At 43.4% G+C, this 57,671-nt stretch carries 48 protein-coding genes and 7 tRNA genes (1 of these 55 only partly in view); 25 read left to right on the top strand and 30 right to left on the bottom strand.

Features of this window, described 5'->3' with window-relative positions:
• Window positions 1–609 precede the first annotated feature (609 nt).
• Entirely contained in the window at window positions 610–3,255 is a 2,646-nt protein-coding gene (locus S4054249_RS00735) for an Ig-like domain-containing protein (RefSeq protein WP_046354332.1), read from the top strand.
• Window positions 3,256–3,755: 500 nt separating this feature from the next.
• On the opposite strand, the gene S4054249_RS00730 is transcribed toward S4054249_RS00735, so the two are convergent.
• The 5 genes from S4054249_RS00730 to nudE form a co-directional block, all read right to left on the bottom strand.
• Window positions 3,756–3,832 (bottom strand) — tRNA-Met (locus S4054249_RS00730).
• Between the two features lie 45 nt (window positions 3,833–3,877).
• Window positions 3,878–3,954: transfer RNA gene (locus S4054249_RS00725), tRNA-Met, on the bottom strand.
• A 44-nt stretch (window positions 3,955–3,998) separates the two neighbouring features.
• Window positions 3,999–4,075, bottom strand: a tRNA-Met gene (locus S4054249_RS00720).
• Window positions 4,076–4,325: 250 nt separating this feature from the next.
• Entirely contained in the window at window positions 4,326–5,117 is a 792-nt protein-coding gene (gene cysQ, locus S4054249_RS00715) for a 3'(2'),5'-bisphosphate nucleotidase CysQ (RefSeq protein ID WP_046356447.1), read from the bottom strand.
• A gap of 1 nt (window position 5,118) precedes the next feature.
• Entirely contained in the window at window positions 5,119–5,682 is a 564-nt protein-coding gene (nudE, locus tag S4054249_RS00710; RefSeq protein WP_046356446.1) for an ADP compounds hydrolase NudE, read from the bottom strand.
• A gap of 60 nt (window positions 5,683–5,742) precedes the next feature.
• Here nudE and yrfG point away from each other — a divergent pair, with 60 nt between their 5' ends.
• On the top strand, window positions 5,743–6,414 hold the full coding sequence (yrfG, locus tag S4054249_RS00705; RefSeq protein ID WP_046356445.1) for a GMP/IMP nucleotidase: 672 nt from the start codon (window positions 5,743–5,745) through the stop codon (window positions 6,412–6,414).
• A gap of 1 nt (window position 6,415) precedes the next feature.
• On the opposite strand, the gene S4054249_RS00700 is transcribed toward yrfG, so the two are convergent.
• On the bottom strand, window positions 6,416–7,036 hold the full coding sequence (locus S4054249_RS00700) for a dUTP diphosphatase (RefSeq protein ID WP_046356444.1): 621 nt from the start codon (window positions 7,034–7,036) through the stop codon (window positions 6,416–6,418).
• A 119-nt stretch (window positions 7,037–7,155) separates the two neighbouring features.
• Between S4054249_RS00700 and S4054249_RS00695 the strand changes: the two genes are divergently transcribed.
• On the top strand, window positions 7,156–7,782 hold the full coding sequence (locus S4054249_RS00695; RefSeq protein WP_046356443.1) for a peroxiredoxin-like family protein: 627 nt from the start codon (window positions 7,156–7,158) through the stop codon (window positions 7,780–7,782).
• 48 nt (window positions 7,783–7,830) lie between these two features.
• Here the strand turns inward: S4054249_RS00695 and S4054249_RS00690 are convergent, their stop codons facing one another.
• The 3 genes from S4054249_RS00690 to S4054249_RS00680 all read right to left on the bottom strand — a co-directional run bounded on the left by S4054249_RS00690 (window position 7,831) and on the right by S4054249_RS00680 (window position 11,354).
• Complete coding sequence (locus tag S4054249_RS00690) at window positions 7,831–10,167, bottom strand: fatty acid cis/trans isomerase (protein ID WP_046356442.1); 2,337 nt, start codon at window positions 10,165–10,167, stop codon at window positions 7,831–7,833.
• 16 nt (window positions 10,168–10,183) lie between these two features.
• Window positions 10,184–10,582, bottom strand: a complete 399-nt coding sequence (locus S4054249_RS00685) for a hypothetical protein (protein WP_046356441.1) — start codon at window positions 10,580–10,582, stop codon at window positions 10,184–10,186.
• A 106-nt stretch (window positions 10,583–10,688) separates the two neighbouring features.
• Window positions 10,689–11,354 (bottom strand): SDR family oxidoreductase, encoded by a 666-nt coding sequence (locus tag S4054249_RS00680; protein WP_046356440.1) that lies wholly within the window; start codon window positions 11,352–11,354, stop codon window positions 10,689–10,691.
• Window positions 11,355–11,496: 142 nt separating this feature from the next.
• Between S4054249_RS00680 and S4054249_RS00675 the strand changes: the two genes are divergently transcribed.
• Window positions 11,497–12,243 (top strand): hypothetical protein, encoded by a 747-nt coding sequence (locus tag S4054249_RS00675; protein ID WP_052960987.1) that lies wholly within the window; start codon window positions 11,497–11,499, stop codon window positions 12,241–12,243.
• On the opposite strand, the gene S4054249_RS00670 is transcribed toward S4054249_RS00675, so the two are convergent.
• The 13 genes from S4054249_RS00670 to murB all read right to left on the bottom strand — a co-directional run bounded on the left by S4054249_RS00670 (window position 12,233) and on the right by murB (window position 22,047).
• Window positions 12,233–13,030, bottom strand: a complete 798-nt coding sequence (locus S4054249_RS00670) for a VOC family protein (RefSeq protein WP_046356439.1) — start codon at window positions 13,028–13,030, stop codon at window positions 12,233–12,235. The two genes, S4054249_RS00675 and S4054249_RS00670, sit on opposite strands and share 11 nt — an antisense overlap.
• 208 nt (window positions 13,031–13,238) lie before the next feature.
• Entirely contained in the window at window positions 13,239–14,423 is a 1,185-nt protein-coding gene (locus S4054249_RS00665; protein ID WP_046356438.1) for a beta-ketoacyl-ACP synthase, read from the bottom strand.
• A gap of 111 nt (window positions 14,424–14,534) precedes the next feature.
• Window positions 14,535–14,981, bottom strand: coding sequence for an acyl-CoA thioesterase (locus S4054249_RS00660; protein WP_046356437.1), 447 nt, complete (start codon window positions 14,979–14,981; stop codon window positions 14,535–14,537).
• 650 nt (window positions 14,982–15,631) lie between these two features.
• Window positions 15,632–15,898, bottom strand: coding sequence for a phosphopantetheine-binding protein (locus tag S4054249_RS00655; RefSeq protein ID WP_046356436.1), 267 nt, complete (start codon window positions 15,896–15,898; stop codon window positions 15,632–15,634).
• A gap of 219 nt (window positions 15,899–16,117) precedes the next feature.
• Window positions 16,118–16,831: a beta-ketoacyl synthase chain length factor gene (locus S4054249_RS00650; protein ID WP_052960986.1), complete on the bottom strand. Its 714-nt coding sequence runs from the start codon at window positions 16,829–16,831 to the stop codon at window positions 16,118–16,120.
• A gap of 666 nt (window positions 16,832–17,497) precedes the next feature.
• Window positions 17,498–18,682, bottom strand: a complete 1,185-nt coding sequence (gene tuf / locus S4054249_RS00645) for an elongation factor Tu (RefSeq protein ID WP_063359275.1) — start codon at window positions 18,680–18,682, stop codon at window positions 17,498–17,500.
• A 139-nt stretch (window positions 18,683–18,821) separates the two neighbouring features.
• Window positions 18,822–18,897 (bottom strand) — tRNA-Thr (locus S4054249_RS00640).
• 12 nt (window positions 18,898–18,909) lie between these two features.
• Window positions 18,910–18,984, bottom strand: a tRNA-Gly gene (locus S4054249_RS00635).
• A gap of 45 nt (window positions 18,985–19,029) precedes the next feature.
• Window positions 19,030–19,114, bottom strand: a tRNA-Tyr gene (locus S4054249_RS00630).
• A gap of 43 nt (window positions 19,115–19,157) precedes the next feature.
• Window positions 19,158–19,233: transfer RNA gene (locus S4054249_RS00625), tRNA-Thr, on the bottom strand.
• 117 nt (window positions 19,234–19,350) lie between these two features.
• The gene (locus S4054249_RS00620) at window positions 19,351–20,049 is read right to left on the bottom strand and encodes a type III pantothenate kinase (protein WP_046354246.1); all 699 of its coding nucleotides are present in this window, start codon (window positions 20,047–20,049) and stop codon (window positions 19,351–19,353) included.
• The gene (gene birA / locus S4054249_RS00615; protein ID WP_046354247.1) at window positions 20,049–21,044 is read right to left on the bottom strand and encodes a bifunctional biotin--[acetyl-CoA-carboxylase] ligase/biotin operon repressor BirA; all 996 of its coding nucleotides are present in this window, start codon (window positions 21,042–21,044) and stop codon (window positions 20,049–20,051) included. The genes S4054249_RS00620 and birA overlap by 1 nt, the downstream gene beginning before the upstream one ends.
• Window positions 21,037–22,047 (bottom strand): UDP-N-acetylmuramate dehydrogenase, encoded by a 1,011-nt coding sequence (gene murB / locus S4054249_RS00610; RefSeq protein ID WP_046354248.1) that lies wholly within the window; start codon window positions 22,045–22,047, stop codon window positions 21,037–21,039. Before murB ends, birA begins: the two co-directional genes overlap by 8 nt.
• Window positions 22,048–22,176: 129 nt before the next feature.
• On the opposite strand from murB, the gene S4054249_RS00605 reads away from it, so the two are divergent.
• Window positions 22,177–24,021: a M1 family metallopeptidase gene (locus S4054249_RS00605; RefSeq protein ID WP_046354249.1), complete on the top strand. Its 1,845-nt coding sequence runs from the start codon at window positions 22,177–22,179 to the stop codon at window positions 24,019–24,021.
• 56 nt (window positions 24,022–24,077) lie between these two features.
• Here the strand turns inward: S4054249_RS00605 and S4054249_RS00600 are convergent, their stop codons facing one another.
• Window positions 24,078–24,677 carry a DUF2057 domain-containing protein gene (locus S4054249_RS00600; protein ID WP_046354250.1) on the bottom strand — a complete coding sequence of 200 codons (600 nt, stop codon included), beginning with the start codon at window positions 24,675–24,677 and terminating at the stop codon, window positions 24,078–24,080.
• Window positions 24,678–24,832: 155 nt separating this feature from the next.
• On the opposite strand from S4054249_RS00600, the gene S4054249_RS00595 reads away from it, so the two are divergent.
• The 5 genes from S4054249_RS00595 (at window position 24,833) to S4054249_RS00570 (ending at window position 35,663) form a co-directional block, all read left to right on the top strand.
• Window positions 24,833–25,204, top strand: a complete 372-nt coding sequence (locus S4054249_RS00595; RefSeq protein ID WP_046354251.1) for a histidine triad nucleotide-binding protein — start codon at window positions 24,833–24,835, stop codon at window positions 25,202–25,204.
• Between the two features lie 227 nt (window positions 25,205–25,431).
• Window positions 25,432–26,088, top strand: coding sequence for a helix-turn-helix transcriptional regulator (locus S4054249_RS00590; RefSeq protein WP_039611367.1), 657 nt, complete (start codon window positions 25,432–25,434; stop codon window positions 26,086–26,088).
• A 182-nt stretch (window positions 26,089–26,270) separates the two neighbouring features.
• On the top strand, window positions 26,271–28,430 hold the full coding sequence (locus tag S4054249_RS00585; protein WP_046354252.1) for an ATP-binding protein: 2,160 nt from the start codon (window positions 26,271–26,273) through the stop codon (window positions 28,428–28,430).
• 271 nt (window positions 28,431–28,701) lie between these two features.
• The gene (locus S4054249_RS00575) at window positions 28,702–32,022 is read left to right on the top strand and encodes an amidohydrolase family protein (protein ID WP_046354254.1); all 3,321 of its coding nucleotides are present in this window, start codon (window positions 28,702–28,704) and stop codon (window positions 32,020–32,022) included.
• Window positions 32,023–32,354: 332 nt separating this feature from the next.
• Window positions 32,355–35,663 (top strand): methyl-accepting chemotaxis protein, encoded by a 3,309-nt coding sequence (locus tag S4054249_RS00570; RefSeq protein WP_046354255.1) that lies wholly within the window; start codon window positions 32,355–32,357, stop codon window positions 35,661–35,663.
• Between the two features lie 30 nt (window positions 35,664–35,693).
• Here the strand turns inward: S4054249_RS00570 and S4054249_RS00565 are convergent, their stop codons facing one another.
• Window positions 35,694–36,464, bottom strand: a complete 771-nt coding sequence (locus S4054249_RS00565; protein ID WP_046354256.1) for a nitrilase-related carbon-nitrogen hydrolase — start codon at window positions 36,462–36,464, stop codon at window positions 35,694–35,696.
• Complete coding sequence (locus tag S4054249_RS00560) at window positions 36,452–37,591, bottom strand: methionine aminotransferase (RefSeq protein ID WP_046354257.1); 1,140 nt, start codon at window positions 37,589–37,591, stop codon at window positions 36,452–36,454. Before S4054249_RS00560 ends, S4054249_RS00565 begins: the two co-directional genes overlap by 13 nt.
• Before the next feature lie 96 nt (window positions 37,592–37,687).
• On the opposite strand from S4054249_RS00560, the gene S4054249_RS00555 reads away from it, so the two are divergent.
• From S4054249_RS00555 to S4054249_RS00545, 3 genes are read left to right on the top strand one after another with little or no spacing between them, the layout of a single operon-like run.
• Window positions 37,688–38,305 (top strand): methylthioribulose 1-phosphate dehydratase, encoded by a 618-nt coding sequence (locus S4054249_RS00555; protein WP_046354258.1) that lies wholly within the window; start codon window positions 37,688–37,690, stop codon window positions 38,303–38,305.
• Window positions 38,302–38,988: an acireductone synthase gene (gene mtnC / locus S4054249_RS00550; RefSeq protein WP_046354259.1), complete on the top strand. Its 687-nt coding sequence runs from the start codon at window positions 38,302–38,304 to the stop codon at window positions 38,986–38,988. Before S4054249_RS00555 ends, mtnC begins: the two co-directional genes overlap by 4 nt.
• The gene (locus S4054249_RS00545) at window positions 38,985–39,527 is read left to right on the top strand and encodes a 1,2-dihydroxy-3-keto-5-methylthiopentene dioxygenase (protein ID WP_046354260.1); all 543 of its coding nucleotides are present in this window, start codon (window positions 38,985–38,987) and stop codon (window positions 39,525–39,527) included. Before mtnC ends, S4054249_RS00545 begins: the two co-directional genes overlap by 4 nt.
• A 63-nt stretch (window positions 39,528–39,590) precedes the next feature.
• Here the strand turns inward: S4054249_RS00545 and S4054249_RS00540 are convergent, their stop codons facing one another.
• A complete protein-coding gene (locus S4054249_RS00540; protein ID WP_145924964.1) occupies window positions 39,591–41,573 on the bottom strand; it encodes an alpha/beta hydrolase family protein in 1,983 nt (660 codons plus the stop codon).
• 73 nt (window positions 41,574–41,646) lie between these two features.
• Window positions 41,647–42,654 carry an S-methyl-5-thioribose-1-phosphate isomerase gene (gene mtnA, locus S4054249_RS00535; RefSeq protein ID WP_046354261.1) on the bottom strand — a complete coding sequence of 336 codons (1,008 nt, stop codon included), beginning with the start codon at window positions 42,652–42,654 and terminating at the stop codon, window positions 41,647–41,649.
• A 124-nt stretch (window positions 42,655–42,778) separates the two neighbouring features.
• Here mtnA and mtnK point away from each other — a divergent pair, with 124 nt between their 5' ends.
• Entirely contained in the window at window positions 42,779–43,984 is a 1,206-nt protein-coding gene (mtnK, locus tag S4054249_RS00530; RefSeq protein ID WP_046354262.1) for an S-methyl-5-thioribose kinase, read from the top strand.
• Between the two features lie 38 nt (window positions 43,985–44,022).
• On the opposite strand, the gene S4054249_RS00525 is transcribed toward mtnK, so the two are convergent.
• On the bottom strand, window positions 44,023–45,789 hold the full coding sequence (locus S4054249_RS00525; protein ID WP_419555197.1) for a DUF885 domain-containing protein: 1,767 nt from the start codon (window positions 45,787–45,789) through the stop codon (window positions 44,023–44,025).
• Between the two features lie 327 nt (window positions 45,790–46,116).
• Between S4054249_RS00525 and S4054249_RS00520 the strand changes: the two genes are divergently transcribed.
• From S4054249_RS00520 to hemB, 11 genes are all read left to right on the top strand, one after another.
• Window positions 46,117–47,106: a GGDEF domain-containing protein gene (locus tag S4054249_RS00520; RefSeq protein ID WP_235611261.1), complete on the top strand. Its 990-nt coding sequence runs from the start codon at window positions 46,117–46,119 to the stop codon at window positions 47,104–47,106.
• 106 nt (window positions 47,107–47,212) lie between these two features.
• A complete protein-coding gene (gene ubiE, locus S4054249_RS00515) occupies window positions 47,213–47,968 on the top strand; it encodes a bifunctional demethylmenaquinone methyltransferase/2-methoxy-6-polyprenyl-1,4-benzoquinol methylase UbiE (protein WP_046354265.1) in 756 nt (251 codons plus the stop codon).
• A 20-nt stretch (window positions 47,969–47,988) separates the two neighbouring features.
• Entirely contained in the window at window positions 47,989–48,588 is a 600-nt protein-coding gene (locus S4054249_RS00510; RefSeq protein ID WP_046354266.1) for a ubiquinone biosynthesis accessory factor UbiJ, read from the top strand.
• Window positions 48,589–48,604: 16 nt separating this feature from the next.
• Complete coding sequence (ubiB, locus tag S4054249_RS00505; protein ID WP_046354267.1) at window positions 48,605–50,218, top strand: ubiquinone biosynthesis regulatory protein kinase UbiB; 1,614 nt, start codon at window positions 48,605–48,607, stop codon at window positions 50,216–50,218.
• Between the two features lie 63 nt (window positions 50,219–50,281).
• On the top strand, window positions 50,282–50,518 hold the full coding sequence (tatA, locus tag S4054249_RS00500) for a Sec-independent protein translocase subunit TatA (RefSeq protein ID WP_046354268.1): 237 nt from the start codon (window positions 50,282–50,284) through the stop codon (window positions 50,516–50,518).
• Window positions 50,519–50,523: 5 nt separating this feature from the next.
• On the top strand, window positions 50,524–50,841 hold the full coding sequence (tatB, locus tag S4054249_RS00495) for a Sec-independent protein translocase protein TatB (RefSeq protein ID WP_046354269.1): 318 nt from the start codon (window positions 50,524–50,526) through the stop codon (window positions 50,839–50,841).
• Between the two features lie 24 nt (window positions 50,842–50,865).
• Window positions 50,866–51,612, top strand: a complete 747-nt coding sequence (gene tatC / locus S4054249_RS00490; RefSeq protein WP_046354270.1) for a twin-arginine translocase subunit TatC — start codon at window positions 50,866–50,868, stop codon at window positions 51,610–51,612.
• Entirely contained in the window at window positions 51,605–52,099 is a 495-nt protein-coding gene (locus S4054249_RS00485; RefSeq protein WP_052960833.1) for a hypothetical protein, read from the top strand. The genes tatC and S4054249_RS00485 overlap by 8 nt, the downstream gene beginning before the upstream one ends.
• On the top strand, window positions 52,100–52,891 hold the full coding sequence (locus S4054249_RS00480; protein WP_046354271.1) for a TatD family hydrolase: 792 nt from the start codon (window positions 52,100–52,102) through the stop codon (window positions 52,889–52,891).
• Window positions 52,891–54,774, top strand: coding sequence for a diguanylate cyclase (locus S4054249_RS00475; protein WP_046354272.1), 1,884 nt, complete (start codon window positions 52,891–52,893; stop codon window positions 54,772–54,774). Before S4054249_RS00480 ends, S4054249_RS00475 begins: the two co-directional genes overlap by 1 nt.
• Window position 54,775: 1 nt before the next feature.
• Window positions 54,776–55,786: a porphobilinogen synthase gene (gene hemB / locus S4054249_RS00470; protein ID WP_046354273.1), complete on the top strand. Its 1,011-nt coding sequence runs from the start codon at window positions 54,776–54,778 to the stop codon at window positions 55,784–55,786.
• Window positions 55,787–55,819: 33 nt separating this feature from the next.
• Here hemB and S4054249_RS00465 read toward each other — a convergent pair whose 3' ends face one another.
• On the bottom strand, window positions 55,820–56,248 hold the full coding sequence (locus S4054249_RS00465; protein WP_046354274.1) for a hypothetical protein: 429 nt from the start codon (window positions 56,246–56,248) through the stop codon (window positions 55,820–55,822).
• Window positions 56,249–56,653: 405 nt separating this feature from the next.
• Window positions 56,654–57,671: the final stretch of an elongation factor G gene (fusA, locus tag S4054249_RS00460; protein WP_046354275.1), read on the bottom strand. Its footprint extends 1,070 nt past the window's final position; only the last 1,018 of its 2,088 coding nucleotides appear in the window; its start codon lies off the right edge, out of view; it ends in the stop codon at window positions 56,654–56,656.

The following is a 57,671-nucleotide window of genomic DNA, read 5'->3' as shown; positions in this document are numbered from 1 at the left end:
GGTCAGCTACGCAACGCATACCAAGCCTTACTGCATACCAAGCCTTACTGCATACTAAGCCTTACTGCATACCAAGCCTTACTGCATACCAAACCTTACTGCATACCAAACCTTACTGCATACCAAGCCTTACTGCATACCAAGCCTTACTGCATACCAAGCCTTACTGCATACCAAGCCTTACTGCATACCAAGCCTTACTGCATACCAAGCCTTACTGCATACCAAGCCTTACTGCATACCAAGCCTTACTGCATACCAAGCCTTACTGCATACCAAGCCTTACTGCATACCAAGCCTTACTGCATACCAAGCCTTACTGCATACCAAACCTTACTGCATACCAAGCCTTACTGCATACCAAGCCTGTTTGTCTTTCTTTTTTAAATTGTTAAATTAAATATATTATTCAGCAGTTTAAAATAATTTTTATCCAAATCCCTTGCTTCTATAGCCATCTTTTAATTTCATAATTCAGCATAATAATTATGTACTTTATTTACAAATACCTTTTTTGGGTTATTATGCACGCGCCAATGTAGCGATGACGTTAACCCGAATTGCGGTGATGTAATTATTTTTCTTCATACAACAATTAAAGGAAGTAGTATGCAGATGCCCAGTCTGATTTCCTGTTTAACAAAAAAATTAGTAACTGTATCAATGCTGCTTTTTGCAGTATTCCACTCTCATGCACAAGAAAAACCCGTTTCACTGGTGCTTAAAGAGTCATTAGGTTCTGATCCCTATAACAAAATGGCCTATCACGATGGATATATTCTTGTATCTGGGAAATTGGAATCTGGTTCGCCCTGGGTCAGTGCTAATCTTGATATTCTAAAATACGGTAATGATGGATTCGAACTGATCAGCCAAACTAAATTAACGAGTAAACAAAAAGCGGGTACTCCAGTTCAAATAAAGAACATAGAAAATCAAAATGGACTTTGGGTGATCCTAGCCTCCAGTTTCGATGGTCATCATATTTTTTCAGCATCAATCGTTGATGGCCGGTTAAACATCTTAGATGAGCTGTACATCAGCGCATATATTGCAGATGGAGAACTGATCGCTGGTCACAACAATAATTTATATTTAATAGAAACACTCGATAGCCTAGTCGCAACGCACTTGTTACTCGACGAAAGTGGTAAATTAGAACAAAAAGAAAGCTTAGAGTTTGGCATCCGTCCATATGAACCTCGTTACAATGATAAATTCAGTGTTTCTTATGATAATCACTCTTTATATCTAACCAGTAATCAAGATGAGATAGGCGCCGGTTTATATAAATTACCACTCACTGACGATGGTGCATTTGGGCAAGTCGTTGAGTTAAAATTAACTAACGCAAAATCCGCTTATCATAGCGCTCAAGTCTCTGGAAATTTATGGTTCTTATCTTATCACTACTGGGGCTTCCAAGTTGCGCGTATCCAAGATAATACGTTAACGGTAATCTACGACAATGAACAGAGCAGCGGTTATACTCATTTCGAATTCAAAGGCAACCAACTCTTTGCCGTTGGGACATTTGGCTCGATAGATGTTTATGACATTAATAACGAAACCGTGATGCGCAAATCTCAACTATTCACAAAAGGTTTTTTAGAAGATGCGATCTTGTCCGGTGATATGTTGCTAGTAACAAAAGAGTCCATGGGAATCGAGGCTTTTCAGGTTAACTCAGATAATACCATAAAAAGCGTACATACCTTTAATCAGTCCGGCCAAGTAAGCGATATTGCAATATACGAGAATGAGCTTGCAGCGTCTTCATTTCAGAGCAATTTGCACTTTTGGCGAACAGATGCATCAAAGCCAGCAAAATTAGAGTCAACTTATCACACAGTCAACAACATTCAAGGTGTTGAGTGGGTCGGTGATGAAATCCTCATTAACGCAGGGGCACAACTGGAGTCTCACCTAGCTGAAGACTTAAAAAAGCAACTTAATGTCGGTATAAAACATGGCAGTTTAGGTAGCCATGGTACAGATGGTCGTATAGTGAAAACCAACAATGGCTTTGTCGCACATGCATTCAATACCCTGAGCTTTATTGACGAAGACAAGAATATTCTATCGCAATTAGATTTAGACTTTCGAGATGGCTATATAACAGTTGCAAATAACTTACTTTTTATCACTAGGTACGACGACTTCTTTAGAAGTTCGCCTGAGATTATTATTTATGACATTTCAGATTTATCGACAGTGACGAAACTCAGCAGTATCGAGCACGAATACTTCTATGCAGGCCAAGTTGCTGTATCAGGAAATACTCTTTATGTATTTGGTTCTCAGGCGCTGCTCTTATTTGATATTAGCGAACCAAATAAACCAGTTAAAAAAAATAGTGTCTCTATCAATTCAGAGACAAGAAATGCCTTTCCATACATTTATAACGATTTATTGATCGCGATTTTTGATGATAAAAGCCTTATATTTGATATATCTAACCCTGAAGAGCCGATTCAAATAAATGAAAACAATCAAATTACTACCAATGGGATCGGCAATGGCGTTGGCAAAGAAATATATACAGTCTCCTATCGTAGCGCTGGTCGTATTGATCGAGTCAATATTAACTATGCACCCACGCAAAAAGACCTACAAATTGAATTAGAGGAAGATGATCAAAATACGGTCGCGCTCTCCCCTGCAGATGCTGAAAACGACGCGGTGAATTTCAGTATTGCTGTTGGACCAGAAAAGGGCCGTGTTTCTATTCAAGACAACAACACACTATTGTATGAAGGTGCGGCAAACCAAAATGGCACAGACAATGTGAAGCTATTAATTCAGGATGCATATGGCGGTGCGAGTTATTTCAGTTTGGTCGTCAATATACTGCCAGTGTACGACGCACCTTCTTTTAAAGGTGACGCTGAGAACATATCAGTGATCAGCGGTGAAAGCCACTCTTCGACCCTTGATGTTGTTAATGTTGATGGCGGTAAACTGCAGTTTGAAATTACTGAGCAAGCAACGAATGGCACCGCGACAATAAATGCTCAAGGCGTGTTGACGTATACTGCGAATGTTAGCAGTTTAGGAGCAGATAAATTTGTGGTCACGGTGACAGATGAGACTGGTGCTAAAGCATCAAAAACAATCAATGTAATGACTATTGAGAAATCTGCAGCAACCCAGGCTAGTAACAATGCTGACAGCGGCGGTGGTAGCTTCTCTCTATTTAGTTTATGTATATTGTTGATAAGCGGTGCCAGACGAAGGTATTGCTCAGTTCATTAGTGACTAAGTACGATTGTGTTTAGCATAAATGCTAGAAATACACACTCACGTAACTTCCATACTCAGGGGCTTGGTTTAAAGTAGCTGATTCTAGACGGTTAAAAAACCTATTCACATTTCGATGCTGGGGCAAAACAAGTGGTCCCAGCATTTTTCCTGCTAATATGATTACTACCCAGCTACATTGCCCTTATGTTGAGTTAAATTACCCCAAATAAACTATACAAGTATTGCTGGAATAGTCTCGGCTCCACAAATCAAGACGGCCTTGCTAAAACTGAAAAGCACGGATATAACAACTTCTAAAATTATGACGTCATCAGTAGCATAATATAATATTGTGTTCAGTAATATTTAATTTAGATCCATAGCAACATGGCCAAGCAAAAGGGCTCAAAGCGGAAGCTTAAAAATTGGTAGTGTGAAAAAGCAATCAGAAAAATAAAGATTAAATAAGGAATTATATTCTAAAGAGAGAATATTTTTCAATATACAGGGATTGGTTGCGGGAGCCGGATTTGAACCGACGACCTTCGGGTTATGAGCCCGACGAGCTACCAGGCTGCTCCATCCCGCGCCTGTATTGTTAAGTTTGTTTTACTTCTTTCTTAACTTAAGAAGTTGGTTGCGGGAGCCGGATTTGAACCGACGACCTTCGGGTTATGAGCCCGACGAGCTACCAGGCTGCTCCATCCCGCGCCTGTAATGTTAAGTTTGTTTTACTTCTTTCTTAACCAAGAAGTTGGTTGCGGGAGCCGGATTTGAACCGACGACCTTCGGGTTATGAGCCCGACGAGCTACCAGGCTGCTCCATCCCGCGCCTGTATGCATCAATAAGAGATGCTTCTTTAAGTAAGTGCTTTTAGGCTCTTCCTTAAAGAGGTCGCTATAATATCTAAATTTATTTTTATTGCAAGGATTTGACAGAAAATAATTGTTCAAATGAACAAAAATACGGCAAAACTGTGTTTTTCTTTATAAAAGCACGTATTTAAGTAAAAAGCGTACCGTGCTAACCGCGTATTTTACCAGCCTAACATGACAAAAATACGCAGTCAGAACATCACCATTTACCTCTGATGAGGACTGATCAACTTCTGAAATTGCCAATCAGGGTGACCCATAACGATAAAGTCAGGGTTTTCGGTCGTTTCGCGTTGGTTGTAAGTTAACGGATTAAATTGTGCATCCGTAATACACCCACCCGCTTCTTCTACAATCACTTGAGAGGCGCCCGTATCCCACTCACCAGTTGGACCGACACGTAAAAAGCAATCCGCTTTACCTTCAGCGATAATACAAGCTTTTAATGAGCAAGAGCCCAGTGCAATCGTATCAAACTGACTGTTTAGGTACTGACTCACCGCCTCAATTTTTTGTCTGCGGCTCACAGCAAGCGTCAACGTATCAGGCGACGCTACAAATATTTGCTCATCGGTCGCACCTGATCGCTTATACGCCCCCGCCCCTTTAGTCGCAAAATAGGTAACATTTTTAGCTGGCCAATGGATTACCCCAAGCACTGGCTGATTCCCCTCAATCAACGCAATATTGACCGCAAAGTCACCACTTTGCAAAATAAACTCACCGGTCCCATCCATCGGATCCAGAAGCCAATAACGCTGCCAATCTTGTCGCTGCTCAAGCGGCGGAATAGGTGTTTCTTCAGACATCACTGGAATATCAGGCGCGAGGGACTTCAAGCCATTCAATAATACCTCATTGGCCGCTAAATCAGCGGCTGTCACTGGTGTATGATCTGACTTTTCCTGCTGACCGATATCATCTTGCTGATAAATCGCCATAATGGCTTGACCTGCCAATTGCGCAAGCTCAATACAAGGTTCTAAGTAGGTTTGCAATTTAAACCTCCTTCAATAAATACTGCTGTAGTAACAACAGTGCAGCCACACTTCGCGCTTCGGTAAAGTCACTTTGATCCAGTAAAGATTGCCAATCATCCAGAGGCCACTTCACCACAACTAGCGGCTCTGGCTCATCCCCTTCTAATTGCTCTGGGTATAAATCTTTTGCAAATAAAATATGCATTTGTGCTTTGAAATAGCTGGGGGCTAAAGAAACCGTTTTTAGGTCGACAAATTCATTTGCGCCAAAACCAACCTCTTCTTTTAACTCTCTGTTACCCGCTTCAACCGGCGTCTCTCCAGGGTCAATAAGCCCTTTGGGGAAACCCAGTTGATAGTCATGTGTGCCTGCACAGTATTCTCTCACTAATAATAGTTCATTTTCAGCCGTTATTGGCACAATCATTACCGCACCACGACCACCGCCTTTAATCCGTTCATATTGCCTTCGTTCACCGTTTGAAAATTGTAAGGATAAAGATTCAACACTAAATAATCGACTCGATGCAACTACGTCAGATGATATAATTTCCGGCGGACATGGATGCTTTTTCTGTGACATAAACTTTTATTTGCTATGATGTGGGTAACCTAATCATAAAGCCTTTGCAGTTAAAAGCCTATGCTAAATTGGTCAAAAATCGATACCGTCTTACTCGACATGGACGGCACACTTTTAGATCTCCATTTTGATAACCATTTTTGGTTAGAGGTCATCCCCCAAGCCCACGCACTCAAGCAGGGCCTTACGCTTGAGCAAGCTCGTGCAGATATTCTTGCCAGGTATGAAGCCGTGACAGGACAAATCCAATGGTATTGCCTAGATTACTGGCAAACAGAACTTAAGCTACCTATCATGGAACTAAAACGCGAAGTAGAGCATCTCATTTCGCTCAGAGACGATGTGCCAGACTTTTTACAAGCGCTCAAAGATGCAGGTAAAGAATTAGTGCTACTTACCAATGCCCATCCAGATAGCTTAAGCCTTAAAATAGAGCGCACCCAGCTCATTGGCACGCAATTCGATGGCTACTTGGACAAGATCATTTCGACCCATGAATACGGTGTCAGTAAAGAAAGCCAGTCTCTTTGGCAGCAAGTTGAGGTAGATCTTGGATTTGATAAGTCGCGGACTTTATTTGTAGATGACAGCTTAAGCGTATTAGCTGCTGCAAAAAAATATGGCATTGGCCACTTATTGGCCATCAATAACCCTGACAGTCAGCAACCTCCAAAAGAGATCACTGACTATATGGCCATCAGTGACTATCGTACACTCTTACCCATTACGTAATTTACGCAGGATAGCGTGCCTGTAAGCCACTATATACTTGCTTCGCAAAGTCTGGGTGCTCAGTGTCTAGGCTTTTGACTATCTCCACCAAGTGCTCATTATCCTCTTTGCCATCCCACTCTTTGATGTAGGTACCTTCTTTGTAACCGTGATCTTGACGGAAGAAGTTCAACGTATTTTTACCCACATACCCTCGGTACAAATCATCGATACTCATACCAATTTGCGCCATGCATCCTGCAAATGCTGCCGCATTGAATGCTTTGTCAGCCACAGCACTGGCAGCCAACAACTCAAGTGTTTGTTTGAAGTCATCAGCTTGGTTCGGAGCAGCAAGTTCTTTATCTAACTGCTTTGCCAACTCTTCAAATGAGGTTTCGCCATCAATACGCAGTGATAAACCAAAATGAAAAATATCTACCAGCTCTAAAATCACCTGCTCTGTGTCTGGCGTTTGTTTTTTCCACCACTTCCAACCGTAGTGGTCTAGCATTTCTGCACACTCGACCCAAATTGCTCGATACCATTCAAAACCCTGACTAAACCATTGCTCATGCACCTTGGTATTCATCGCATTTTGCATTTCCAGCATCACCACCAGCTTTGTGATATTTGCAGACATATTCGCTCTCTTTGACCTGATAAATTATAAAAGTTACACACAATATCATACCCGAGCGAAAGCCTTTCGTCACTTTGCCTGTCTTATATCACTGACCAATCATTTTTATCGAGGAACTTATGCAAGTATTACTCTTTGCTTTACTGCTCGCTGTGCTACCAAGCGCATTTGCGGCAACTATCACTAATATCAGTAACACACAGGAAACCGTGGCGCCGCTGCTGCCGGGATTAGACGCACCAGCGATGACATTAAAAAATAGTCAGGGTAAAGCGGTGGATTTAGCCCAGCTATATCAAAATAAAACAACGCTCGTGGTCGTTTATCGTGGTGGATGGTGTCCATACTGTGTGCGCCAACTGAACGGGATCCAAAAAATTGAGTCGCAACTGGCAAAATTAGATGTGCAGATAGTTGCTATTTCTCCTGACTCACCACAGTCCCTTGCTAAAAGCACCATAGAGTCACCCAATTATATGCTGCTGTCTGATGCTGAGCTGGCTTATTCTCAAGCGCTCGGGTTGGCGTATTACTTAGATGATAAGACCGCCAAAGCGTATCGTAACAAGTTAGGCGTAAACTTTGTTGACCTTGATGGGAAGGACCGTGTTGCACTACCTGTACCTGCAGTCTTTGTTATCGATAAAAAAGGCTTAATTCAGTTCCAATACGCTAATCCGAATTACAAAGTGCGTTTGGATGAGCAAGTGCTACTCGCTGCTGCAACAGCGGCAAGTAAACTTTAAAAGAGGCTGGAAGTGGTGCCAGCTGAGCAGCTGTCACCACTTTTTTATTTATCGATTCTCTAATCGGTTGTAATCAAATAGACCAAACTCTACACCTCGCGCCTGCTGCGCAATCTGATGCAATAAGTCACTATATTGCCAAAACTGAGGATGCGTGCGTCTGATCCCAAACTGCGCTTTTAACGCCTGATAACTCGCTTCATCCGAGACCTGCTTTAAGCCATCACTAAACGCTGCAATATGCGCTTGATTTGGCAGGTGCCATATGGCTTCAGGATAATCTCCAACAAAGCCAGGTAACACTGTCACATAGTCCTCTTTATAAGCTCGTTGGCCTGCTTCATTCAGTAAAGATGAAATATTAAAGTGGGCATTGTGGCGCAGCAAGGTATAGCCCTTGAGTTCACCCAACTCGTCATTCGCCAAAATAAACGTTACTTGCGGTAATGTATTGATGGCTTCGATGGGTAAATGATTCAGTGTTTTTAGCGTATCTGGGACTGACGTGTAATCATATTCCGTATGCAACACAGGCCTTAAGTATGCTGTCAATTTGTCATAGAGCTCACGCTGTGGGTCTTGACTATGATACTGAATATGACTCGGCGCGCCCAATAAGCTCTTGCGATTAATAAATTCGCTTAAGCTCAAATGAGAGTTTCGATACCAGTGTTGCTTAATAGTTTGGCGGTGGCTTTGCGGCAGTAAGTTCAAAAAGTTCTGCTCACCTTCTAAGCGCAAAAAGTCCATATATAATCGCGTTATTAATTGATGGCCTATATTGCCATATACGTCAAACCCAGCCACCAGCAAATAATGAATGCGTTCAAACAGCGCATAGTCTAATACCCATGCGGTTTTTGGCTGCTGCCCCACAAGCCCTTTAACCACGGTTGCACTGTTAAAATGACGGAAAATAGTCAAAGCCGCATTGGGGTTATGACCATCTCCTTGCCAGATTAAGTTTAAGTCTAACTTACCACCTTGGTTAAATATCTCTTCCGACAAGCGCGTTTTTGCTTCTAGGTAATCGCTTTGATGTTTGGCGTATTTTGCCCAGCTCGATAGCGGCAAGGCATTACTTTGCTCAGCCGCTGGCAACAACAAGTCATCATCATGAGCCATCAAGAGTGCTTCTACGGCAGGCGATGCATTTTTCTCAGGGTCAACAAAGGTTACCCAGAAATGGTCATTAATCACGTTAAGGGCGATTTGCCCCCTACATACAGGGCCTTTAATGAAACCTTTTACGATTAGCTCAGCTTCATCCAGCATAAATTGATAGCGCGACTTAACCGGTATGGCTGCAAATGTCTTAAATGGGTTTGCGGCCAATTTGGGCGCATAACCGGGCAACTCCAATACTTGATAATCACTGCCAATAAATTGCCCATACAAACGCGCCATTTTTTTATCACTGAGTGCCAACGGCAGATGTGTTTTTGATAATATCGTGCTGCGTTCATGCAGTAGACGATAATAAACTCGTGACACCTTAGGGTCGTCAAATGGCCGAACCGTCGCGATTAACTCTATCGGCTCTCCTGGCGGGGTTTTAGACCTCACTAATTTAAAGAAGTCCGTTTGACTATGATCGCGAAAATAAATATTGGCCAGATACCAGTGCTCATAAATATAACGTGCAGCCAACTGATGTTTATTGCCCGATTGATTTAAAAAAGCTTCCCATTTATTGACCTGTGCAATAACGGGTTCAGCAGGGGCAGGGGCCTCACTCATTAAGGCGCCTTGCTCTAACCAATTTTGCAGCTGTGCATACTCTTTCGTAGTCAATGCTGGCAATCCATAAGGCATACCTGCATGCGGATTATCCTTCGCATAGCTGTCGTACTCATCCATCGTCGGGCAAGTTTGCTGCCTGTCCAACGCAAAGTCATACTCTTCACCCAACACCGTTTGCTGTGGGAATGCGGTGCGCTGCTTCAGCAGCAAGCTGTGATACATCACACTCCCTTGTAAATTAGCATAAGGGGTTTGCACACGCTCATTTAATACTGGGGTAAACCCTTTATCTCGCCACTGCGCTGTGGTCGTCGCATCAAATAATAAGCGCGTTGGTGGTGTCGCTAAAATACGTGTACCGTCATATACCAACTCTTTACTGAGTCCACGCTCAATCCCTTGCGGCGAACTCAGTTTCAGCTGACAAGGCGCATCATAACACCCGTGACACACCACACAGCGATTGTCTAAGATAGGTTTTACCTGCTGCAAATACTGCGCACCACCTTGGCGGTATTCAACCAAACGTTGGCGCGGCTGCTCTGGTCCAAATAAGTCATCATAATGACTGACTCCCAGTACCGCACAGCCACTGAGCACAAACAGAGCACTCGCTAACCAAATAATGCGCTTTTGCAGCATGTATCTACCTCTTCAACTACGTATTTTGAGTTTCGTCTTCGTGTTCATCTTCGTCATCATCAAGGCCTAAATCGAACGTAGGCATCATGTCCACAGGCGGGGAAACAAATAACATGTCTTCTCCCGCAGGGCTTAATACAGCACTGAGTACCGGCCCATGATTTAAGATCAACTGAACCTGATGACCTTCACTCAGCACAGCAGTATAGCTGGCTTCGATATCAGTTAGTTCATAGTGCTCAATGGGAATACTCATATTTTGCTCTGGCGCTGGGTTTTGGCATAAATTAGCCAGTAAATCCTCCGTTAAGTTAACCGACAATTGCATATCGGGTGACTCAATATCGCGAGATTCAAGGTGTTCATTTAATTGAAAGAGAGGGAGAGTTAAAGGCGTATTTTGTTGCAGTTCCATACGGGTCTCTGAGATGATTTTTTTGCAATTGTAGCATAGTTCACCAAAGCAGCCCCGCTTAACACACAAAGGGCCAAATATATTAGCCCTTTAACTTAAAAGCCAATTACCAAGGCAATAATTCGCCATTTGAGTGCCAGAAAGAACCCGTGTTAGATAAGTTCAGCTCATCGATGCGTGAGATCAATCGCTGTGCTGATTCTTGTGCTGAAATGTCACCCGCAAAATTGACCATTTGCGTTTGAACAAACCCAGGGTGAAGCAAAGCAACAGCAACACCTTTAGGTTTGAGTTCATGCGCTAAACTCACCCCTGCCGCATTCAGCGCCGCTTTAGACATTCGATAGCCAATATAAGCACCGGATCCATTGTCTTCAATGGAGCCCATACGACTGGTGATCATGGCCACTTTTGAGCCGTTTGATAATTGAGGCTGCAGCGCATGTGTCACACGCAATGGTGCCACTGCATTAACAGCGATTTGCGCTTCTACCCTAGAAAAGTCCATATCAGTAAGGCTTTCGTTACTAAAAATACCGGCATTATTAATGAGTATGTCAATGGCCTTAGACGCCAATAATTCAGCCAAGCGCACAACATCTTGCTCTAAACTCACGTCAATATTATCAATCACGTCTACGTTTAATGCATCAAGCTCTGCTGATGAACGTCTCACTACTGCTGTAACTTGATAGCCAAGCGCCGTATATTGACGACAAAACTCCAGCCCAATGCCTCTATTTGCCCCAGTGATCACTACGTGTTTGGTCATGCTTCCCTCTAAGCTTAGATTACGATTTACCTTAATTGTTGGGGCAAACACAGTGGGATTCAAGAGAATAATTACACGCAAACTGCCTGCAATTGAAGACTTCTGCTAGGCTTAAACCAAGCAGCAAAGATTAGGAAGAACTGTGTATCGCTTAATTGCATTGATGTTACTGTGGGTATGCAATCAACCACTCGCCAAAGAGTTCAACATCAATATCAGTGAAGGTTTATCATTCCATTTAGCCAAAGAGCAAATCGAGGATATCTTCACACGCATTTATGGCCCGCTGGATATCCAACCGAGCTTTCACTACTTACCAACACAGCGTGGATTACAATGGGTCGACAGTGGCCGCTTTGACGCAGAGGCTGGACGTGCCGCAAATGAAATGAGCGCATATACTCAACTTATTGCTATTCCAACCCCCTTAGCTACTGTACGCCTTGCGGTATTTTGCTTAAAGCCAGAGCTGTGCCACATTAATAATGACAGCGACATCATTACCATTGAAGGTAGCTTGATCACCACCAGTTTTTGTCGACGTACCAAGCTCACTTGCCATGGTGTTAAAAACAATGTGTCGGCATTTCAGGCATTAACACGGCATCACAGTGACCAATTGCTTGCAACCGATCACTTTAGTATTGGCTCTTTATGTAACTCTGGGCTCAACAAAATTTACATGCGTATTTTACCGGCCAAGGGCATTGTGATACGCCACTATATCCACAAAAAACATCAGGCATTGGTGCCAAAGCTAGATAGTATCATTCAAGGTATGATGAAAAGCGGCGAATTTGCCGCTTTCATTGATCGCATCAACAATGGGTTTGCCGATTGCGATGGTGAAATTATCAAGCTTTCAAACCATGTTCCGGCTAGCTTGTGATTTCATCCATCGCAGAGGCCATAATGGAAAATACTGCTCCTTGCGGGTCGGTTATCACCGCAAAACGTCCAACCTGTGGAATATCCGTTGGCGGGACACAGACCTCGCCGCCCAACGAGGTTGCTTTTTCAGCTAACTTGTCACAATCCAGCACCGCAAAGTAAAGCATCCAATGTGGAGGGAGCCCCTGCCATTCATCTGTCATTTCCAGCATGCCTGCAACAGGTTTACCTTGATAACTGAATACCACGTAATCCATGTTCTCCATCGCTTGATGATCAGCTTGCCAACCGAGTAAATTACAATAAAACGCTTCACTTTTTGCACTATTCTGACTTGCCAGTTCATACCAATACGGTACGTTTGCTTCTAACTCTCTTTGAGTGCCGGTGTGTGCTCCTGCCTGCCAAAGCGCAAAATGCGCCCCACCAGGTTCATGTAACATCACCATTCGGCCCGCTTCAGGTACATCATGGGGACCAGCAATGATCTCAGCACCTAATGCTTGCGCACGCTCTGCCATCTCATCGACGTTATCAACCGCAATATACCCAAGCCAATGGCTGGGGATTTCTGCTGCCTGTTGTTCTGGCATCATCTGATACATCGCGGCAATGTCTGAACCATGCTTTTGCAACATGGTATAAAAGCAACCTTCGCCTATCGGCTGATCAACACTTTGCCAATCAAACAGCTGAGTATAAAATGCTTTGCCAGCCGCCCAATCAGCGCTGCAGAGTTCGGACCAACAAAATGCGCCTACCTGACTTCGTTCAATTACTGCCATATGCCCAATTCCTATCTGGTATTTATATGTACAGTTAAGCAGGTTTTTTGTCATTCGCAATCATGATGTTGAGCCACTCAGCCTCATTGTATAATTGCCTAGTAAGTTTGAGGGGGCGACATCAAATTAGTCCCGCCTTCAAACTGAACGACCTTATTCTGAGCAGATCATCCGTGGCCAATCAACTCTGCTCCGTGCCATCGTCTCGTTATATCGCTTTATCCGCTTTTCCGATAACCACACTGATGTTGTTACCACCAAAAGCAAAAGAGTTACTCAAGCAAATACGTGAAGTTTGCTTGGTGACAGATTCAACCAATTGAATAGGGAGTAAAGATTCATCACGTGGTTTTGTCATTTTATGTGCTGGCAACGGCATGTCAGGTTCGGTTAGATGCAACCAGCAAAACCCCAATTCCAACGCGCCTGCAGCGCCTAGTGTATGACCTGTTAAACGCTTGGTAGAGCTACAAGGCACAGAGTCAGAAAATATCGTATACACTGCGCGTGACTCCATTTCGTCATTTTTCTTAGTACCCGTGCCATGCAGGTTAATATAATCTATATCACTGGGCACCAATGTTGCCATCTCAAGCGCGATATTGATTGCGCGAATGGCCCCATCTCCACTTGGGTCCGGCGCAGAGATATGATACGCATCGGATGTTTCACCCACCCCCAACAGCGCCACCGGACCTACTTGTTTTGACATCACAAATAACGCCGCCGCCTCACCAAGGTTAATCCCATCACGACTGGCACTAAAAGGCTCACATAAACTTTGTGATGTTGAATCTAACGCGTCAAAACCATTCACAATTAACTGACACAATGAGTCCACTCCCCCACATAAAACAACATCTGCCATATCTGTGTCGAGCAGCATATGTGCAGTCATAATAACTTTAGTGCTCGAGCTGCATGCGGTAGAAATCGTATAAGTTGGCCCATTTACCCCAAGGTACTCTGCGAGAAACTCAGCGGGAGCAATCAATTCCTGGCATTGATGACCATACCCATCAGGGAAAGCATCGTTTTCCATATAGTGCGCAACAGCATGCTCGGCAGTGCCTACACCTGCCGTTGTCGTGCCAATAATCACCGCCACACGCTGTTTGTCCACACCCGCCAACATAGAAGACAGTGTTGGCTCTAGCTGTTTTACCGCCATCAACGCCAACGCGTTGTTACGAGTTCGCTGATACGAAGGAAATGAAGACATATCAGGCAGCTCACCATTCACTTTGCCAACGTAAATAGGCTGGCCTTCTAAATGTAACTCATGATCTAAACTTTGGTACTCGACTTCTGGATGGTGAAAAGCGTGCTTAACTTCGTTTTTATTATTGCCAAGTGCACATACCACCCCAAAATCATTTAAAAATGTCGCCATAACTCCACTCAATTTTATTTTTCTGTCAGTAAGCTCCAATCACAACGCATCTGTGCCACTATGATGCGCTTTATCAGGCCAAAACTTTGTTCATCACATCCACATGCCGCCCTAACTTGGCAAACTGGCCTCCTCTATCGCAGCTCGCAACCTATCAACTAGAGGCTGTGGGGTCGTAAACTGCATGGACTGGCTGACCATTGCTACCGCCACTTGTGTTGTTACACCAGTTGTTAACTTCTTGCCGGTTTCCATATCAGTGATCACATATGCAATTTTTAGCCGATCTTCATACTCCAATAACTGTGCACAGACATTGATTTTTTGACCAAACACACATGAACCAACAAAACGTGTATGCATATCGATAATAGGCCACACATAGCCAATTTTTTCCATGTTGTCATAGCCACATTCATACGTACTCAATAACTTGCAACGTGCCACTTCAAAATAGCGCGCATAATTACCGTGCCATACAACATTCATGGGATCACAATCATGAAAAGGAATTTCAATTTCTACACAGGCTTCAAGCAACGGCTTTTGCTTCCTCATATCATCTCCATCTTCGAGTTAGAATAGCTGCTTAAGTTTCTCTCAATACTTACTTCAGTGGTCTGCCTTCTTCCATCAGAGAAAAAGCGCATTAATCTCATCAAACATCACCCTGGCAATTACGGGCACCACATCGCGACGGGGGTGTTTTGTCCAATGCATATGCCCATTTCTTGCATGGCGTTTTATGCGCGTATCTGTCTAATATTGTGTTCGATATTCTGCTCAGCCAGACCAAAACGTCTCATAATGCGATTCAATACTTTTGTGATCCATCACCGCAAAAGTGTGAGGTACACCAAGAATTGATTTATGCATAGATGATTGAACTTAAACCTTTATTTAATGGTGATTAAACGATTTATTGTATACAACATACTGACCACTCATATTGCTGTTCACACCATTAAATAAACATACTAAATACCGCTGTCATGCGGCTCTGCTTTGATCCAGAACAGCCTAAAAAGTGAGTACACACAATCAATATAACAATGAATAAATAAGATATTTTAATTCTTGTTTTTACTTTCAGTATTGATAGCTTTGTGACAGCCACTACCGCACATATGCGCAAAAACCCTCTTTGCTTTTTGGGTAGAATTTAGTGCAATTCACAGTCAATTAAATGTTGCCCTACAAAGCGGGCTCTACGCAGGCTCATGGCTAACAATAAATGCACATAAACTAGTTACAGATGAGAAATGCTGCTTCGTGCCCTCACTATTAGCGTCAATTTTTACACCATATTGCTTTTTAATTGCCAGCCCAAGCTCAAGCGCATCAATGCTATCCAAACCAAGGCCATCATGAAATAGAGGCTCATCATCTACGATCTCCTCCGGTGAAATGTCTTCGAGATCTAGGCTATTAATAATTAGCTGTTTAATTTCCAAACGCAGTTCAGTATGTGCCATTTTTGTTTAACTCCTTTTGATACCCCTCTAAACTCACGCATAAGCTAATGCGTCAAGGAGTATGACCATATTCAAGACATAGAACCCAGACCAATGTTTAACAAAAGGTTAATCAAAGGTTCCCAATTGGGATACTATCACTGTTTTTTTGTTAACTCACTTTAATTTTACTAAATTTGGAACAATTGCCAGTGCATAGCGATTTGTCTGCAGCACCTATTAATTCAATCGCTCCACAGTCCAGCTTTGCTTTTGACCAGATAAATGTAACTGGGTCTTTGATGTGTCCAACCATTTGGCAAATTCGATTGGGATTGCTGGGCTATCACTATTGCTGGCGGCATTAAACTCAGCACGAGTAAAGCTCAAGGTATGCGGGTGAGAGGTATGCGCATCCTCAGCTTTCGATAACACCATAGCTAACGCATAATCACTTTGCTGCTCATCACTAAATTGCAGGAACTGTTCGGGTAGGCTTTGGTCAACTAATACAACAACCACTTTGCTCGCTTGCTTACTAGATAAACGAATATATGCATCAGTCAGTGCTGCAAATAGGCCATCTTTACCCGCAGCAATAGAGGTAATAGGTACTTTCTTTTGCATAAATATTGAGTACATACCTGCCACAGCATTGTGCACAGATAAGCTAAATCCAGAAGGTGAGAGGCTTTCTTTAAGCGCTAAACTCGTAAGCAATTCACTGGTTTTGTGAAAATCACCATGTCGACTGGCAAATACTAACTCCCAGTCTTCACCTTCTAACAACTGCTCATCTAAATTCAATAAAGCGCCAATCGCAAGCTTTGAAAAGTTACTTAGACGCCTTTTTTGTATTGGCTTTAATTTGCTGATCAGATCTTTTAATTCAATTTTCCCTATCTGGGTAGAACTAATAAAAAAACTGTCATCTATCGTGAGTTCAAATCTCATATGACGCTTCCCATATACATGTTCAGTAAGTTTAAATATTTCTAAACGAGGTATCCTTAACCAATTTATGTTACCTCAATCAATCTGTGCTCGCTATGGGTAATTGGATAAAAAGGTTAAAAAACACACCAAAAAAGGAATTTATTAATCCAAATAAACAAGAATGAACATATATTTTATTGGTTGCACGGTCATTTTTTTGTCATAAAAGTTAGTACAAAGTATTAACGACACCGAGCGAAGCGAGTGCGTTTACTTTGCGCAAGGTGAATATCGTGCGAAAGGTTTGTGACACAACGCGAAGCGCTGACACTCTTTTCGCGCAAGGTGAAATGCGCCGTTTTAACCGAACAAAATCAATACACCTCTATCAACGATACAACTGAGATAAAACAAGCAAGGCATGGATCCTGAAACGAGTTCAGGATGACGTCGTGTAAAAGGCTAGCGACGGTGAACGAAGTGAACTCGCTCTTTTTTACGCAAGGTGAATATCGTGCGAAAGGTTTGTGACACAGCGCGAAGCGCTGACACTCTTTTCGCGCAAGGTGAAGTGAGCCGTTTTAACCAGATGTAAGACAGAAGAATATTCTAAAAAACATAAAAAAAGCCGCTCATTGAGCGGCTTTATAATATTCGTATATCGAATTAGTTAACGTGTAACTATTACTCGATGATTGATGCTACAACACCAGCACCAACTGTACGACCACCTTCACGGATAGCGAAACGTAGACCTTCGTCCATCGCGATTGGGCAGATTAGCTCTACAGTCATCTTGATGTTGTCACCAGGCATTACCATTTCTACGCCATCTGGTAGCTGGATGTCACCAGTTACGTCAGTTGTACGGAAGTAGAACTGTGGACGGTAACCTTTGAAGAAAGGAGTATGACGACCACCTTCATCTTTAGAAAGTACGTATACTTCTGAAGTGAACTTCGTGTGCGGCTGGATTGAACCAGGAGCTGATAGTACTTGACCACGCTCAACTTCGTCACGCTTAGTACCACGTAGAAGTGCACCGATGTTCTCACCAGCACGACCTTCGTCTAGAAGCTTACGGAACATTTCAACACCCGTACAAGTTGTCTTCGTAGTTTCTTTGATACCTACGATTTCAACTTCGTCGTTCACGTTGATGATACCAGCTTCAACACGGCCAGTTACAACTGTACCACGACCCTGGATTGAGAATACGTCTTCGATAGGCATGATGAATGGCTTATCGATGTCACGCTCTGGCTCTGGGATGTAAGAATCTAGTGCTTCTGCAAGCTCAACGATCTTGTCTTCCCACTCTTTCTCACCTTCTAGTGCTTTAAGAGCTGAACCTTGGATTAGTGGTAGGTCATCACCTGGGAAATCGTACTCAGAAAGAAGTTCACGAACTTCCATCTCTACTAGTTCGATTAGCTCTTCGTCATCAACCATGTCACATTTGTTCATGAATACGATGATGTAAGGTACACCAACCTGACGTGAAAGTAGGATGTGCTCACGAGTCTGAGGCATAGGACCGTCAGTTGCAGCAACTACTAGGATCGCGCCGTCCATCTGAGCAGCACCAGTGATCATGTTTTTAACGTAGTCAGCGTGTCCAGGACAGTCAACGTGTGCGTAGTGACGAGTTGGAGTATCGTACTCTACGTGTGAAGTTGCGATTGTGATACCACGCTCACGCTCTTCTGGAGCGTTATCGATTTGAGCGAAGTCACGTGCTTCACCACCGTATACTTTTGCAAGTACGTTAGTGATTGCTGCTGTTAAAGTTGTTTTACCGTGGTCAACGTGGCCGATTGTACCAACGTTAACGTGCGGTTTCGAACGTTCAAACTTTTCTTTTGCCATGACGGAACCTATAAGTTTTTGTGTATCTAGATTACATATAAAAATAATCCACGCGCGCGCGCGGGGACTATGTTTATTCTTTACAATTATAAATGTTTTTGTGACAAATCAAAGGAAGTATTTGGGAAGATCCGGAGACTGGTGCTGATAGGCAGATTTGAACTGCCGACCTCACCCTTACCAAGGGTGCGCTCTACCAACTGAGCTATATCAGCACACCAGAAATCTGGAGCGGGCAGCGGGAATCGAACCCGCATCATCAGCTTGGAAGGCTGAGGTAATAGCCATTATACGATGCCCGCTTTAGGAACCTGTTCTTAACTACCTCAGAACCGTCAAGAATAAAGTGGTGGAGGGAGCTGGATTCGAACCAGCGAAGGCTGAGCCGTCAGATTTACAGTCTGATCCCTTTGGCCGCTCGGGAACCCCTCCACATAAAAATTCTTTTCTAAAGCGTGTTCTAAATCTTGAAAAATGGTGCCGACTATCCGAGTCGAACGGATGACCTACTGATTACAAGTCAGTTGCTCTACCAACTGAGCTAAGTCGGCACTGCTTTAGTACGGGGCGAGATATTAGAGCAACCGCTGACACTATGCAACAGTTAAATCAAAAAAAATCGCAATTTCTTGTTTAAATGCTCATATTTACAACAAACCATCTACTATTTAATCGTTTTGTTGGTATTTACGCCAAAAAACGAGCCCTTGCATAACCAAGTCGTCAAAGTAGATACCTTTAGGATCAAGATGTTGCTGAATAAGTTCGCCATAACCACCAGCATAAATCAGTTGCACTTTTTCGCCCATCTGCGTCACCGCCCGCTCGGCCAGTGCAACAGTTGCACTCAGCGCGGCATTTTTTACTGCATTAGGCGTATTGGTCCCCAGCTTTGTATCAAACAATGTATGCGTGTCACTGAATACTTTTTGTGTATTGGCCACCAAGCTGTCGATCATCATATCTAACCCAGGCAAAATCCATCCCCCTTGGTGCTGACCCGTCGCGTCCAAGACATCGACTTTAGTCGCTGTTCCTGAATCAACAATCACACAAGCTTGGTTAGGAAACAAATGAAAGCTGGCAACCACGGTAAGCCAGCGATCTATACCTAAGTTTTGAAATTCTGCATACGCACATTTTAGTGCGCCTAAAAAGGGTGAGACTGAAGCAAATAGATAAGGCACTTGATAAGACTGTGCTTGTTGCAATATCGACGTTAAGTCGTCATTACTACCAACTTGGGCGATTAAGACTTCTTCGATTTTGTGCCAAGGTACTTGCGCTTCATTGATCAGCACAATCTCACCTTGAAACTCAGTGGCGACTTTCACGGCGGTATTACCGACATCAACGAGCAAACGCATCACGGCTCCTTACGCAGTGAAATTTCACCGCCATAATAAGTTTTACGCTCACCATCTTGGCGCAAGATTAACCCACCTTGATGATCAATACCCTCACAGATCCCCCGCCACTGCCTTTGCCCGGTGCTCAAACTGACTACTTGGTTACGAAACGCATTCAACGCATTCCACTGTCCAACCATGTCACTTAAACCATTTTTTTGATACATATGTAGGCGCTTTTGCAAACATAGGGTCAATACTACTGCCAGCTGATTTTTATCTATCTCGGATACATGCTGACTTAAATCAGTCCAAGCTTGGTCAATATGCTGAGCAGCACTGGTTGGCATGGCCACGTTTAAGCCAATACCGATGACCAGATGACATGGCCCTTCCATTTGTCCATCTAGCTCTACTAACACACCCGCCAATTTATGTTCGTTAATATAAATATCGTTTGGCCATTTAAGCTGTACATCCAAATCATACAAAGCATTGAGTGCGTCATGTACAGCCAATCCGACTGCCACAGATACACCCATGGCCGCCTGCATACCGTCCTCAAAATGCCAGTAATAACTGTAATATAAATTGGCGCCAAACGGAGATTGCCATTGCCTGCCGCGTCGACCTCGGCCAGCTTGTTGCATTTCTGCCACCAGCACCTGCCCTGATGTTAACTCCGCGCCTTTAGACTGAATGCGACGCATCAGTTCACTGTTAGTCGAGTCAATAATGGGCTGTACTTCTATGTGACAAGGTTGGTCGGTCAGCGCCTGCCAAATCGGTAAGATTTTATGTTGATCTAATAATGGTAAGCTGTGATTTAAGCGATACCCTTTGCCAGTGACTTTAAAGATATCAATCCCCATATCCTGCAATGACTTTATATGCTTTGAGACAGCGGCACGGCTGATCCCCAACTGCTCTCCCAATGCCTGACCAGAAATAAAATGGTCTCGGCTCAGCGCACTTAATATTGCTAATTTATTTCCAACAGGTGCTTTAACCATGCAGACCTCCAGCAGAGTGTTCTCCTTGTGCTGCGATCAGACGTACTTCAGGCATTAACGCAACAGTAAACTTATCCCACACCGACTGTTGAATATACTCAATCATGGCGAGTAATTCGGCGCCATTACCTTGTTGGTCATTAACCAGTACCAAAGCTTGCTTGTCATACACGCGAATACCACCAATACGATGGTCTTTTAGACCGGCCCGTTCAATCAACCACCCAGCAGCCAGTTTTACTTTGCCCTTTGTGACCGGATACATTGGCATATCAGGATACTGCTCACGTAATGTATCGACCCATTGCGCTTCAACAACTGGGTTTTTAAAAAAGCTACCCGCATTGGCGCACACTGTTGGATCAGGCAATTTGCTGCGTCTTATTCGCATCACTCGCTCTGCCACTGATAGAGGATTAACTGACTGCCCCTGCAATGCTTTCAGTGGTCCATATGCCAATATCGGTTGCCACTGCTTGGGCAGTTTGAGCGTGACTTCGGTGATCACAAATTGGCCTTGCAATGGCCCTTTAAAGACCGAGTCACGATAACCAAACTGGCACTGCGCTTTACTCAGTTGGACAAAATCCGCCTTGGCAATATCAAAGCCTGTCAGTGAGTCAAAAACATCTGCCAGCTCCACACCATAAGCACCGATATTTTGCACAGGTGCAGCCCCGACGGTACCGGGAATTAACGCCAGATTTTCAAGCCCGCCTATGCCCATATTCAGTAATTTAATCACCAATTGATGCCAATTTTCACCCGCGGCAACACGCACATGATAATGCAGCTCGGTTTCGGTGATCTCGATACCTCGATTTGCTATCTGCAGCACACTGCCTTGGAAATCTTCTAAGAAGACGCAGTTACTCCCCTCTCCCAAAATAAAGAAAGGCGGTTCAAAATCAATTTCTTTTAACTGCTCTGGCGCCTCAACCACCACCAATTTTTGGCAATGTGAAGGCAAAGCAAACGTATGTAAGGACTGCAAAGCGTGCACAGAAAGCACCTATAAAATACCAACTATTCCCCCTAGTTTACCTGAATGATGCCACTAACGCATCCAAGTGCCATTTACGCTGTGAAGTGGTATAACAATGCGGACACTCAATCATGAGCAAGGATAAAAATGAAACTCTCAGCCTTAACATTCGGCCTCACTTTAGCGGGCCTCTCTCATACTGTTTTGGCGGCAGATGCCGTCGATGAGCATACCTTTGCAAACCTAAAAGAGGTAGTGAGCACGCACTTACATTTAGACCTCAATGTCGACTTTGAAGACAAGCAACTCGAAGGGTTTGTAGAGCACACTCTCGCATGGCAAAACAGCCATGCGCGCACACTGGTACTGGATACCCGAGACCTTGAAATTGACAAGATCCTCTATCAATCACCACAGGGAAAATGGTTACCCGCACAGTTCACGCTCGCACCACGCAGTGGTGTTAAGGGTGCCAAGCTCACCATCAAGTTCAAGCACCAAGCGAGCAAAGCACGAATTTACTACAACAGCTTGCCACAAGCATCTGGTTTGCAGTGGTTAACCCCGGTGCAAACAGCAAGTAAAACTCATCCTTTCATGTACAGCCAATCTCAAGCAATCCATGCTAGAAGTTGGATCCCAGTACAAGATACGCCCGCTATGCGCACCACATATACGGCGCGTATTCAAACACCTAAAGATGTCCGCGCAGTCATGAGCGCAGATAATTCTGAGGCGTTCGTAAAAGATGGCGACTACTGGTTCGATATGCCACAGGCTATCCCACCTTATCTAATCGCCATCGGTGCCGGTAATCTTGAATATAAAGAAATGTCTCATCAAACGGCGATATTCGCTGAACCGCAAATTCTCGATGCCTCTGTGGCAGAATTTAACGATACACAAGCCATGATAGACAAAACCAATGCCATGTATGGCGAATACGCTTGGGGCCGCTACGATTTACTTATGTTGCCACCGAGCTTTCCATTTGGGGGCATGGAAAACCCGCGCTTGTCATTTATTACGCCAACTGTGGTTGCAGGCGATAAAAGTCTCGTTAACTTGATTGCACATGAACTGGCACACTCTTGGTCAGGTAACCTAGTGACAAACGCCACTTGGGAAGATTTATGGCTTAACGAAGGTTTTACTTCCTATGTTGAGAACCGCATCATGGAAGAGGTCTTTGGCCGAGACCGGGCTGTGATGGAGCAAGCACTTGACGCAGCAGGTCTGCGTGCACAGCTTAAAAACATTCCCGCGCCAGACACCCGCTTAAACTTAAAACTCAATGGCCGCGATCCGGACGATGCCTTCAGTAAAGTGCCCTATATTAAGGGTCAGTTATTCCTCATCTATTTAGAGGAAAAGTTTGGCCGTGAAAAGTTTGATGTGTTCGTCAAAGGTTATTTCGATGCCTATGCATTTAAGTCGCTTACCACCGCAGAGTTTGTTAAATACCTTGATAAGCACTTATTGAAGAAGCATCCGGGTATCGTTTCTTTAGAGAAAGCCAAAGAATGGATCTACCAACCGGGTTTACCAGCGGATGCGCCCAATCCAACCTCAGACGCCTTCAATCAAGTTGATGGTCATATGCAAGCTTGGCTGAGTGGTAGCAAGCCTCTAACTACATTACCTACCAACAGCTGGACAGTACATGAGTGGCTGCACTTTTTAAATAACCTGCCAAGAGATCTCGCTTTAGACAAGATGGCTGCATTAGACAGTACGTTCAATCTGACCAACTCAAGTAACGCTGAATTAGCATTCGCATGGTACATGCTTGCCGTAGGCAATGGCTATCAGGCTATTTATCCTGCTCTGGATACGCACCTAAGTGGTATTGGCAGACGTAAACTTATCGTCCCTTTATATAAGGCACTGGCAAATACGGACAGACGTGATTGGGCTTATCGTGTTTATCAAAAAGCACGCCCAGGCTATCACCCATTAGCGCAAGGTACCGTCGACGCAATTTTCCAATAAACGCGCTGGAGATAAAGCTTGGCCTTTATCTCCGTTTTACTCTTTCAGGCTGCCGATCAGTGCTTCGCGTCAATAGACGTTAAAAAAGCGATACGTTGCTCAGGCGTTGCCTGTTGCCACCAAAATTCCAACATGGATACGGCATCTGGCTTACCTGCGTTCGGCGCAGCTTGCTCAACGTGTCCTTCATTTTGACTGTTCGCTTTTACCGTTGTGATTACAGGTTCACTGACCACCGGCATGGGGGCTGCGGCAGTCTGTGCTTTCACTTGCTTTGCTGAAACTTTATCGCCCTGTTGTGGCTGCAACCAAATCTTAGGTGACTTGGCAAAATCGCGCGCTTGTTCAACATCTGAAATAGGTTTAAATCGCACGTTATAATCACGGTCTTCAATGGTGACTTCCACCCAAAACGGTGTCGAGTTGACGACTTCATGTTCATCATAATCTAATTCAAACAAGTCGGAATATTTTACCTTGATCCGATGAACGCCTGCAGGTAACTCCAGTTTACGCACCTTTTTAAAAAAAGAGTGCTCAATCTCACGCTCATTAACTTGCAAAGGCAGCAATTCTTCTGGGAAATTAACTTCCCCTGCAACAGAAATACCACTATAAAGTGCTATAAAAATTCCAAATATACTAATTTTCTTCATATTTCCTCTTTATTTGATTGCTACCTTGGTAGTGAAAGGTATTTGTGCCAAATTTAGTTACAATTATGAACAAGCATGAATTGTAATTTCCCTTGTATCTTGTAGAGTCCACGCTATGCTGAACAGCTAAACTAACGTATATAAGGATAAAAGTAATGGCCCAAGAAACGATTTTTACAAAAATAATTAATCGTGAAATACCTGCGGATATTGTGTATGAAGACGAAAAGGCACTTGCGTTTAAGGATATTAATCCTCAAGCACCTTTTCATGTGTTGGTGATACCAAAGCAGCCAATCGCAACAATTAATGACGTAAACGAAGAAAATGCACACTTAGTTGGGCATTTGCACTTAGTAGCGTCTAAACTTGCGAAAGAGCACGGATTTGCTGAAGACGGTTATCGCGTTGTAATGAATTGCAACAATGATGGTGGACAAACCGTATACCACATTCATCTACATGTATTAGCTGGACTTGAAATGGGCTGGCCTCCGTACCAAAGTAGGAAAAAAGTAGTATCTTAAATTATTCTTTGTTAAAAAATGTAATTAACTAAGCTATTACTCTACTAAAATAAATTATTATTAAAATCAACAAGTTGAAGCATTCACAAAATTAAGTTGTTTACAAAACAGGCTATCGTGCCAAACTTTATATTGTAAACTTCTTTTTATTGATGAAATTTCTAATACAAAAGGTCTGATTCACGTGTTAGCATTGCGTTATCAGACAGAATGAGAGTGTTTTCCAAATGAGCAGTACTGCATTTTTATTGCTAGATAAAGAGCCTATCAACACGATAGGAATAAACGTTTTACAACCCCTGTTAAAAACACAAGGGTTAGACGTCATCACAGGAACTGATATTTCCGAAGTACCTGAAGATACTCGGTTGCTTTTTATTGAAACGGCAGTCAATGATGCATGGGGCAAACTTAAAGAGCAATTAGTAAATCTCAAAGTGAGTTGCGACATCGTGCTGTTCAATTTAGATGAAAACCCTGAATTGGCTAATCGCGCATTGCTCAGCGGTATTCGAGGGGTGTTTTACACCACAGATAATGCAGACGTCTTGATGAAAGGTATCCGTTTACTGATGGAAGATCAGCTATGGTACCGTCGTGAAATCATGTGTAATGCATTAAATCGCATGCTGCAATTCAATAAAGACGCCTTACACAAGTTAACAGAAGGCGATATTGAACCTGTCAAATTGACTAAGCGTGAGAAAGCGATTATTTCGTTAATGAGTAAGGGCGCGAAGAACAAAGAAATTGCGGAAGATTTAAATATCAGCCCACATACGGTTAAAACCCACTTATACAGTGCATTTCGTAAAACCAAATGCCGTAACCGTATCGAGCTACTGTCATGGGCACAACAAAATATCCCTGACGAGATCCGCTAATACTCATCATTGAGTACACTTCTAAAGTCTGTAAAAAGCATGCACCTCGCATGCTTTTTTGTATTTCTATCTAGCATTTAATCTATTTACTTACCATCTCATTATTTTCTTGGCGCTTCGCTTTACTGCATTTCGTCTTCGCTCTATCCTAGGTACGTCTATTAATTGTTAACAAAGTCTTTATGTTGGACCATAAAACCCTGTATGTAGCTAGTGCAGCAATGACGGCGATGATGACACTCATCAATTATTTAACTTGGCGTGCCAATAAAAACACGCCCGGTGTGCTGTTATACATTTTTTACCCCCTCATTCTATTTGCTGCCATATCCATGTTTGCGCTGCATAGCTTTCTGTCTCAGTGGCAAACCATCGGTATTGCAAACACCTTACTTTTTTTGGCATCCATCATACATTGTTGGGCCATAAGTCAATTTTTAGGCCAACGCGGTATAGAATTTAGGACCTATTTGTTTGCAACTTTGGCACTGCTGTCTGCACTTATTTATTATGCGATGGTCGATGATAATTTACGAAAACGGATTTTAATCTCTGATCTACAACATATTGTTGAAGCAATACTTTTGAGTTATTACTTCATTCGCTATGCACGAAAGCAATACCCCAATGGCAGTATCGTTTACTTAATCGTTTTAAGCTTTATTTTTACTGCTTTTATAGGCCGTTCATTATTCATGGGTGACGTCGACCAAGTGTCTCTGTTTGTCGACCCTTGGTTTTCAATTGCAATTTTTTTCAATGGCGTACTCGCCCCAATTTTCTATGCCACTGGCATGGCACTATTATGTAATGAACGACGTGAACTTAACCTCAATAAACTGACCGAAAAAGCCCAAAAAGATCTCGAAATTCGCGGCTTATTTTTATCCACCATTAGCCACGAAATTCGCACCCCATTAAACGGCATTTTAGGCAGTGCGCAGCTGGTCCTTAATCGCAGTCATGATCAACACAGCAAAGCCTATTGTGAGGCCATCATCAATTCAGCTGAGTCACTCAACTTATTAATAGACAAGGTACTCGATTACGCCAGTTTAGATCAAAGTGATGAAGTGCTCTCCTCTGAAGATGTCGAATTAAAAAGCTGGTTAGATAACCTATGCTTATTAATGAGTCCTTTAGCCGAGCAAAAAAAGCTCACATTCACGCTTCTCTATGATTTGCCAGACCAAGTATGCTATTACTGCGACCAACAAAAACTGCGGCAAATTTTGCTAAATTTAGTGGGTAACGCGATCAAATTTACTGACAAAGGCGAGGTAAAACTGCGCGTAGAGTTACTAGAAGAAGCAAATATGTCGCATATTGTGCGCTTCAGCGTCGTCGACTCAGGCCCTGGCATCGAAGAAGAAGATATTGATAAGCTGACAGAACCTTATGTACAGAGTAACGCCGGTAAAACCAAAGGCGGAACAGGCCTTGGTCTCGCTATCACAGCACGCTTGCTGAGCAAGCTTGGCAGTCAACTTGAGATCATCAGTGAGCTTGGCAAAGGCAGCTCGTTTAGTTTTGATGTTAGCCTACCTGTCGGCGAATTGAGCCTGGTCGAGCAACGCCACCACAACCCAGAATACCCGACCGGACTCTCAGTCTTATTGGTAGAGGATTTAGACCTTAACCGTAAAATTGCCATCGAATTTATGGCTGCCGATGAACATAAGATTAAGCTCGCTTATGATGGCACTAGCGCCATTGAGCATCTTAAAGAACATGTCTTTGACGTCGTGCTATTGGATATGAATTTACCTGATTTCACCGGCCAAGAAGTCCTAAGGCACCTGCAAACCATCGAACATAAGAATAAACGCACACCATTTTTAGCATTTACCGCAAGTTTAAGCCCTGAAGAAATCAAAGAATATCTTTCTCTTGGTATCAAAGATGTGGTTGGTAAGCCCATCAAGCAAGAAAAACTTCGTCAAGCCATCAGTGATTCACAAAAAGCCCAAAAGCCGGATATGCGGGTAGAATTGAGCGATACTTTATATGATGATACTGCGGTCAACTCACTTAAAAGCGGTTTCAGCGAAGATGAAGTCTCCTCGATTTACAATGAGTTTGTACTCTCTGCTCGTAACAAATTAATCCATATCCAACAGTTACTGACAGAAGATGAAGAGCAGTGCATTAAGTCCCTGCATCGCCAAGCCAGTACCGCTTTGCAGCTGGGTTTTAACCGCTACGGTCTTGCATTGAAAAAAATAGAGCGTCGTTTACTCGATGGTAAATCTTGTGATGATGATTTAACCCAAGCTATGGCGCTGTGGCAAAAAAGCCTCGAAGCCTACTTACAGTTTGTTCGCCAACAGACACTCAATTAACCTCTCTTTCGCCGCACAGCCTAGCAAGTGCGGCGCTTTTCACCACATGTGACATCAAGGTAACGAATACATTTAAATAAAAACATACCAACTTTGTATAAAAATACTGCAAAACTGCCGCATTTGAGCGTACTTTTATCGCCACCTTGTCGACTTTAGTAAAAAAATTCGCCATCCTACCCAAGTAAATTACAAATTAGCTCACAACAAGACAAGAAACCAACACTCAGCAATAGACTGAGACTTGGCTTAAAGCATATAGGAATAAACCATGGCACTATTTAAATCGCCGATTGCCATTGCAATTGGTGCCGCATTGATCGGATTAAGTACACCAGCACTCGCCTCCTCTGGTGCACAAGAAACCACTGCAAAATGGGACGTGCTTGCACCTCCTGGCGAGAAGCAAACAATCACCATAGATACCAATGAGACAACTTGGAGTAATGTCGATGTCAGCCCAAATGGCCAGCACGTTATTTTTGATATGTTGGGTGATATCTATGTGATGCCAATTTCTGGTGGAAAAGCGACTGCAATTACAGCGGATCGCGCTTGGAACTTCCAGCCGAAGTTCTCACCTGACGGTAAACAAATCGCATTTATTTCCGATCGAGCTGGTGCTGAAAACCTATGGGTCATGGACGTGAACGGTGACAACATGCGCCAAGTATCTGATGAATCACACAACCTGATACATAACCCATCATGGTCACCTGATGGTCAATATATCGCAGTAAAACAAGGTCAAGTCACAGGCCGTACGATTCCTGGTGGCTCAATTCGTATGTACCACATTTCAGGTGGTAAAGGCGTATTAGTGCGAGAAAGGTTGCACGGCGCACAATCACAAAAGAACATTGCAGAGCCTGCATTTTCTACCGACGGTAAAAAAATCTATTATTCTGTCGATGCAACAGCAGGCGTGCGCTGGCAATATAATAAGAACGCTTTAACATCGGTTTTTGAGATCCGCTCTTGGGATTTGGCAACCGGTGAAGAAGAAACAGTGATCCGTGGTGCCGGTGGTGCAATCCGTCCAACACCAAGCCCTGATGGTCAGTCCATTGCATTCGTCAAACGCGAAGACAACGGCGAAGCAATGATCAGCGCACTCTATGTTAAAGACCTGAAATCAGGTATTGAAACGCAAATCTTCACAGGGCTGGACCGCGACTTACAAGAAGCCAATGGTGCGCAGGGTAATACCCCCGCTTTTGCTTATACACCTGATGGTAAAGCCTTGGTATTTTGGTCAGGTGGTGTATTCCACAAAGTCGATATTGCAACGAAGCAAGCACAGGTCATTCCTACACGTGTCGTGGCTGAAAAAGAGATCACACCAGCACTGAAGTTTGCGGTAGACGTTGCCCCTGATAACTTTAAAGTCAAACTAGCACGTTGGTCACAAATTTCTCCAGATGGAGAGACTGCGCTGTTCCAAGCGCTGGGCCATCTATACATCAAAGACATTGAGTCAGGTGAAGTGCGTCGTGTTACTAAGCAAAACGACCACTTTGAGTTTTACCCAAGCTATTCTCGCGATGGTAAGCACATTGTATACACCACGTACGATGACCAAGAATTAGGAAGCATTCGCATCGTCTCTGCAAAAGGCGGTAAAGGACGCATTATCACGCAAGACCCAGGTCACTATATTTCACCGAGCTTCTCGCCAGATGGTAAACAAGTCATCTTCAAAAAAGTCACTGGTGGTTACCTACTGAGCGGCGACTGGTCAATGCACCCAGGTATCTACATTGTTAATACTAAAGGTGGCGAAGCAAAACGTATCGTTAAGAGCGGTGATAACCCACACTTTGGTGCTAACCCTGAACGTATCTACTTCTCTGTTGCTAGCAGTGAAACCAGTAGAGAGCTGAAAAGTGTTGATTTGAATGGTCATGAAGAACGTAGCCACTTCAAAGGCGAATTCATTTTCGACTATAAAGTGTCACCAGATGGCAACTACGTTGCATTTATCGAGCATTTCAATACCTTTGTTGCGCCATTTACCAGCACAGGTAAAACACTCTCTATTAATAAAGGAGGGAAAGCCTTCCCAGTCAAGCAAGTCTCTAAATACTCTGGTGATTTCTTAAACTGGAAAGCGGATAGCAGCGCACTTACTTGGGCATTTGGTCCAAACTTATATCAACGTAAGCTCACAGACACTTTCTCATTTGTTGACAATGCATCTGACAACCTTGATGAACTGACAGCTGAAGGCATTGATCTGAGCTTCGAGCAGCCTTCAGATAAACCTAGAGGTTTATTGGCATTGGTTGGTGGTAAAGTTGTGACTATGCGTGATGCAGAGAATCAACAAGAAATCATCGAAGATGGCGTGGTATTGATTGAAGATAACCGCATTATCGCCGTTGGTACACGCAGTGACGTAACCATCCCGAGCGCTGCGAAAGTGATGGACATCAAAGGCAAAACAGTGATCCCTGGTTTAGTCGATGCCCATGCGCATGGCAGCTACGGTAGCTACAACTTGCAACCAGAGCAAAACTGGAACCAATTCTCGAACGTCAGTTTTGGTGTTACCACTATCCATGATCCATCTAATAACTCTAACGAGGTATTCTCGATGGCAGAGCTACAACGTGCAGGTTTGACTGTCGCACCGCGTATTTACTCTGTTGGTCGTATCTTATACGCAGGTGAAGCACCGGGTTATAAAACCCCAATCAACAACTTAGAAGACGCACAGTTCCACGTTAAGCGCTTAAAAGATGCGGGGGCTATCTCAGTAAAAAGTTATAACCACCCGCGCCGTGACACACGTCAACAAGTACTTGAAGCGGCGAAGCAAATGGAAATCATGGTCGTGCCTGAGGGCGGCTCTAAGTTCCAACAGAATATGAACATGATCATTGATGGCCACACGGGTCTTGAACATGCATTGCCAATCCCAAATATCTATTCTGATGTTACGCAAATGTGGAGCCAAACTGACGCAGGCTTCACACCGACTTTTAATGTGGCATACGGTGGTATTAAAGGTGAAGATTACTTCTACAACACCACCAATGTTTGGGAAAACGAGCGCCTAATGAGCTTTGTACCTGAGTATGTTGTGAAGCCAATGTCTATTCGTCGTGAAAAAGCACCTGAGCATCACTATAATCATATCAATGCAGCAAAATCTGCCAAACAGCTACGCGATAAAGGTGTTACGGTTCACATTGGTGCACACGGCCAACGAGAAGGTCTTGGCGCACACTGGGAGTTGTGGTCAATGGCACAAGGTGGCTTTACACCTTGGGAAGCTCTGCGTAGTGGTACAATTGACGGCGCTAGATACCTAGCAATGGACCACGACATTGGTACTATTGAAAAAGGTAAACTTGCCGATCTGGTTATCATTGACGGTGATGTGCTGAATGACATCCGTGAGTCTGAAAAGGTGAGCTACACAATTCTGAATGGCCGTGTTTATGATGCCGCAACTATGAATGAAATTGGCAATCAAAAGCGTGACCGTCAGCCATTCTTCTTTGAAAACGGTAACAAGACGCCAATGCACCCAGATACAGAAGCCTATATGGAAGAAAAGGCACATAAATACCACTGGAAACACTAATCATAGTGACGCAATTTTCTAAAAAGAAGCAGCATAAGCTGCTTCTTTTTTATTCCAAGTAATGATCATTAAAAGTTCATCTAGTTTCCCCGCATGACATCTTCAGTGTATGCATCTGGGCTCATCACATCATCAATATTTGTACCAATAAGAGAAGCGCTCACAACCTAGATCTTATTGAGATGTGATCTACACTAAATTTAAATCTGTACAAATATTAGCCACATAAAGTGTAGGGTTTTACACAATTTGGCTCAATAGTATGACAACAGATTAATGTAGCAAACAGCGTCAAATTGATGTCAAAAATACAAGGATCGGAGGGCCACACAATGTCTCGAATACACCAATTTCTAAAATCGCTCGACCTCGCTAAAAAGCTGATGGCGGCCTTTTTACTTGTCGCCCTCATCCCCACGACCGTCATTATTGCCTTTTCACTGATCCAAGCATCTAGTTCCATCAGCGACCAAGTTTATGCGCAGCTCGGTGCCGTGGGCAATGTGAAAAAGCGTGCCATTGAGCGCCACTTTAAAACCGTTGAAGATAAACTACATGCTTTAGCAATCAACCCCTATTTAATAGAAGCAACACAAGACTTACTCGATGGCTTTGATGAAACCCAAGCAGCCAACACAATACCAGATAGCCTCAGGCAATTTTACCAAGATAACTTTTTACCTCGCTTCGAACAACAGACCAACAGTCAGGTCGCGCTCAGTTCCTTAGTAGATTCACTTTCTGGTCAAGGCATGACTTTGCAAGCACGGTATTTGGCCGACAACCCCCATCCTATCGGAGAAAAAGATACCCTAATTAAAACGGGGCATTTAGACGCTTACGATCTCGCGCACCAGCGACACCATAAATTTTTTAGAGAACTGACTGAAGTTTACCAGCTGTATGACATATTCATTGTCGATAATTATAGTGGAAATATTGTTTACTCGGTTTTCAAAGAAGTCGATTTCGCAACCTCATTGCGAACAGGGCCCTATGCTAACAGCGGTATTGCTGATGTGTTTAACCGTGCATTAATCGAACAAGACCAAATGCTGTTTGCTGATTATGAACCCTATTTGCCATCTTATAATACCCCAGCCAGCTTCGTTGCCATGCCACTGGATTTCGATGGCATTTCACAAGCCACATTAATTTTTCAGCTCTCCATTGACGCACTTAATGACATCATGAGTGAGCGCCACGGACTAGGACAAAGTGGGGAAACCTACCTCGTTGGCCCAGATGGGCTGATGCGCTCAGATTCATACCTCGATCCCGTTAATCATTCTGTTAAAGCGTCTTTTGAAAATCCAGCCAAGGGCACCATTGCCACAGAATCTTATAAATTAGCTATGCAAGGTCAACAAGGACAAAAAGTCGTTACTGACTACAATGGCAACCCTGTGTTATCTGCCTACAGTGACTTGCAAGTCTTTGATATAAGGTGGGCACTGCTGGCTGAAATCGATGAAGCAGAAGCATTTGCTCCTGTTGTTTCACTGCGTCAAACCATGGCAATTGTGATGCTTATCAGCATCGTTTTGATTTTATTGACCGCGCTATGGTTTGCCAGAAGCTTGTCTCGACCCGTACATAACCTCGTCAACACCATGCGAGAAGTACAAACTCGAGGGGACTTTTCGCTACGTGCCGAAATCAGTTCTCGTGATGAAATAGGGCAAAGTGCGCAGGCCTTCAATTCCTTGCTTGATGCACTGCAATTGTCTATTTCTGAGGCCAATCGAGTACTAAACCAAATGGCCAAAGGTAAGTTCAATGATCGGATCAGTGCACCTTGTAATGGTGAACTCAAAGAACTAAAAGACGCCACCAATGAATGCTCTAATAGTTTGCAAACGGCATTAGAAGAGATCAACATAGTGATGCAAGCCATGGCCAAGGGGCAATTTAATCAACAAATAAATGCCCCCCTCAGTGGTGATTTAGATACATTGAAAGCCAATATTAATCACTCGGTTGTTTCCATTGATGAAACAATGCATGGCATTATCGAAGTGATGGGCTGTGTTGAAAAAGGCGAATTTAAACAGCAAGTCACCGTTGAAGCGAATGGTAATCTTGCGCGTCTAAAAGACAGTGTGAACAATTCTATATTCGCATTAAGTGGTGCCATTGATGAGTTGAGCTCCACCATGAGTGCCATCAGTAGTGGTGATTTTTCTAAACGGATCACACACCCTCTGTCTGGTCAGTTAGCACAGTTAAAAAATGACACCAACTTGAGTATGGACAACTTAGAAGCCATTTTACAAGACATAGGCAATACCATGGCTGCGGTCAGTGAAGGCGACTTTAAACATCCGATTGAAACCCCCGCTCACGGCCAACTTGGTCAATTAAAAACCAATGTAAACTTATCTATTGCCAGCCTAGATCAAGCAATTAGCGAGATTTCATCTGTGATGATGGCCATTAGCCACGGGCGTTTTGATCGCACAATTAATACGCCTTTAAAAGGGCAATTAGCAACATTACAAAGTGACATCAATCATACTGTCAATAACTTAAGCCAAATTATTGAAGAGCTCGCCAGCGTCATGGCGGCCATGAGTGAAGGAGACTTTTCTCATAAAATCGAGTCCAGCCTACAAGGTCAGTTACTGCAACTGAAAGAGGATGTAAATGGCTCCATTGATACGATTTCGGGCGCGATCCATGCCGTCACGCATAGCCTAAGTGCCATTGCTCGAGGCGATCTATGCACCTTAGTGGAAGGGGAATACGAAGGTGTTTTTGCCACTTTGCAGCAAGACGTAAATATCACCACCGACAAACTCACGCATGTCATTGAAAGTATCCAAAGCGCAGCGAGCTTGGTTGCGCATAGTACTGAAGAAATTGCCGCCAGTAATGCAGAGATCAGTCGCCGCACCGAGGAACAAGCGGCCAATCTAGAAGAAGCCAATGCAAGTACAGGGCACATTCTCGAAGAGTTAACACAAGTGGCTATGCAATCAGAAACTGCGGTTGAAAAGTCGCACAATGCTGAAAATATTGCCAAAGAGGGCGGAACCTTGTCCCAAGACACTGTGTATGCCATCGGCGAAGTAAATACTGCCAGCAAAGACATCAATGAAATTGTGTCCGTGATAGATGAACTGGCATTTCAAACCAACCTACTGGCTTTAAATGCTGCGGTAGAAGCTGCCCGTGCGGGTGAGAACGGCCGAGGTTTTGCTGTGGTCGCCAATGAAGTCCGGGAGCTCGCAGGGCGCAGCGCAGCATCTGCAAAGCAAATAAAAGACATCATCGCTAATAGCAATGATAAAGTACAACAAGGTACCACCCTCGCCAACAGCTCCGGAGAGAAACTCGAGCATATTGTGCAAGCGGTGGCTGATGTCAATGAGAATATCGTCAGTATCAATCGCTCTACATTGACACAAAAGCAGGCCATTGAAGAAGTCGATGTCGTGGTACAAAGACTGACCGATTTAATTCAAGAAAACTCAGCGATCACCGAGGAGACTATGGCAGCAGCCAAGCGTATGGCAACCCAAGCGAAGGAAATGAAAAATTTGCTAGGCTACTTCACACTACCAGATAATAACTCAAGTTCATCGACTGACATCGCTGCGCCTCAACAGGCACTACTAGTGCATCAGTACAACGTATAGCAGGGTTGGAGCAGCGGCTGCTGCTCCTACTTAAAAGGTCAACTCAAATCTATCCGCATCTAAATGAGCCGGAAATTGACTTTTAAACTCTACTAAGTTTGCTTTATCTAACTTAACTGTCACCACACCTGATTCATCATCGCCGACGTGCGCTATGGGTTGCCCTAAATAATCTAAAGCCACAGTGCCCCCGTTATGTGCGACGCCTTTGCCATCTTCACCAATACGGTTGGTAGCAAGTACAAAGCACTGATTTTCAATCGCACGTGCACGCAGCAGCGTATCCCAAGCATAGCGCCTTGCTGATGGCCAGTTGGCGACATTGACCATCACATCATAATCATTTTTACTACGTTGAAAAACAGGGAAACGCAAGTCATAACACACTTGAGGTAATAACTTAAAACCATTAATTTCAAAGATTTTCCGTGCCTCACCTTGCGTGACATACTCGCCCTCATTGCCTAAGCAAAATAGATGACGTTTATCATAGGTCTGCTCGAGTCCATCAGGCCAAACCCAGTAAAAACGATTGGCTTTTTTACCTTCATTTGACACCAATACAGAACCCGCCACCACACACTGCAACCGTTTAGCAAGTTGATGTAGGAATGCCACAGCTTGCAATGCTTGTTCGCCCGTTGCTTGTTGCAATGCAAATCCAGTTGCAAAAGTTTCGGGTAATAGCAACAAATCACAAGCAGGCATTGACTCGATGAGTTTATCAATCCTGATAAAATTCTGCTCAGGGGCTAACCAAGCAATATCATACTGCGCAAGGTTTACGGTTAAAGTCGACATAGTTTCTCCGCCGCTGCAATTAAGGTTTCTTCTTCTTTAGCAAAACATAGGCGAATAATGTTATCACCATTGGGTTGATCATAAAACACACTTAAAGGTATCGCTGCAACACCTGTTTGCTCTACCAATTGTTGACAAAAAGTCACATCATCTAAGTCTGAAATATCACTATAATCAAGTAATAAGAAATAAGTCCCCTCACTTGGCAATATCTTGAATCGACTTGACGCCAGTGCCTGAACCAATAAATCACGCTTTTGTTGGTAAAATGTACTTAATTGATCGACATGCTCAGGTGCATCACGCAACATTTCAGCCAATGCCAACTGTGCAGGGGTAAAGCTTGAAAAGTTCACAAACTGATGGATTTTTCTAAACTCAGTAGACAAATGGGGTGGCGCTACACAATAACCCATCTTCCAACCAGTACAATGAAAAGTTTTACCAAAACTAGATACAACCAATGCTCGAGCTGAGAGTTCTGGGTCACGTAAAACACTCAAGTGCGGCACATCATCAAAAGTAATATGCTCATACACTTCGTCACTGATAAGATAAATATCATGTTCTACAAGCAAGGATTTCAATGCATCCAGATCGGCTTGTTTCAGTATTTTTGCACTCGGATTATGCGGCGTATTAATGATAATCGCCCGTGTTTTATCTGTAATGGCACCTTTCACATATGCCCAATCAATCGCATATTCCGGTGCACTTAATGGAATATGCACGGTGCGCCCACCTGCCAGCTCCACCGCGGGACGATATGAATCATAGGCTGGATCAAAGACAATCACTTCATCGCTTTGGCGCACCAAGGCTTGAATAGCCACAAACAAAGCTTCCGTTGCACCAGCGGTGACCGTCACTTGTGCAGTCGCATCAATATGCTGTTGATATCGTCGCGCGATCAACGCGGCAATTTCTTGCTGCAATATAGGCAGCCCTGGTGACGGTGCATATTGGTTATGTCCTGCAAGGGTCTGCTCAGCCAATGCATGCTTTAACTTACTTGGAGTATCAAACTCAGGAAAGCCTTGCGATAAATTTAGCGCGCCATGCGCATTTGCAAGGACTGTCATCTTTGTAAATATACTGGTACCGACGTCTGGTAATTTGCTTTCCATTTTGTAACCCTTTTGGTTATGGCGTAGGCGATAAAGCGATGCTATCATTGCCAAAGATAGAAGTATAGCCGTCCAAACCTCTTAGGATGATCGAATATGCAAACAAAGGCAGCAAAACAAGCACTCATTGACGCAGGCCGCTGGGTTAGTCAACAAGGCTGGGTACCCGCAACTGGCGGTAACTTTTCTATGAAAACCGATGATGGCTTTGTCGTCACTGCCAGTGGCTTCGATAAAGGCCAATTAACCGCCGAACAATTTTTAGAATTAGACCAGCATGGTCAAATTGTTTCTGGTGACGGTCGGCCCTCAGCAGAAACAGCCTTACATCTAAAGCTTTACGAATTACAGCCTCAAGCGGGGTGCATCTTGCATACCCACTCAGTGGCAGCGACTGTGCTGTCCCGATTTATCCGCAGTGATAATTTTTCAGTCACTGGGTATGAAATGCAAAAGTCTCTTTCAGGCATTCAAAGTCATTTAGATACCTTGTCCATTGCAATTTTCGATAATGATCAAGATATTCCCGCATTGGCTTATCGCGTCGCCAAACATCATGAGAGAAACCCTATAGCACATGGCGTATTAATCCGAGGCCATGGCCTATATGCTCTCGGTAACAGCATTTTCGAAACTCGCCGTCATATCGAAGGGTTAGAATTTTTATTCGCCTGTGAATTAGAACGAATCAAGCTTGAAGGAGCAGTAAAATGATAAAAGCCATTCTCACCGATATTGAAGGCACTATCACCCGAATTTCATTCGTTAAAGAGGTCCTTTTCCCTTACGCTGCTGAGCACTTGGCTGCTTTTATCAAAACCTCACAGGATGAACCACAAGTGCAGTTACAGCTTAATGCTGTCAGGGAAGAAATCGCTCAGCCAGACGCAAGTTTAGACACAGTGATAGACTCCTTACTTGACTGGATTGAAGCAGATAAAAAAATTACACCACTTAAACAATTACAGGGGTTGATTTGGCAAAGTGGTTATCAACAAGGAGATTTTACCGGACATATCTACCCTGATGCCCATGCTTATTTAGCTGCACAACATCAAATTGGGACTGCACTATATGTGTACTCTTCTGGCTCAGTCAAAGCTCAGCAGCTACTTTTCGCTCATTCGGATTTTGGTGATATACGCGCCTTGTTTAGCGATTATTTTGATACTCGAGTGGGTGCTAAACAGCAACCTCAGTCTTATCATAACATAGTGCAAAGCATCCCTTTTGAAGCAGATGAAGTCCTATTTTTAAGTGATGTCGTTGCGGAGCTTGATGCGGCCAAAGAAGCTGGGTTACACACTTTGCAGTTGTGGCGTGATGGCCAGCCCAAGAGCCCAAATCATGCTTTTATCACCAGTTTTGAGCATATTAAAAACGAGACACCGTCATGAGTTACTTACATATCTACCAAGAAAACCAGCCCAATGAAGTTATTTTTCAGAGCAATGAGGCTGGCAAAATTGCTGAACAACTTGCTGAAGTAGGGGTACGCTTTGAGCAGTGGCAAGCTACACAAATATTGGCAAAAGAGGCAACAGAAGCAGATATCATCGCAGCTTATCGTCAAGACATCGAACGCTTAAAAGCGCAAGGTGGCTACAAAACCGTCGACGTCGTTGCACTGCAAAAAGGCAATCCAAATGCGCCAGCGATGCGCGAAAAATTTCTTTTTGAACACACCCACAGCGAAGATGAAGTGCGTTTTTTTGTGGCCGGGTATGGACTATTCTGCCTGCATATCGCAGATAAAATCTATCAAGTATTCTGTCAGCAAGGTGACTTGATCTCTGTGCCGGATCACACACCACATTGGTTTGATATGGGCAGCGACCCTGAATTCACCGCTATTCGCTTATTCAATAACACCGAAGGTTGGGTTGCCCAAGAAACAGGTTCGAGTATTGCCAAGCAATTCCCGCTTTTAGACTAGTATCAAATAGTAAAGTGGCGGCATCAACTTTTAGATGCCGCGCATTGCCAGTTAAACAGCAACTCAATCATGCTCAAGGTTCAGGTGCTTTTCTAAAAACGAGATCAATTGATTAAAATAATCTAAGCGATGTTTTTCTTTGTAAAATCCATGTCCTTCGGTTTCAAATAAATAATAGCTAACCGGTTTGTTTGCACTTTTGAGTGCATTAACCATCGCCTCCGCCTGTGCGACCGGTGCACGGACATCATCTCCACCATGAATAATCAGCACCGGTGCTGTTACTTTCTCCGCATTAAGCGCCGGAGAATATTCACGCAGCTGCTTCACATTGTCGCCCAGCACCATTTTCAGATAGCCTTGGCCCGTATCAGAACTTGCCACGTCACCGTTTTTAAATAGCTGCGTTAAATCATAAACACCCACCACGCCAATTGCACATTTAAACTTATTCGGTGCAATCACCGTACTTTGCAGCGCCGAGTAACCACCAAAACTTTCGCCAAAAATACACATATTGTCAGGATCTACATAACCAGCTTTTACTACATGATCAACGCCATCCAAAATATCATATTGAATATTGCGTCCCCACTCCAAGTAACCCAGCTCTGTAAATTTGCGGCCGTAACCACCAGAACCTCTGAAATTCACACGCAATACCGCCATACCACGACTCGCAAAAAGTTGGCTTTGCGTTTCATACTGCCAATAATCACGTACACCGTGTGGCCCGCCATGTGGCATAACAACAAGCGGCAGGTTTTTCGCTTCTTTATTTGTCGGTAAAGTCAGATACCCATGTACTTCATTCCCATCACGACTTTGAAATGAAACTGGCTTGGTCTCAGCCATCAACTCTGGATCTATCCAAGCACGTGCAGAAAATAGATAAGACATCTTTTTATTTTTTTGATCGAAGAGATAATAATCCCCTGGATTGCGATCATTATTAGCAAATACGACATGCTTTGTGCCGTCCAATGTTGAACTCACGATATGCAATTGATGGCCAGGAATACTTTTAAGTAGCGATTTAATACTATTGCTCAGCGGTACTTTTTCATCCGTGAACGCATATGTGGGATAGCCTGGATCAAGCTCAATGGCAAATAATTCTTTGCTAACAGGGTCAACCCAAATTTTCGTTGGTGAGACGTCTTCATCTTGGTAGATCAATGTCAGTTCTTTTTGCTTAAGCGAAAACTTGTACAGCGCATCAGGTTCACCTTGTTTTGAACCGGTCAGATATACAGACTCGCCTTTATGATCGAGTGCGTACAGTGTGATATTTTGTAAAGAATCAGGTATTTCAAGGGGCTGCCAACCACTTCCCTTTTGATTTTTTTGGTAAATTTCCCCCGTCATTTTGCCATTCCAAGTCGCTGCAAAACGAAGATTACCAAGATGGTCTGTTAGAAATTGTGCGTTTCTGCCAGGTGCACGCGTCACACGTTTTCGTTTACCCGACTTAACATTAACTCGATAAACTCTTGCCAAAGGTTCTTTGGATGCGGTCCATGGCACCGTATAAATCAACATGTGGCGTTCATCATGCACCAGCGGGTCCAAAACATATGATGTACCATACAAAGCCGTCGCCTTTGAAATACGTGAGCCGGTCTGTTTGCCGCCCTGATAGCCAACCAGATATTTACCTGAAGAGCCATCAGCATTCACACTATAGAGCTCACCGTAGTAATGCGGTTGATCGGTCCACCCTTTAAGATATTCTTTTTGAACCACAATTCGCTCAGCGTTCACCCAGTGGTAATTTCCCACTTGCGCATTACTTTCAAAACGAATAGCGGAGAGCATACTAAAATTCTCTGCCGAGAGGACACCCAACATATTCTTACCATCAACTTTGGAAATAAAGCTGATATATTTTCCACTCGGGGAAAGCTGAACGCTGGCGTACTCTTCACCTTTGCTAAAATGTGACAGTGGTATTGGCTTGGAAGCTGAATTAGCTTGATGAGATTCTGCCAGTAAGTCAAAACTTATACTCAATAAAAAAACCGTGCAGAGTATTTTCAAAAACATTTAAAACTCCATAAATTCAAAAGCTTAAGAATGATATCAATTTCAGCATTGAATATGGAGTATATTGAGTTAATTAAAGTGTCAGAAAGTGAGGAGTATGATATACACCACTGTCAAAAACCCATCCAGTCACTAATTTGGCTGGTGTTACATCAAAAGCGGGGTTATACACCTTTGCCTGCACAGGCGCCCATTGGCATTCCCCAAAACTGCCGCTCACCCCTGTCACTTCAAGCGCACTACGCTGTTCAATTTCAATATCTTGCCCACTTGCACACTGAGGATCAAAGGTCGTTTTTGGTGCCACAACATAAAATGGTATTTTATGAAAATGCGCTAAAACGGCTAAATTATAAGTACCCACCTTATTTGCAAAATCGCCGTTTGCCGCAACTCTATCTGCACCAACAAAAATCTTGTCGACCTTACCCGCTGCCATTAAAGACGCGGCCATACTGTCACACAGCACAGTATAAGGGATCTGCCAGCGCGCCAGCTCATACGCAGTTAAACGCCCACCTTGCAATAAAGGACGCGTTTCATCTACCCAAACATGAATATCACCATAGCGCTGCATCGCTTGGTAAATCACACCAAGTGCAGTGCCAATACCAGCGGTGGCCAACGCTCCCGTGTTGCAATGAGTTAAAATGTTATCACCAGCTTCAACCAGCTCAACGCCATGTTCCGCAATGCGCGCGCATAACGCAATATCTTCTTCAAAAAGAGTTTCAGCAACCGCCACAACATGCTCTGTATATTGGTCACCACTGACGACGGCTCTCAATCGATCCATGCAATGCTTAAGGTTGACAGCAGTAGGTCGCGTGGCCTCTAAATCATCTATGGCCTTATATAACACTTGCTGTGAGGCACCTTGTTCGGCGAGATATGCAACCAACAAAGTCGCCGCTAGGCCAATTAAAGGCGCACCCCGTACTTGAAGATTGTTTATTAAGCTCTGCATCTCACTGACCGTTTGGCATACATGCCAGACTTCTTGATGCGGCAACAAATACTGATCAAGTACCTGCACTTTACCATCTTGATATTTCAAACTTTGCGCGATTAGATCTTTCATTTTGATTAAGGAGTGTACAGTTGTAATTACTGTTCATTCTACATAAAGATCTAAAGATGTATAGACATCTAAACATTTAAAAATATAGAATGCTAAAAGTTACTTTAATTTTTGGTGAATAACAGTGAGCAAATACGTTGCCTTTAATAACGACACGGCCTTAAGTTACGTCCAAGAACTGGGTCAATTCTTTCCAGCAGATGCCGTATTATCTTGCTATGAGTTTGGGGATGGGAATCTCAATTTAGTTTTTCGCATTCAAGATGCAAATGAACAGCGTAGCATCATTTTAAAGCAAGCGCTGCCCTATGCTCGCTGTGTAGGTGAAAGCTGGCCACTGACATTGGATAGAGCCAGAATTGAAGCCAGCGTATTACAAAAGCACGGAGCAATATGCCCAGAGCTGACTGCAAAAGTGCTCCATCACAACAGTGAACTGGCGGTCACTATTTTAGAAGACTTAGGTGATATGGCCATTTTGCGTGGTGAGTTAAATCAAAATAATACGTTCAAACATCTTGGTACACATGTAGCCACGTACCTCGCCAAAACCAGCTTTTATTACTCAGATTTTTACTTGTCTGCAGCAGATAAAAAAGCGCTCGTTCAAGAGTTTACAAACCCTGAACTCTGCGCCATCACTGAAGATTTATTTTTTGATGACCCCTATCGAGCGCATGAACGCAACCATTATCCAGTGGCGCTAGAAGAGCAAGTATCTCTACTGCGTGAAAACAAAACCTTATTGATAAACGTTGCTAAGCTAAAAAGTAAATTCTATTCTTCGCCGCAGACCCTGTTGCATGGTGATGTCCACACAGGTAGCCTGTTTGTTTCAGCACAAGCAACCAAGTTTATCGACCCAGAGTTCGGCTTTTTCGGCCCCATTGGCTTCGATTTAGGTTCATTTATTGGCAACTTATTACTTAACTACTGCGCGCAAAATGGTCGTATCATCGAAACACCCAAACGAAGGGATGTGCAGTCTTACTTATTGAGCACCATCTCTACTTGCTTACAGGCATTTGAACAGCACTGGTTAACCTTAGCCAAAGCAGATACTCGCGATTTAGCATTACAGGCGCCCGGTTATGCCGAGCAATTTTTGCAGGAAGTCTTGCAAGATGCGGTGGGGTATTGCGGCACTGAATTGATCCGTCGCACAATCGGTTTGGCACATGTTGCTGATATTGATGACATTAAAGATGACGAGAAACGCTTAGCAGTGCAAAAACAGACGCTGTTGCTCGGTGAGCAGCTGATTTTAAATGCAAAAAGCTGTCGTTCAACCGATGACTTTTATCAGCTTATTATCAGCTTTGCGCATTAATATTATCAGGCCGCACTTGGCGGCCTGATAAATCGCGATTACTGCTGCGATAATGTTTGCGCTATGTACTCCTCAATGTGTGCTTCCAGTACAAACAAGGGAACTGAGCCATTTCTCAGCACTTCACGGTGAAAATCTCGAATTTCAAACTTTTCACCTAACGCTCTCTCAGCCTTTGCACGCAAACGTCTGATAGTCAGCTCACCAATTTTGTACGACAAGGCTTGGCCAGGCCAAGAAATGTAACGATCAGTCTCAGTTTTCACATTGTGTAATGATAACGCTGTATTATCCTGCATAAATTGCATTGCTTGTTCGCGACTCCAACCAAACATATGCATGCCCGTGTCCACCACTAAACGCGCAGCACGCCACATTTCATAGGTCAGTCTACCAAAGTTACTGTATGGGTCTTGATAGAAGCCCGCCTCTAAACCCAGATATTCCGCATATAACCCCCAACCTTCGCCAAATGCTGAAATATATTCATTGCGATACTCGGGTAAATGAGCCAACTCATCATTCATTGAGATCTGTAAATGATGACCCGGTACCCCTTCATGCAAAGTGAGCGCTTCTAAAACATAGAGCGGCCTTTTATCGAGCGCATAGGTATTCACCCAATAATAACCAGGGTCGGTATCCTTCGACGGACCTAAGTATCTTCCGGTAGTATATTTAGGCGCAATGCTATCAGGTACTGGAGCAACACCATATGGCACTCTAGGTAATGTGGAAACATGGAAAAGTTGAGGTAATTTAGCATCCATCTGCTTTGCAATGAATGACGCCTCTTTTAACAGTTCTTCTGGCGTCTGCGCATAAAACTGTGGATCGGTACGTAAAAACTCCACAAATTCAGCGAACGAGCCTTCAAAGCCTAACTTCTCAATGATGGTATTCATTTCACTGCGAATACGCGCAACTTCTTTCAATCCCAATTCATGAATTTGCTTCGGCGTCATATCTGTTGTGGTGAAATGCTTGGCGCGATTGACATAAAACTCTGCACCATTTGGCGTACTCGACCATGCAATGTCTTGTTTCGCGTTTGGTCGGTATTCATTGACAAAAAAGTCTAAGTAACTTTGATAAGCAGGGTTAGCATAATTGACAATCGCTTGCTTAGCTTGCTGCTGAAGCGCAGCAAAAGCTTCATCTGACATACCCGCCTGATTCGTTTTAAACGGTGCATAAAACGGTGAGCGCTCAACATCATCTACCGCTATATAAGCTTCAATCGATGATTCAAAGCCTTTGAGCACCACTTGAGGCTGAGTTAAACCGATAGCCATACCTTTTCGCATCCAATCCATTTGCTGAGCAAAATACCTTGGCAACTGCTTAATCTGAGCTATCAATGATTGATAACCGAGCTCCGTAGAAAAGTCATGCTCTCGGATCCTAAAAGACATGCGCGTATGAAAGCCGGATTCAGATAACAGTGGCACATAATGGTGTTTAAAGTGATATTTATCGACTTTATCTTGCACCTGTGCTCGTAAAATAGCGAAGTTAATTTGATTCTCTGCACTTAACCGTGTCTTGTCTATCGCATCAAACTTATCCAGCAAGGCTAAACGACGCTGATTTTCGCTCGCTAAGTTCTCTGGAGACATATCAGGCAATAAATAAGGTTCGTCTGGCGACTTGATATGACTGGTACTAATGTCAGCACGAAAGGCCATGACTTGCTGTGATAACGACACAAAGGCCTGATCTGGATTATTCTGGGTCATCTGGCACGCAGACAAACTGAGTACCAATGCAATTGCACTTAACGGTTTAAAAACGGCGTTCAACACTGAGATTCCTTAACTTTCGCTGGGGTATGCACCATAACGAAGGCGCTTATCTATATGCAAGTATAATCGACCAAACATCGTTCAAATGCGATCATCATTACTCCGCCACATGCACAAAGGACAAAGTTGCTGATAAATTCGCCTAATAGCATAAAATGGGTAACTTTTTGCCATTAAAAGGGCAAATTTTACTTTCAAAAAGTCAAAATTACGATTAATGTAGCGGGACTTCAGATAGGATGAAATCATGACTTGTGCCAAAGGACGTTAAGGCTTCATATTTAACTTTAATGTGTGGTAAAAAAGTAGATGACGTTCCATGACCCAATGGCCATAGCCCAAGAAAAAATGACTAAAGTATGTCATTTTTTGGAACTACACGCGCTACCACCTACACCGCTTAACTATCAAGTCGCATACACTTTTATCAGCCGCAGTAACGAGCCCCTCACGACACGACTAGAGCGTGACTTACGTAATAATGTCGCCATTGATAACGTTTATATCGAACAGCTTTACTTTGAGTTTATCTATACTGAACATCAAGAAGAGCTTGCAGTCTTAAAACAAGTCGATAACGTCATTGATGAGCTTTCAACGTCTTCATCCCGATCGCAGCAAAGTATCGCAAAGTTTACCCAGAGCATTCGCAAATGTCGCAGTGAACTAGACTCTCAAGATATAGCAAAAAGTAAAAAAGCACTTGTTGAGCTCATGCAACAAACAGAACGCTATCTGGAACAACAACAGCGCTTTAAACACAGTTTACAAAAAGCCCGAGCAACACAAAGCCAGCAATACATGGTACTAAATAAGATCCGCAAACAACGTTTGATTGATCCACACACAGGCTTGTACAAACGGCACTATCTAAACCAAAAAACACAACTTTGGCTAGACCAAGATAAAACCCTATGTGCCATTTCTATTCAAGTCGATAATCTCAGTGACTTTAGTGCTAGGTTTGGCGATATCATTGGTGAAACGGTCCTGCAGCGTATTGCCACTAAAATCAAAAAATATGTGTTAGAGAGCGGGGTTCCTGGGCGGACAGGTAAACAAGAGTTTACCATCTTACTTGCAGATATTGAGCCGGAAACAGCGAAAGTGATCGCCGCAAAAATCCGCAAAGGTGTCGAAAAACTCAAATTCATTAGTAATAAAGGCAATGTACAATTTCCTGAGGTGCAACTCGCCATTGGCATCGCAAAAAGACAAAGCGAACGAGACTTCAATGAATTGGCGACTCAAGCCGCTTTTGCGGCACAGAAAGCCCATGCACTGGGACGTGACTGCTACATTTCAGGGGCGATATAGTCTTTGTTTTAAGACAAATAATTACGAATTACGGCCACTATAAATTGCACCCAAGTGTCGCAATCAAGTACACTATACCCATCTAAACTGTGTCACCAAGGCCAACATGAAAGAAGAAAATCACGATACCACCCACTTTGGTTATAAAACCGTAGAATCCACTCAAAAAGAGTCTTTGGTTGCAGATGTTTTTCACTCTGTCGCCGCTAAATATGACATCATGAATGACTTTTTATCCTTTGGCATTCATCGCCTTTGGAAACGCCAAACAGTGGCGTGTGCAGGTGTGAGAAAAGGTCACCGAGTATTGGACTTGGCAGGTGGTACCGGTGATTTAACAGCTAAATTTAGTCAGCTAGTTGGTGATACAGGGCAAGTAATTCTCGGCGATATCAATGATTCAATGCTAAAAGTTGGCCGCGATAAGCTGCGTGATTTGGGCTTGGTAAGTAACATAGAATATGTGCAAATGAACGCCCAAGCACTGCCATTTCCAGACAACAGCCTAGATGTCATCACAATTGCATTTGGATTACGTAACGTCACAGACAAAGACGAAGCACTGCGGTCAATGTACCGAGTTCTAAAACCTGGTGGTCGACTGTTGGTGTTAGAATTCTCTAAAACGGATAACGAAGCGTTATCTAAACTCTATGACTTCTACTCATTTAACATCTTGCCAAATGTCGGAAAAATTGTGGCTAATGACAGTGAGTCATACCGCTACTTAGCGGAATCAATCCGTATGCACCCTGACCAAGAAACTTTAAAAGGCATGATGGAAAACGCAGGGTTTGAGCAAACCAGCTATCAAAACTTTACTGGCGGCATTGTAGCGCTGCATAGAGGGTTCAAGTACTGATACAAGTAAAGGGTAAGTTTATGTGGATATCTGTTTTAACGGCCATTGCCGAGCAAGCTATAAATCGCCTATTAACACTTGAGCCTAATCTTGCTGCGGATCTGCAAGGTGGTGCACACAAAGTACTGGCACTAACATTAACCGATTTAAACTTATCCTGTGCGCTTCACTATAATGGTGAATACTGCTTCGTATATGGCAGCTATCATGATGATGCAGATTGTCACATCACAACCTCTCTAGATTGCATAGGTGAATTAAAAGACCCGAGTCAATTGACGCGATTGATCCGCAATGGACAATTGGATTTGGAAGGAGACCTCCACCTTGCACAGCTTTACAGCAAAGCATTCGGCAATCTAGATATAGATTGGGCAGAGCACTTATCTCGTTACCTTGGTGATGCTGGCGCTGAGCACTTTGTGAGTAGTGCAAAGCAGTGCAGCAATAAAGCTCAACAGCATAAAAAATCATATCAGCAAGTAGTGACGCAACTGTGCCAGGATGAGCTGAATGTCGCGATTCACCCGCTGGAACTGCAGCAGTTTAAAGCCCAAACTAGAGCCCTTTCATCGCAATTAGCTGCGCTTGAACAACGCATTAATACACTAACTGACTGACTTTAAGGAGCAGGAATTGTCCATCGCTCGCCTATATCAAATTGGTAAAACATTTCTTAATTATGGCTTAGATGAACTGCTGCCTCAGCACTTACAGCCTTGGTATGCAAAATACCTGCGCAAAAGCCTATTTTGGCTACCTAACAAAAACCAAGATAAATCAGAAGGTGCGCGATTACGTCTGGCATTACAAACTTTGGGACCAGTGTGGATAAAATTTGGACAAATGCTATCTACTCGCCGAGATTTATTGCCTCACGACATGGCCCAAGAACTGGCACAACTGCAGGATAACGTTGCCCCATTTGATGGTGAACAAGCTCAGAAATTAATAGAACAAGCGCTAGACTTAGAACATATCAGTGCGCTATTCGAACATTTCGAGCAACAGCCTTTGGCTTCGGCTTCTATTGCCCAAGTCCATACCGCACAGCTACAAACTGAACAAGGTTTGAAAGATGTCGTTGTCAAAGTGATCCGTCCGGACATAGAAAAGCAAATACTGGCTGATTTATCTCTGATGGAACAATTTGCCAAAATATTGGCAGGCCTGGTCAGTGAAAGCCGCCGATTAAGGCCTGTTGAAGTCGTCCGTGAATACCGCAAAACGTTACTCGACGAACTTGACTTAATGCGCGAAGGAGCCAACGCGATTCAACTTAGGCGTAATTTTGAAGGCTCCGAAGCCTTATATATTCCTGAAGTTTATAGCGACCACTCTAGACAAAACGTGTTAGTTATGGAGCGAATTTATGGCATTCCGGTCTCGGATACTCAGACGCTTGAAGCACAGGGCACGGACATGAAGCTGCTCGCTGAACGTGGAGTAGAAGTTTTTTTCACGCAGGTATTTAGAGACAGCTTTTTTCATGCGGACATGCACCCAGGCAATATTTTTGTCTCCTACGAACACCCTGAAAACCCGCAGTATATCGGAATTGATTGCGGTATCGTCGGCACCTTAAATCGAGAAGATAAGCGATATTTAGCAGAAAACTTTATTGCATTTTTCAACCGTGACTACCGCCAAGTTGCTCAGCTACATGTAGATTCTGGCTGGGTACCCGCAGATACCTGTGTTGAAGAGTTTGAATTTGCGATCCGCACCGTATGTGAACCTATTTTTAACAAACCTCTTGCCGAGATTTCATTTGGCCATGTGCTCGTCAACTTATTTAATACGGCAAGACGTTTTAATATGGAAGTTCAACCACAACTCGTTTTATTGCAAAAAACATTACTCTATGTTGAAGGGCTTGGCCGTCAGCTATATCCTCAGTTAGATCTTTGGCAAACTGCAAAGCCATTTTTAGAGCATTGGGTGCAAGAACAAGTTGGTCCGCTCGCAGTAGCTAAAAAGCTTTATCAAAATCTCCCTTTTTGGGCAGAAAAAATGCCTGAACTCCCTGATTTAATTTATCAAAATCTAAAACGTCAGCACCATCGACCTCCCACATCTAACACCTCGGTCAGCAAGCAAACTATGCAGAGTATTCTACTCGGCATGGCAGCTTCAACCTTTGCCATAATAGCAGGCTTGTGTTTTATCGCAGAGTTAAGCGGGGCAAGCCTAGGAAGCGCGCTATTTGCATGCTTGCTATTTATTTGCGCATGGCGTAAAACAGGGTGATATTTTATACGCGGGGCGTATAATCAAATCAGTATTTACAAATAACACGTAAACGGAGTCGTTATGGGATTAGGTGGAATTAGTATCTGGCAATTATTGATTGTTCTAGCAATCATTGTTTTGCTTTTTGGCACGAAAAAGCTGCGTGGTATGGGTGGCGATCTTGGTAACGCTGTTAAAGGGTTTAAAAAAGCCATGTCAGATGAAGATAACAACGACGCTAGCAAGCCAAAAGACGCGATTCAGAATCAAACTCAAAACAAATCAAGCAGCACCGAAACTGACAAAGAAAAGGTATAGTTTACATGGGCATGTGGGAGCTCGTCGTCATATTGATTGTCGGCTTAATCGTATTGGGACCAGAGCGCTTGCCGGTGGCAATTCGAACTGTGAGTCGCTGGATCAGAACCGTAAAATCAGTTGCCAACTCAGTCAAAGCTGAAGTCAACGAGGAGCTGCGGGTACATGAACTCCATGCCAATTTAAAAAAAGCCGAGCAGCAGAACATGCAAAACTTAGCACCAGAGCTGCAAGAGTCCGTAGATGAGCTAAAAAAAGCGGCGGAGTCTGTCCGCCATAGCTATCAACCTGACGTGACCGTTCAGCAGTCGAAAAAAGATTAGTCCCAAGAAGTAACAGGAATATTCATGTCAGAGCCGGAGCAAAGTGGATTTATAGGCCACCTGATTGAACTCAGAGACAGGCTGATAAAAGCCCTCCTTAGCGTATTGATTATTTTTTTATCCTTAGTCTATTTTGCGAATGATATTTATGCATTTGTCGCAAACCCATTGGTGTTGAGTTTACCGGAAAATGCCACCATGATAGCCACAGATGTGACGGCACCGTTTTTTGCGCCGTTTAAACTGACCCTGTTCGTCGCGTTATTTTTGGCAATTCCATTTATCTTACATCAAGTTTGGGGATTTTTAGCACCGGGCTTATATCAGCATGAAAAACGTATGCTGATGCCAATACTGTTCTCTAGTATCATCCTATTTTACGCAGGTATCGCCTTTTGCTATTTTGTGGTGATGCCAATTATTCTGGGCTTTTTTACTGCGGTTGGCCCAGATATGATGACTCTCTCTCCGGATATTAGTAGCTACCTTGCCTTTATCCTCAAGTTGTTTTTCGCATTTGGTGTTGCATTTGAAATCCCCGTTGCGATTATGCTGCTGTGTTGGAGTGGTGTGACAACAACACAAAGCCTAAAAGAAAAAAGGCCTTACATTGTTGTTGGTGTCTTTGTCGTGGCAATGTTTTTAACTCCCCCTGATGTGCTGTCACAAACACTGCTTGCCGTACCCATGTTATTATTATTTGAAATTGGCATTATTCTGGCCGCTATCTACAGCAAAAAGTCTCAACAACAGGAAATGAATAATGAATAAGTGGCTCACTTTACTTGCTCTGAGTATCTCACTTTCAGCCCACGCTCAAGACACTGCACTGGCACAACTGACTGCGTGCCAAGATATTTCCGTCGATCAAAAGCGCCTACAGTGTTATGACCAAGCTTTAGCCCAATACCAAGCAAAACAGCCTGATGCTCAAAAGCATCCGATTGCTGCGTTGCCCACGGCAAATGTGGCACTCAGCGCAGAACAACAGCAAGCACGTTTTGGCATAGAAAATAAAACCATACAAAACGAGCAACGCGTCGACAATATGGAAGCTACAATCATAAAGCTCACTAAATCAGCCCATGGCGTGCGCACTTTTGAGCTTTCAAACACACAAGTATGGAAGCAAATAGGCAGCGGCGCTTTTTTTGCAAAACAAGATGATACAGTGACGATTAAACGTGGCTCATTTAACTCTTTTTTAATGAGCAAATCAGGCTCAAACAGAACAATACGTGTAAAAAGAATAAAATAAATGCAAACAATGATTGATGCAGGTGTCAATTTAACTAGCTCTCAATTTGATAAAGACAGAGCTGACGTCATCTTACGCGCCAAATCACAACATATCTGTAATATGCTTTTAATAGGGTGTGACCTCGCCTCGAGCAATGAAAGCCTTGCTCTGGCGCAAACCTATCAATTAGTGAGCACCGCAGGCATTCACCCCCATGACGCCAAAGACGCCCCTGACGACTTCGTTGCGCACATCACGACATTGGCCAGCTCACCTCAAGTAGTGGCAATTGGCGAGTGTGGTTTGGATTTTAATCGCGACTTTTCGCCTCGAGATACACAAGAACGTGTATGCAGTGCACAATTTGCACTCGCTCAACAACTCAATATGCCAGCTTACATTCATGAACGAGATGCACATGATCGTATGAAAGGGTTGTTATCAGAGCATCAACTCAACGGTGTTTTACATTGCTTTACGGGAGACCAGCAAGCACTTAAGTTTTATCTCGATTACGGTTTAATGATTGGTATTACTGGTTGGGTGTGTGATGAAAGGCGCGGTCAACAATTACGTGAGTTAATTAAATATATTCCAAACGATAGACTGCTTATTGAAACTGACGCACCTTATTTATTGCCACGGACCCTATCACCCAAACCTAAATCTCGACGCAATGAGCCAGCTTATTTACCCGCCGTCGCTGAGCAAATTGCTTCGTTAAAGCATACTGACAGTGAATCCATTGCAATGTATAGCCGCAATAATTTCAACGCACTATTTATGGCAAAGCCACAGAGTAATACTTGATGAAGTTATGGTTATTGTTTGCACTGTTATTCAATACCTATTCGGCGCTCGCTAATATCGCTAATGACCTTGGGCCAACCCCTCATGTTTTTGAACTACAAGCCCAGTTTAGGCACCAAGCTTCTCTGCCATTTAGCTATACAGTAACGGCTCAAGAAAATATTCAAGCATTGCTCAATGACAACCCCAAATGGCATTATCACGGTTCTGGCGATCTCAACTTAGGCGAAGTTGAGCAGCAAGTGTGGATTAAAATTGTCTTACGCAACGACAGTCTAATTGAGCTCCCTCTTTTGCTCAGCGTCAACAATAATCTGCTCGATAGCATCACAGCCTATATTATGCAGCCTGATCACGCTATCTTGACACTAGACTTAGGTGATAGCCGCCCTTTAATGCAGCGGCCAATAAAGCATGAATCGCAGCTTATTCCTTTGGAGTTACCAGGAAAACGACAAACCACTGTTTATTTGAAAGTGAAGCATCACGGGGCACTCAATATCCCACTCAGCCTTTGGCACCCTGTAGAATATTTAAAATACAAAAGCAAATTTAACCTCATATATGGCATCTTGGCAGGTTTTGTACTTGCGATGATTGCGACTAATTTCACCATGTACACCTTTACGCGACGCAAATACTTTTTGCATGGCACTTTACTGCTATTGAGCGTGTGGCTTTTATTGGTGCACTTATATGGTTTTGGATATCGCTATCTCTATGCAGACTGGCAATGGATGCAACAATACGGACAAAGCCTGCTCGTTCTGCTCTCTACCTTAGCGATAGTCCCCATTTTACGCAGCGGTATATTACCGATCAGCACCGCCCCTCATGTTGACACAGGATTAAAGTATCTACTTGTAAGTGGGTTAGGTATTACACTTTTATGCACCTTGCTACCAATCACATTGGCATTAAAAGTCGCTTATGTTTCTGCCATCATCGCTGTTGTTTACTTCTTTGTGATCACAATCAAAGCTTCGTTAGAAAAACTCAGCCAAAAGTTACTCGCCGTCACTGTTTACCTGTGTTTAATGATATCTTTATGTTACCAATTAGGTTTTGAGCTTGGTTTGCTATCTGGTGCGTTACTAGAACGGCCAGTCACCTATATTTGTGCACTATTCGTATGTGCTTATATTAGCTATGCGCTGGCCAAACAGTATATATTTGAGCGAGAGAGCCATATAAAACAGCAAGAACAAAAACTCGCAAAAACACGCGCCGAAGACGCATTGCTAAAAGAGAAACTGATTATTCAAGAGCAAGCACATCAAGACCTAGAAAGCAGTATTGATGAGCGCACTTTTGAACTGCAAGTTACTCTGCGTGAGCTAGAAGAAAAAAATCGAGAATTAGAACGGCTTAATATGGAAGACCCGTTAACTAAGGTTAAAAATCGACGCTACTTCGACAAACGCCTTATGATGGAAGTCAGACGCTCACGTAGAGAGCAAACTACACTGAGTGTCATCATGCTGGATATTGACCATTTTAAACGTGTAAATGATGTATATGGACACCTAGCAGGCGATCAAACCATTTGTGCTTTTGCCAACACCATTAGTAAGCATTTAAAGCGCCCCCATGATGAGGTCTTTCGTTATGGTGGGGAAGAGTTCGTCATTTTGCTACCCAACACCAGTGTGCAAGGTGCACAAGAATTGGCTGAACAGATCCGTGAAGCGACAGCTAGTTGCGTAGTTAGTATTGCTGATCAGAGTATCCAATTTACCACCAGTGCTGGGCTCTACAGCGCAGTCGCTCAAGATACACGAAACCCAACCCTATTTACCGACTTCGCCGATAAAGCTTTATACGAAGCAAAGCAAACAGGTCGAAATCGGGTATGTATTTATCAACACACGCAGGAGACTTAATGTGGCTCAATCAGGACTAGATCTATTTCCATATACTCGTATGCGACGCATGCGCCGCGACAACTTTTCACGCCGTCTTATGAGTGAAAACACATTGACTGTCGCCGATCTAATTTATCCTGTTTTTGTTTTAGAGGGCGCAAACTGTCGTGAACCCATCCCTTCGATGCCGGGTATCGAAAGGCTGTCAGTTGACTTGCTCGTAGAAGAAGCAAAGCAGCTTGCTGCGTTAGGGGTTCCTGCTATCGCCATCTTCCCTGTCACACCAGCAGAGCAAAAGTCCTTAATGGCTGAAGAAGCCTACAACCCTGATGGGCTTGCACAACGCACTGTCAGAGCACTTAAAGCAGCCTGTCCTGAGTTAGGTGTGATCACTGATGTTGCACTAGATCCATTCACTGTGCATGGTCAGGACGGCATCATAGACGAAACAGGCTACGTGATGAATGACATCACTACAGAGATTCTTATCAAACAAGCGCTATCACATGCAGATGCAGGTGCAGACGTTATTGCGCCTTCAGATATGATGGATGGCCGTATTGGAGCCATTCGCGATGCGTTAGAGGAAGCCGGTCATATTCATACACGTATTATGGCCTACTCTGCAAAGTACGCTTCTAGCTATTACGGCCCATTTAGAGATGCGGTTGGCTCTGCAGGCAATTTAAAAGGCGCTGATAAAAAAACCTATCAAATGGACCCAGCAAATTCAGATGAAGCAATACGAGAAGTCGCTTTAGACTTACAAGAAGGCGCTGATATGGTCATGGTCAAACCAGGTATGCCCTACTTGGATGTGGTCAAACGTGTAAAAGATGAGTTTGGCGTACCAACTTTTGCTTATCAGGTCAGTGGTGAATATGCTATGCATAAAGCAGCTATTGATAATGGTTGGCTCGCTGAAAAACCAGTCGTTATGGAGTCTCTTTTAGCATTTAAACGCGCGGGTGCAGACGGAATTTTAACTTACTTTGCCAAACAGGTCGCAATCTGGCTCAACGAAAAATAGTCAATAAAAAAAGCGCCTGAGGCGCTTTTTTTATTAAGCTTTAACTTCTGATTCTATTGCGCCAATGAGCGGGCAATTAAATTCTTTTGCCGCTTTTTGTACATCTTCTAAATTCGCCAACCAATATGGAAATGCAATCTGCTTATTCGCGTTGATTTCGACAGAAACGACATATGCTCCCAGCAGCTTCGTTACTTTTAGCACCGAAATTTCATCGCTATGTAAATAATTTACCTGTGGTGACCAGCTGCGATAACTAAATCCAGCTTTATCAATGTGTACGTATTTCTTCCCTAGAATTGAGGAAATTAAAGAGATCATTGTCACAACTGCGCCTGAACCGCCGGCTACTTTCGCAATAATGTCAAACCCAGAGTGCAATAACACAATGTAAAGCAAAACTGATGCAATCAGCTGCAATGAATAAACGTACCAATTAACTTGTAAGTTGATTGTCTTCATGAGTACCTCCAAATTTTACTCAATTCACCTACTAAAGGACTAAGAATGGAGCATGATAAATTCGCTTTGTTCCTAAATCAAGATCTCCCTCTGGTTTTTTCAACAATCGTTTATTTCTGTGCAAGCTTAATTCTCTCAATTTGGATTACATTAGATAATTTGACTTGTTAGAAACATAGATATATTAATAAATTACGTAAAAAAGATGTGCTTTATGGACAAAAAACAACCCAAAAGAGTGAGAATTTGTTTGATACAATTGTTTACATTTTACAAATAAAAAAATTCATAAAATAGCGTTCTGGTAGGGTGAAAGTTGTATTTATCCTCTTATGACACAGATTATGAATACACATAAAAAAACCGCCCTAAGGCGGTTTTTTCAAAAAGAAAGTAATGAGCTAATTACTTAGCAGCTTTCTTTTCTTTCTCAGCAGCGATTACCGCGTCAGCAACGTTTTGCGGACATGGTGCATAGTGAGAGAATTCCATTGAGAACTGACCACGACCAGACGTGATAGTACGTAGGTGACCAATGTATCCGAACATTTCAGATAAAGGTACTTCACCCTTGATACGAACGCCCATTGCGCCAGCTTCTTGGTCTTTGATCATACCACGACGACGGTTAAGGTCACCGATTACGTCACCTACGTTGTCATCTGGCGTGAACACGTCAACTTTCATGATTGGCTCAAGAAGTTGTGCACCCGCTTTAGGGATAGACTGACGGAAAGCGCCTTTAGCAGCGATTTCGAAAGCGATTGCTGATGAGTCAACTGCGTGGAAACCACCGTCGAATAGCTCAACTTCAACGTCTAGTACAGGGAAGCCAGCTAGAACACCTTCTTCCATCATTGACTTGAAGCCTTTCTCAACTGCAGGCCAGAATTCTTTAGGTACGTTACCACCAACAACTGAAGATGAGAACGTGAAACCAGAACCAACTTCACCTGGCTTGATACGGTAGTCGATCTTACCGAACTGACCAGAACCACCAGACTGCTTCTTGTGCGTGTAGCTGTCTTCAACTTCTTGCGTGATAGTTTCACGGTAAGCAACCTGAGGCTGACCAACAACTAGCTCAACGCCGTAAGTACGCTTAAGGATGTCTACCTTGATGTCTAGGTGAAGCTCACCCATACCTTTAAGGATAGTTTCACCTGAATCTTCGTCAGTCTCAACCTGGAATGACGGATCTTCTGCAACCATCTTACCGATAGCGATACCCATCTTCTCGTTACCACCTTTATCTTTAGGTGCAACAGCGATAGAGATTACCGGATCAGGGAAGATCATCGCTTCTAGAGTACATTCGTGCTTAGGATCACATAGCGTGTGACCAGTTTGAACGTTCTTCATACCTACAACTGCGATGATGTCACCAGCTTGTGCTTCAGTAAGTTCGTTACGCTCGTCTGCT

Origin of the sequence: Pseudoalteromonas luteoviolacea (assembly GCF_001750165.1) — a bacterium.
In the GTDB taxonomy this organism is placed as follows: domain Bacteria; phylum Pseudomonadota; class Gammaproteobacteria; order Enterobacterales; family Alteromonadaceae; genus Pseudoalteromonas; species Pseudoalteromonas luteoviolacea_G.
The sequence above is the reverse complement of the archived record's forward strand: the minus strand, read 5'-3'. Positions and strand labels throughout refer to the sequence as shown.

Coding starts and splice junctions, on each gene's coding strand:
- S4054249_RS00735 (WP_046354332.1), top strand. CDS start 610: ATGCAGATGCCCAGTCTGATTTCCTGTTTAACAAAAAAATTAGTAACT.
- nudE (WP_046356446.1), bottom strand. CDS start 5,682: ATGTCACAGAAAAAGCATCCATGTCCGCCGGAAATTATATCATCTGAC.
- yrfG (WP_046356445.1), top strand. CDS start 5,743: ATGCTAAATTGGTCAAAAATCGATACCGTCTTACTCGACATGGACGGC.
- S4054249_RS00700 (WP_046356444.1), bottom strand. CDS start 7,036: ATGTCTGCAAATATCACAAAGCTGGTGGTGATGCTGGAAATGCAAAAT.
- S4054249_RS00695 (WP_046356443.1), top strand. CDS start 7,156: ATGCAAGTATTACTCTTTGCTTTACTGCTCGCTGTGCTACCAAGCGCA.
- S4054249_RS00690 (WP_046356442.1), bottom strand. CDS start 10,167: ATGCTGCAAAAGCGCATTATTTGGTTAGCGAGTGCTCTGTTTGTGCTC.
- S4054249_RS00685 (WP_046356441.1), bottom strand. CDS start 10,582: ATGGAACTGCAACAAAATACGCCTTTAACTCTCCCTCTCTTTCAATTA.
- S4054249_RS00680 (WP_046356440.1), bottom strand. CDS start 11,354: ATGACCAAACACGTAGTGATCACTGGGGCAAATAGAGGCATTGGGCTG.
- S4054249_RS00670 (WP_046356439.1), bottom strand. CDS start 13,030: ATGGCAGTAATTGAACGAAGTCAGGTAGGCGCATTTTGTTGGTCCGAA.
- S4054249_RS00665 (WP_046356438.1), bottom strand. CDS start 14,423: ATGGCGACATTTTTAAATGATTTTGGGGTGGTATGTGCACTTGGCAAT.
- S4054249_RS00660 (WP_046356437.1), bottom strand. CDS start 14,981: ATGAGGAAGCAAAAGCCGTTGCTTGAAGCCTGTGTAGAAATTGAAATT.
- S4054249_RS00655 (WP_046356436.1), bottom strand. CDS start 15,898: ATGGCACATACTGAACTGCGTTTGGAAATTAAACAGCTAATTATTAAT.
- S4054249_RS00650 (WP_052960986.1), bottom strand. CDS start 16,831: ATGAGATTTGAACTCACGATAGATGACAGTTTTTTTATTAGTTCTACC.
- tuf (WP_063359275.1), bottom strand. CDS start 18,682: ATGGCAAAAGAAAAGTTTGAACGTTCGAAACCGCACGTTAACGTTGGT.
- S4054249_RS00620 (WP_046354246.1), bottom strand. CDS start 20,049: ATGCGTTTGCTCGTTGATGTCGGTAATACCGCCGTGAAAGTCGCCACT.
- birA (WP_046354247.1), bottom strand. CDS start 21,044: ATGGTTAAAGCACCTGTTGGAAATAAATTAGCAATATTAAGTGCGCTG.
- S4054249_RS00605 (WP_046354249.1), top strand. CDS start 22,177: ATGAAACTCTCAGCCTTAACATTCGGCCTCACTTTAGCGGGCCTCTCT.
- S4054249_RS00600 (WP_046354250.1), bottom strand. CDS start 24,677: ATGAAGAAAATTAGTATATTTGGAATTTTTATAGCACTTTATAGTGGT.
- S4054249_RS00595 (WP_046354251.1), top strand. CDS start 24,833: ATGGCCCAAGAAACGATTTTTACAAAAATAATTAATCGTGAAATACCT.
- S4054249_RS00590 (WP_039611367.1), top strand. CDS start 25,432: ATGAGCAGTACTGCATTTTTATTGCTAGATAAAGAGCCTATCAACACG.
- S4054249_RS00585 (WP_046354252.1), top strand. CDS start 26,271: ATGTTGGACCATAAAACCCTGTATGTAGCTAGTGCAGCAATGACGGCG.
- S4054249_RS00575 (WP_046354254.1), top strand. CDS start 28,702: ATGGCACTATTTAAATCGCCGATTGCCATTGCAATTGGTGCCGCATTG.
- S4054249_RS00570 (WP_046354255.1), top strand. CDS start 32,355: ATGTCTCGAATACACCAATTTCTAAAATCGCTCGACCTCGCTAAAAAG.
- S4054249_RS00565 (WP_046354256.1), bottom strand. CDS start 36,464: ATGTCGACTTTAACCGTAAACCTTGCGCAGTATGATATTGCTTGGTTA.
- S4054249_RS00560 (WP_046354257.1), bottom strand. CDS start 37,591: ATGGAAAGCAAATTACCAGACGTCGGTACCAGTATATTTACAAAGATG.
- S4054249_RS00555 (WP_046354258.1), top strand. CDS start 37,688: ATGCAAACAAAGGCAGCAAAACAAGCACTCATTGACGCAGGCCGCTGG.
- mtnC (WP_046354259.1), top strand. CDS start 38,302: ATGATAAAAGCCATTCTCACCGATATTGAAGGCACTATCACCCGAATT.
- S4054249_RS00545 (WP_046354260.1), top strand. CDS start 38,985: ATGAGTTACTTACATATCTACCAAGAAAACCAGCCCAATGAAGTTATT.
- S4054249_RS00540 (WP_145924964.1), bottom strand. CDS start 41,573: ATGTTTTTGAAAATACTCTGCACGGTTTTTTTATTGAGTATAAGTTTT.
- mtnA (WP_046354261.1), bottom strand. CDS start 42,654: ATGAAAGATCTAATCGCGCAAAGTTTGAAATATCAAGATGGTAAAGTG.
- S4054249_RS00520 (WP_235611261.1), top strand. CDS start 46,117: ATGGCCATAGCCCAAGAAAAAATGACTAAAGTATGTCATTTTTTGGAA.
- ubiE (WP_046354265.1), top strand. CDS start 47,213: ATGAAAGAAGAAAATCACGATACCACCCACTTTGGTTATAAAACCGTA.
- S4054249_RS00510 (WP_046354266.1), top strand. CDS start 47,989: ATGTGGATATCTGTTTTAACGGCCATTGCCGAGCAAGCTATAAATCGC.
- tatA (WP_046354268.1), top strand. CDS start 50,282: ATGGGATTAGGTGGAATTAGTATCTGGCAATTATTGATTGTTCTAGCA.
- tatB (WP_046354269.1), top strand. CDS start 50,524: ATGGGCATGTGGGAGCTCGTCGTCATATTGATTGTCGGCTTAATCGTA.
- tatC (WP_046354270.1), top strand. CDS start 50,866: ATGTCAGAGCCGGAGCAAAGTGGATTTATAGGCCACCTGATTGAACTC.
- S4054249_RS00485 (WP_052960833.1), top strand. CDS start 51,605: ATGAATAAGTGGCTCACTTTACTTGCTCTGAGTATCTCACTTTCAGCC.
- S4054249_RS00480 (WP_046354271.1), top strand. CDS start 52,100: ATGCAAACAATGATTGATGCAGGTGTCAATTTAACTAGCTCTCAATTT.
- S4054249_RS00475 (WP_046354272.1), top strand. CDS start 52,891: ATGAAGTTATGGTTATTGTTTGCACTGTTATTCAATACCTATTCGGCG.
- S4054249_RS00465 (WP_046354274.1), bottom strand. CDS start 56,248: ATGAAGACAATCAACTTACAAGTTAATTGGTACGTTTATTCATTGCAG.